This window comes from Streptomyces sp. SDr-06, assembly GCF_003324565.1.
In the GTDB taxonomy this organism is placed as follows: Bacteria; Actinomycetota; Actinomycetes; order Streptomycetales; family Streptomycetaceae; genus Streptomyces.
This window is the reverse complement of record NZ_QOLA01000008.1, coordinates 166139-223809: the sequence shown is the minus strand read 5'-3', so window position 1 is coordinate 223809 and position 57671 is coordinate 166139. Positions and strand designations below refer to the sequence as shown.

50 protein-coding genes, 1 pseudogene and 1 riboswitch (1 of these 52 cut by a window edge) are annotated in these 57671 nt (G+C 72.4%); of the genes and pseudogenes, 15 read left to right on the top strand and 36 right to left on the bottom strand.

The window, feature by feature from the left end; genetic code table 11:
• The first annotated feature begins 221 nt into the window (after window positions 1–221).
• Window positions 222–1097 (top strand): DUF6114 domain-containing protein, encoded by an 876-nt coding sequence (locus DT019_RS19290; protein ID WP_114038086.1) that lies wholly within the window; start codon window positions 222–224, stop codon window positions 1095–1097.
• Window positions 1094–1975 carry a hypothetical protein gene (locus DT019_RS19285; RefSeq protein ID WP_114038085.1) on the top strand — a complete coding sequence of 294 codons (882 nt, stop codon included), beginning with the start codon at window positions 1094–1096 and terminating at the stop codon, window positions 1973–1975. Before DT019_RS19290 ends, DT019_RS19285 begins: the two co-directional genes overlap by 4 nt.
• On the opposite strand, the gene DT019_RS19280 is transcribed toward DT019_RS19285, so the two are convergent.
• Both DT019_RS19280 and DT019_RS19275 read right to left on the bottom strand, forming a co-directional pair.
• Window positions 1976–2140, bottom strand: a complete 165-nt coding sequence (locus tag DT019_RS19280) for an SCO1431 family membrane protein (RefSeq protein WP_114038084.1) — start codon at window positions 2138–2140, stop codon at window positions 1976–1978.
• 118 nt (window positions 2141–2258) lie between these two features.
• Window positions 2259–3644, bottom strand: a complete 1386-nt coding sequence (locus DT019_RS19275) for a C39 family peptidase (protein ID WP_114038083.1) — start codon at window positions 3642–3644, stop codon at window positions 2259–2261.
• A 296-nt stretch (window positions 3645–3940) separates the two neighbouring features.
• Here DT019_RS19275 and DT019_RS19270 point away from each other — a divergent pair, with 296 nt between their 5' ends.
• Window positions 3941–4591 carry a uridine kinase gene (locus DT019_RS19270; protein WP_114038082.1) on the top strand — a complete coding sequence of 217 codons (651 nt, stop codon included), beginning with the start codon at window positions 3941–3943 and terminating at the stop codon, window positions 4589–4591.
• A 334-nt stretch (window positions 4592–4925) separates the two neighbouring features.
• The gene (locus DT019_RS19265) at window positions 4926–6821 is read left to right on the top strand and encodes an AAA family ATPase (RefSeq protein WP_114038081.1); all 1896 of its coding nucleotides are present in this window, start codon (window positions 4926–4928) and stop codon (window positions 6819–6821) included.
• Between the two features lie 3 nt (window positions 6822–6824).
• Here DT019_RS19265 and DT019_RS19260 read toward each other — a convergent pair whose 3' ends face one another.
• From DT019_RS19260 to ribD, 10 genes are all read right to left on the bottom strand, one after another.
• Window positions 6825–7919, bottom strand: coding sequence for a hemolysin family protein (locus tag DT019_RS19260; protein ID WP_114038080.1), 1095 nt, complete (start codon window positions 7917–7919; stop codon window positions 6825–6827).
• Window positions 7916–9253 (bottom strand): hemolysin family protein, encoded by a 1338-nt coding sequence (locus tag DT019_RS19255; protein WP_114038079.1) that lies wholly within the window; start codon window positions 9251–9253, stop codon window positions 7916–7918. The genes DT019_RS19260 and DT019_RS19255 overlap by 4 nt, the downstream gene beginning before the upstream one ends.
• A 183-nt stretch (window positions 9254–9436) precedes the next feature.
• Entirely contained in the window at window positions 9437–9916 is a 480-nt protein-coding gene (locus DT019_RS19250) for a PH domain-containing protein (protein WP_114038078.1), read from the bottom strand.
• A 38-nt stretch (window positions 9917–9954) separates the two neighbouring features.
• Window positions 9955–10812 (bottom strand): ATP phosphoribosyltransferase, encoded by an 858-nt coding sequence (hisG, locus tag DT019_RS19245; protein ID WP_114038077.1) that lies wholly within the window; start codon window positions 10810–10812, stop codon window positions 9955–9957.
• Between the two features lie 69 nt (window positions 10813–10881).
• A complete protein-coding gene (locus DT019_RS19240) occupies window positions 10882–11163 on the bottom strand; it encodes a phosphoribosyl-ATP diphosphatase (protein WP_114038076.1) in 282 nt (93 codons plus the stop codon).
• 35 nt (window positions 11164–11198) lie between these two features.
• Window positions 11199–11684 (bottom strand): 6,7-dimethyl-8-ribityllumazine synthase, encoded by a 486-nt coding sequence (ribH, locus tag DT019_RS19235; protein WP_114038075.1) that lies wholly within the window; start codon window positions 11682–11684, stop codon window positions 11199–11201.
• 35 nt (window positions 11685–11719) lie between these two features.
• Window positions 11720–13012: a bifunctional 3,4-dihydroxy-2-butanone-4-phosphate synthase/GTP cyclohydrolase II gene (locus DT019_RS19230; protein ID WP_114038074.1), complete on the bottom strand. Its 1293-nt coding sequence runs from the start codon at window positions 13010–13012 to the stop codon at window positions 11720–11722.
• Window positions 13009–13653 (bottom strand): nicotinamide riboside transporter PnuC, encoded by a 645-nt coding sequence (pnuC, locus tag DT019_RS19225; RefSeq protein WP_114038073.1) that lies wholly within the window; start codon window positions 13651–13653, stop codon window positions 13009–13011. Before pnuC ends, DT019_RS19230 begins: the two co-directional genes overlap by 4 nt.
• A gap of 5 nt (window positions 13654–13658) precedes the next feature.
• Window positions 13659–14267, bottom strand: coding sequence for a riboflavin synthase (locus tag DT019_RS19220; protein ID WP_114038072.1), 609 nt, complete (start codon window positions 14265–14267; stop codon window positions 13659–13661).
• 2 nt (window positions 14268–14269) lie between these two features.
• On the bottom strand, window positions 14270–15358 hold the full coding sequence (gene ribD / locus DT019_RS19215; RefSeq protein ID WP_114038071.1) for a bifunctional diaminohydroxyphosphoribosylaminopyrimidine deaminase/5-amino-6-(5-phosphoribosylamino)uracil reductase RibD: 1089 nt from the start codon (window positions 15356–15358) through the stop codon (window positions 14270–14272).
• Window positions 15359–15522: 164 nt separating this feature from the next.
• A riboswitch (FMN riboswitch) is annotated at window positions 15523–15653 on the bottom strand.
• 288 nt (window positions 15654–15941) lie between these two features.
• Between ribD and DT019_RS19210 the strand changes: the two genes are divergently transcribed.
• A complete protein-coding gene (locus tag DT019_RS19210; protein WP_114038070.1) occupies window positions 15942–18305 on the top strand; it encodes a chitinase C-terminal domain-containing protein in 2364 nt (787 codons plus the stop codon).
• A 96-nt stretch (window positions 18306–18401) separates the two neighbouring features.
• Here DT019_RS19210 and DT019_RS19205 read toward each other — a convergent pair whose 3' ends face one another.
• Complete coding sequence (locus DT019_RS19205) at window positions 18402–19541, bottom strand: ROK family transcriptional regulator (protein ID WP_114038069.1); 1140 nt, start codon at window positions 19539–19541, stop codon at window positions 18402–18404.
• Window positions 19542–19663: 122 nt separating this feature from the next.
• Between DT019_RS19205 and DT019_RS19200 the strand changes: the two genes are divergently transcribed.
• The 4 genes from DT019_RS19200 to DT019_RS19185 all read left to right on the top strand — a co-directional run bounded on the left by DT019_RS19200 (window position 19664) and on the right by DT019_RS19185 (window position 24442).
• Window positions 19664–20872, top strand: coding sequence for an MFS transporter (locus tag DT019_RS19200; protein WP_114038068.1), 1209 nt, complete (start codon window positions 19664–19666; stop codon window positions 20870–20872).
• A gap of 407 nt (window positions 20873–21279) precedes the next feature.
• A complete protein-coding gene (locus DT019_RS19195) occupies window positions 21280–22659 on the top strand; it encodes a uracil-xanthine permease family protein (protein WP_114038067.1) in 1380 nt (459 codons plus the stop codon).
• A gap of 118 nt (window positions 22660–22777) precedes the next feature.
• Window positions 22778–23503: a DUF5995 family protein gene (locus tag DT019_RS19190; protein ID WP_114038066.1), complete on the top strand. Its 726-nt coding sequence runs from the start codon at window positions 22778–22780 to the stop codon at window positions 23501–23503.
• Between the two features lie 9 nt (window positions 23504–23512).
• Window positions 23513–24442, top strand: a complete 930-nt coding sequence (locus DT019_RS19185; protein ID WP_114038065.1) for an LLM class F420-dependent oxidoreductase — start codon at window positions 23513–23515, stop codon at window positions 24440–24442.
• 76 nt (window positions 24443–24518) lie between these two features.
• Here DT019_RS19185 and DT019_RS19180 read toward each other — a convergent pair.
• Together DT019_RS19180 and DT019_RS19175 are read right to left on the bottom strand one after the other, a co-directional pair.
• Window positions 24519–26207, bottom strand: a pseudogene (locus DT019_RS19180) (flavin monoamine oxidase family protein); the annotation flags it as partial.
• Between the two features lie 118 nt (window positions 26208–26325).
• Complete coding sequence (locus DT019_RS19175; RefSeq protein ID WP_114038064.1) at window positions 26326–27123, bottom strand: carbon-nitrogen hydrolase family protein; 798 nt, start codon at window positions 27121–27123, stop codon at window positions 26326–26328.
• A 308-nt stretch (window positions 27124–27431) separates the two neighbouring features.
• On the opposite strand from DT019_RS19175, the gene DT019_RS19170 reads away from it, so the two are divergent.
• Window positions 27432–28016 (top strand): Repetin, encoded by a 585-nt coding sequence (locus DT019_RS19170; RefSeq protein WP_114038063.1) that lies wholly within the window; start codon window positions 27432–27434, stop codon window positions 28014–28016.
• A gap of 100 nt (window positions 28017–28116) precedes the next feature.
• Here DT019_RS19170 and DT019_RS19165 read toward each other — a convergent pair whose 3' ends face one another.
• The gene (locus tag DT019_RS19165; protein WP_053724485.1) at window positions 28117–28572 is read right to left on the bottom strand and encodes an Lrp/AsnC family transcriptional regulator; all 456 of its coding nucleotides are present in this window, start codon (window positions 28570–28572) and stop codon (window positions 28117–28119) included.
• Window positions 28573–28582: 10 nt separating this feature from the next.
• Window positions 28583–30052: an amino acid permease gene (locus tag DT019_RS19160; protein WP_223279660.1), complete on the bottom strand. Its 1470-nt coding sequence runs from the start codon at window positions 30050–30052 to the stop codon at window positions 28583–28585.
• Window positions 30053–30415: 363 nt separating this feature from the next.
• Between DT019_RS19160 and DT019_RS19155 the strand changes: the two genes are divergently transcribed.
• Window positions 30416–31489, top strand: coding sequence for a GDSL-type esterase/lipase family protein (locus DT019_RS19155; RefSeq protein ID WP_114038061.1), 1074 nt, complete (start codon window positions 30416–30418; stop codon window positions 31487–31489).
• A 4-nt stretch (window positions 31490–31493) separates the two neighbouring features.
• On the opposite strand, the gene DT019_RS19150 is transcribed toward DT019_RS19155, so the two are convergent.
• From DT019_RS19150 to DT019_RS19140, 3 genes are all read right to left on the bottom strand, one after another.
• Window positions 31494–32975 carry a GuaB1 family IMP dehydrogenase-related protein gene (locus tag DT019_RS19150; RefSeq protein ID WP_114038060.1) on the bottom strand — a complete coding sequence of 494 codons (1482 nt, stop codon included), beginning with the start codon at window positions 32973–32975 and terminating at the stop codon, window positions 31494–31496.
• An 89-nt stretch (window positions 32976–33064) separates the two neighbouring features.
• Window positions 33065–33409: a barstar family protein gene (locus DT019_RS19145; protein ID WP_114038059.1), complete on the bottom strand. Its 345-nt coding sequence runs from the start codon at window positions 33407–33409 to the stop codon at window positions 33065–33067.
• Window positions 33406–33828 (bottom strand): ribonuclease domain-containing protein, encoded by a 423-nt coding sequence (locus DT019_RS19140; RefSeq protein ID WP_114038153.1) that lies wholly within the window; start codon window positions 33826–33828, stop codon window positions 33406–33408. Before DT019_RS19140 ends, DT019_RS19145 begins: the two co-directional genes overlap by 4 nt.
• Before the next feature lie 71 nt (window positions 33829–33899).
• Between DT019_RS19140 and DT019_RS19135 the strand changes: the two genes are divergently transcribed.
• Genes DT019_RS19135 through DT019_RS19125 form a run of 3 tightly spaced genes read left to right on the top strand, consistent with a single transcriptional unit; the run spans window position 33900 to window position 37926 of the window.
• Window positions 33900–35483: an ATP-dependent DNA ligase gene (locus DT019_RS19135; RefSeq protein WP_114038058.1), complete on the top strand. Its 1584-nt coding sequence runs from the start codon at window positions 33900–33902 to the stop codon at window positions 35481–35483.
• A gap of 4 nt (window positions 35484–35487) precedes the next feature.
• A complete protein-coding gene (locus tag DT019_RS19130; RefSeq protein ID WP_114038057.1) occupies window positions 35488–36837 on the top strand; it encodes a glutamine synthetase family protein in 1350 nt (449 codons plus the stop codon).
• Window positions 36838–37926, top strand: coding sequence for an amidohydrolase family protein (locus tag DT019_RS19125; protein WP_223279659.1), 1089 nt, complete (start codon window positions 36838–36840; stop codon window positions 37924–37926). It abuts the gene before it with no gap.
• Window positions 37927–37960: 34 nt separating this feature from the next.
• On the opposite strand, the gene DT019_RS19120 is transcribed toward DT019_RS19125, so the two are convergent.
• From DT019_RS19120 to fmt, 4 genes are all read right to left on the bottom strand, one after another.
• Window positions 37961–39010, bottom strand: coding sequence for a sugar-binding transcriptional regulator (locus tag DT019_RS19120; RefSeq protein WP_114038056.1), 1050 nt, complete (start codon window positions 39008–39010; stop codon window positions 37961–37963).
• A gap of 93 nt (window positions 39011–39103) precedes the next feature.
• Window positions 39104–39787 carry a ribulose-phosphate 3-epimerase gene (gene rpe / locus DT019_RS19115; protein ID WP_114038055.1) on the bottom strand — a complete coding sequence of 228 codons (684 nt, stop codon included), beginning with the start codon at window positions 39785–39787 and terminating at the stop codon, window positions 39104–39106.
• Between the two features lie 227 nt (window positions 39788–40014).
• Window positions 40015–41472 (bottom strand): RsmB/NOP family class I SAM-dependent RNA methyltransferase, encoded by a 1458-nt coding sequence (locus DT019_RS19110; RefSeq protein WP_114038054.1) that lies wholly within the window; start codon window positions 41470–41472, stop codon window positions 40015–40017.
• Window positions 41473–41510: 38 nt separating this feature from the next.
• Window positions 41511–42455: a methionyl-tRNA formyltransferase gene (gene fmt / locus DT019_RS19105; protein ID WP_114038053.1), complete on the bottom strand. Its 945-nt coding sequence runs from the start codon at window positions 42453–42455 to the stop codon at window positions 41511–41513.
• 336 nt (window positions 42456–42791) lie between these two features.
• Here fmt and DT019_RS19100 point away from each other — a divergent pair, with 336 nt between their 5' ends.
• On the top strand, window positions 42792–43331 hold the full coding sequence (locus DT019_RS19100; RefSeq protein ID WP_114038052.1) for a hypothetical protein: 540 nt from the start codon (window positions 42792–42794) through the stop codon (window positions 43329–43331).
• A 64-nt stretch (window positions 43332–43395) separates the two neighbouring features.
• On the opposite strand, the gene DT019_RS19095 is transcribed toward DT019_RS19100, so the two are convergent.
• The 12 genes from DT019_RS19095 to DT019_RS19040 all read right to left on the bottom strand — a co-directional run.
• On the bottom strand, window positions 43396–45540 hold the full coding sequence (locus tag DT019_RS19095; RefSeq protein ID WP_114038051.1) for a primosomal protein N': 2145 nt from the start codon (window positions 45538–45540) through the stop codon (window positions 43396–43398).
• A 113-nt stretch (window positions 45541–45653) separates the two neighbouring features.
• Complete coding sequence (metK, locus tag DT019_RS19090; protein WP_114038050.1) at window positions 45654–46862, bottom strand: methionine adenosyltransferase; 1209 nt, start codon at window positions 46860–46862, stop codon at window positions 45654–45656.
• 220 nt (window positions 46863–47082) lie between these two features.
• On the bottom strand, window positions 47083–48315 hold the full coding sequence (coaBC, locus tag DT019_RS19085; RefSeq protein WP_114038049.1) for a bifunctional phosphopantothenoylcysteine decarboxylase/phosphopantothenate--cysteine ligase CoaBC: 1233 nt from the start codon (window positions 48313–48315) through the stop codon (window positions 47083–47085).
• Between the two features lie 103 nt (window positions 48316–48418).
• Window positions 48419–48691, bottom strand: a complete 273-nt coding sequence (gene rpoZ / locus DT019_RS19080; RefSeq protein ID WP_005319902.1) for a DNA-directed RNA polymerase subunit omega — start codon at window positions 48689–48691, stop codon at window positions 48419–48421.
• Between the two features lie 85 nt (window positions 48692–48776).
• Window positions 48777–49370 carry a guanylate kinase gene (gene gmk / locus DT019_RS19075; RefSeq protein ID WP_114038048.1) on the bottom strand — a complete coding sequence of 198 codons (594 nt, stop codon included), beginning with the start codon at window positions 49368–49370 and terminating at the stop codon, window positions 48777–48779.
• Window positions 49371–49408: 38 nt separating this feature from the next.
• Window positions 49409–49732, bottom strand: a complete 324-nt coding sequence (locus tag DT019_RS19070) for an integration host factor (protein ID WP_053724505.1) — start codon at window positions 49730–49732, stop codon at window positions 49409–49411.
• Between the two features lie 371 nt (window positions 49733–50103).
• Window positions 50104–50937 carry an orotidine-5'-phosphate decarboxylase gene (gene pyrF / locus DT019_RS19065; protein WP_114038047.1) on the bottom strand — a complete coding sequence of 278 codons (834 nt, stop codon included), beginning with the start codon at window positions 50935–50937 and terminating at the stop codon, window positions 50104–50106.
• Complete coding sequence (locus DT019_RS19060) at window positions 50934–52046, bottom strand: quinone-dependent dihydroorotate dehydrogenase (protein ID WP_114038046.1); 1113 nt, start codon at window positions 52044–52046, stop codon at window positions 50934–50936. Before DT019_RS19060 ends, pyrF begins: the two co-directional genes overlap by 4 nt.
• Before the next feature lie 83 nt (window positions 52047–52129).
• Entirely contained in the window at window positions 52130–55438 is a 3309-nt protein-coding gene (carB, locus tag DT019_RS19055) for a carbamoyl-phosphate synthase large subunit (protein ID WP_114038045.1), read from the bottom strand.
• Window positions 55431–56573, bottom strand: a complete 1143-nt coding sequence (carA, locus tag DT019_RS19050) for a glutamine-hydrolyzing carbamoyl-phosphate synthase small subunit (protein ID WP_114038044.1) — start codon at window positions 56571–56573, stop codon at window positions 55431–55433. Before carA ends, carB begins: the two co-directional genes overlap by 8 nt.
• Window positions 56570–57202, bottom strand: a complete 633-nt coding sequence (locus DT019_RS19045; RefSeq protein WP_114038043.1) for a hypothetical protein — start codon at window positions 57200–57202, stop codon at window positions 56570–56572. Before DT019_RS19045 ends, carA begins: the two co-directional genes overlap by 4 nt.
• Window positions 57199–57671, bottom strand: the 3' portion of a protein-coding gene (locus tag DT019_RS19040; protein WP_114038042.1) for a dihydroorotase. 814 nt of this gene lie beyond the right edge of the window; the window shows 473 of its 1287 coding nt (coding positions 815–1287); its start codon lies beyond the right edge, outside the window; its stop codon occupies window positions 57199–57201. Before DT019_RS19040 ends, DT019_RS19045 begins: the two co-directional genes overlap by 4 nt.

Here is a 57671-nt window from a genome sequence, read left to right as displayed (position 1 = left end):
GGGCGAGCGAGCGCTTCCGGCCGGGGGCCGCGGCCCCCGGCCACACTGTCGGTCCACTCGCCGGGCCCGTTGCCGGCGCGCGGACCGGCCAGGGCGCGGGGCCCCGCGCCAGTGAGGGGACGGGGCCCCGCGCCGGCGAACCAAGGGCCGCCTCATGGGGCGGGCCGGCCCCCGGTGAGGGCCCGCGACCCGTCCGGTTCCCGGCCCTCGACGAGCGGCTTGTGCTGCCCGAGGCCCGGCGCGCGTTCCGGGGCTGGCGGCGCACGCGGCCGTTCTGGGCGGGGCTCTACCTCGTCCTCGGCGGTCTCGAACTGCTCGTGGTGCCGCTGTCCCCGCTGACCATTCTGGTCAGCCTCGGGCTCGGCGGGATCGCGGCGATCGGCATCGGACTCGCCCTCGTCGCGGCCGGGCTCTTCCTCTGGTTCCTGCCGCACACCCGGCAGTACGTGTCCGTCAACGCCCTGATCCTGTCGGTGCTCTCCTTCGCCGCCACCAACCTCGGCGGCTTCCTGGTGGGGATGGCCCTGGGCATCACGGGCAGCGCGATGGGCTTCGGCTGGACACCGAGGGAGGAGGAGCGGCGGGTGCCCCGGGTGCGCACCCAGCGCCCCCTGGCCGCGGCGCTTCCGGTCGCCCTGCTGCTCACGCTCGGCGGGCACCGGGTCGAGCAGGCGCCCCGGCCGGGGGCGGTGACCGCCCCGGCGGTGCCGCCGACCGTCACCACCACCCGGTTCTCGCCCGACGGCTTCCTGCTCGCGGGGGTGACCACCGTGCCCTCCGCACACGGCCCCCTCAAGGTCATGATCCTGCGGATGGCCTCGGCCTCGCTCACCGACTACCGCCTCCACACGCGCGACGGCCACGACGAACTCGCCCTGGCTGCAAGCTCGTTGGACCTCAAGGGAAATGTGACGCTCTACCTCACCAAGTTCAGCGGCTGCCTCGAAGGGCTGCTCTGCCTCACCTTCGATCCCAACACCCTGCCGGTGCCGCCGGTCGTCCCGCCGTTCGTCTTCATGACCGCCGTGACGGCCGAGCAGGCCCTGGTCACCTCGGACTCGATCGTCGCGAACGGACTGACGCTGGGGGCATCGTGATCCAGATCCAGGCCGCCCTCTTCTGGGCGTACGCGACCGGAGCGGTCCTCGCCGTCTCGGCGGCCCGCCAGCTCCAGTGGTGGCAGCGCTCGGTGCACGAGGAAGGGATGCGCACCCGCAGCCGCGCCGCCAACCCGTACCTCCTGCTGACCGTGCTGTTCGCGGCCGTGCTCCTGGTGCCCACCGGACTGTTCATGATGTGGCAGAACCCGTCGTGGGCGACCATGCAGGTGGCCCGGGACCACCATGGGATCTGGGCCGGGTTCGTGCTCTGCTACGCGGGCGGCACCGTGGTGGCCGCGCTGCTCGGCTTCCTCGTGGCGCAGTGGCTCGTGCTCGTGGGCGCGGGCTACTGGGCCTATCTGCAGAGCGTGGGCGGGCACTTCCTGCTGTTCGGGATGCTCGTGCACGGCTGGGACGGCACCGGCTACCGCCGCCTGCTCACCACCAGCCAGGCGGCGCTGCGGGAGTGGCCGAAGGACAGCGTGGTCAACGACCTGCTGCGCTTCCTCACGTCCGGCACGTTCCTCGCGCTGCTGATCCTCGGGGCCGCGGTGATCGGCACCCTGCTGATCACCGAGATCGGCTGGCTGATGGAGGGCTGGGAACTGCCGGGCGCGGACGAGGACCGCAAGGTGGCCCGGGTGCTCGCGGTGGCGATCGCGGCGGCCGGGGTCTACGGGCTGCCGTTCATCGGCGCCGTCGCCGCGAGCCTGCTCGTGCGCCTGGCGGGGTGGCCGGTGGGACTCGTCGTCTTCGCCGCGGCGGCGGGCGCCGTCCTGCTGGCCCGGCGCTCACCGGTGCGGCTGCTCTACGGTCTGGTCGGCATCCCGGAACGGCACTGGAAGGCCGACCTCGACCTGGCACCGGCGTCCTAGTTACAGCAGGCCGGACTGCGTGACCAGCATCGCCAGGACCACCACGAGGGTCCAGCCGAGGACGTGCTCCAGGATCTGGGGGCCGGTGTCCTTGGGGCCGCCGGTACGGGCGCGGAGCTCGGCCAGCGCGCGGGGGTCGTCGACGGTGGTGGCAGGCAGGGTCATGGGAACTCACTCGGTCGTGTGGCGGTGCGCGGTCCCCCCGGTGACCTGTCCACAGTGCCAGCGGACCGCGCCCTGGGGGTAGAGACGTTCGTCACTGCCCCGGGGCGCCGGGGGCCGCTCAGTGGATGCCGACCGCCGCGAGGGCCTTGCGCTGCCTGGCCGTCGGGTACGCGGGCCAGTACAGGTAGCAGACGCCCCCTGTGCCCGAGACCACTTTGCCCGAGGCGTTGTGGCGCTTGGTCCGCAGCCAGATGTTCTCGAACTCGCGGCGCCGGTAGACGCGGCGCACGGCCGCGTCGTCGGGGGCCGCCGGGTCGTGGGCGATCACGTCGCCGCCGTCGGTGAAGCCGGTCACCGTCATCAGGTGCCCCGAGGTGCCGTAGCCCGCGCCGGTCAGCTCGGAGGCCAGGAAGGACTGGGACGTGATGGCCGGGATGCCCGCGCGGACCAGCGTCTCCACGTCGTTCAGCGACCGCAGCCGGGTCACGACCGCGCTCATGTCCCGGTACGTGGCGGCGTACGCGGCGTTGAAGGGCCAGTTGCCGCAGCCCGCGTACTGGTAGTCGTAGGTCCTCCGGGCGGCCTGGCACACCTGCGGGTCCGCGTAGGACGGGTCGACCCAGGCGAGGTCGGCCGGGCTCGGCCGCCGCCCCCAGTGCTCGATGATCATCTGCGAGGAGGTGGGGCTGCACCAGGCCTCGCCGCCGTTGTCGTACTGCGGGTACTGCCCCTTGTGGATCTCCTGCGAGTAGCTCGGCACGTCCAGCTCGCCCGCGAACCCGGGGGTCGAGGCGTCCACCGTGAAGCGGTCCGGGATGTCGGAGGCCATCGCGCCGACCCGCCACACCGTCGGTGTGAGCCCGCTGCCCGGAAGCCGGTAGAGCGTGACCCGCAGCTGGTAGGAGGCCAGGCGCAGGCCCCCGGCCGGGGCGTCGATGGCGAAGGTGTCCGTCGAGATCGAGCTCCTGCCGTCACCCTGGCCGTCCACGGAGGTCCGCCGGATGTCGGTGTCGCCGTCGCCCGCCGTCCAGCGGCCCATGACGTACGCCGGCGTGGCGGTGCCGTCCGTGTAGGTGCCGAGCAGTTCGACCTGGAGCCAGGTGCCGGCCGGGGTATGGGCGTTCCAGTGGGCGACGGCCTCGGTCGCGGGGACCTCGCTCCGGTGGACCGGGGAGGTCCAGCTCGCGTACTCCCAGGTGGCCGTCTTGTTGGTGTGCGGGTCGGTGTACGAGGTGGTTCCGGCCGGGCGGCCGATGACGATGCCGGGGCGGCGGCCCCCCTCGGTGCGCACGCCGTCCGCGGTGCCGGAACGCCACTGGGCGTGCGAGGTCCAGGCCTGGTTGTCCACGAGCTGCTGTCCCTGCTTGGGTCGGGCCGCGCCGCCGGAGGCGGTCGCGGGCCTCCCGGACGCGGACGCGGGTCCTGCGGATCCGGCCACGGCGGCGCCCGCGGCGAGGGCGACGGCCGCGGCGAGGACGGTTCTGCGCGGGGTGGGGCTGGTCACGGTGAAGACCCCCAGTCGGGTGCGGGTGGGGCGGCGAGTGCACGACAGCGGGCCAACTATCGCGGGTCGAGGGCCCTTTCGGCCAGTGAATCGGCACGCGTCCCGCCCCCAATATTGGTCTCGACCACTGGCGTGACCTGGGCGTGAGCCGAAGACGAGGAGACCCGGGGGCCCGTGCGGTGGGCCGGGCACGCCCTCGCGCCGCGCTCCCGGACGCCGGGGTACCGTCGACGTCCCCCGTTCCCTCCCGGGCGCGCGGGCCGCCGCCACCCCCACCGCACCACCAGGCAGGACGCATGGACAGCACACCGCCCCCGGACACCGCCGTGGCCGAACTGGCAGCCCTGACAAGGAGGTTGCCCCCCTCCTGCGGGCCGGTGCGGCTGGTCGCGGTGGACGGGCACGCGGGCTCCGGCAAGTCCACCTTCGCGGACCGCCTCGCGCGGGCGCTGGGCGGGGCGCCGGTGCTGCACCTGGACGATCTGGCCACGCACGAGGAGTTCTTCGGCTGGACGGACCGCCTCCGCCGACAGCTGCTCGACCCTCTCGCGCGCGGCGAGAGGGCCCGGTACGAGCCGTACGACTGGAATCTGCGCCGCTTCGGAGCCGCGCGCTCCGTGGAACCCGCACCCGTGATCCTGATCGAGGGCGTCGGCGCCGGGCGCCGGGAGCTGCGCTCTTGCCTGGCGCTGCTCGTCTGGATGGAGCTGGACGCCGAGGCCTCCTGGGCGCGGGGCCGGAGCCGCGACGGAATCGGACTCTCCGGTTTCTGGGACGACTGGACGGCGGCGGAGATGTGTCATTTCGCCGAGGATCCGTCGAGACCCTTCGCCGACGCCCTGGTGCGCCAGGTGCGGGAGGGATACGAGTGGCTCCCGGGACCCGATTCGACACCCAGCGAAGCCCGTCCGCTCACGCACCGTGACGACCTCACCCCACCGCACTGAAGAGTCGCAAAACAGCCCCCGCAGTGCCTCAACTCCGCTTGACCCAGGGGCCATACAGGTCTTACGTTCTCAATGTGCGGCTTTCCGAAGCCGCCGCGGACGCGAAGCCCCCGGTTGTTCCCCCGTGATCGGGGGCTTCGTTCTGCCCTTTCCCCCTCAACGAGCCCGTCACGCAGGGCATTTCGCTCACCCTGGGTCACCACCGGAGCTCCCTCCGCGCCCCCTTCGGCAGCGGGCCTTCCCGCAGGTACGATGCACAACGGTGCGGTCAACTCCCGCCAATTCCCTGCTGTGAATTGGCGGTTCAGCACGGGGCACGGCGGTGGGGGACGTGATGGACTTCGGCACTACGGGCGCGCACGCCCCGGCCGAGCTCGCCTGGCTGCGCGGTGTGGACGCCTACACCATGGGCGCGTATCCGCAGGCCGAGGAGGAGTTCCGCACGGCGGTGCGGCTCGACCCCTCGATGGCGGACGGCTGGCTCGGACTGCACGCCCTGCGCGTGGACACGACGACCGCGCTGCTGCGCATGTACCGGCACCGCGAACGCTTCGGCGAACAGCGGGCGGGCCATCGCAGGACCCTCAACTCCTGGTACTGGCTCGGCTGGTGGGTCCAGCCGGTCCTGGAGAGCCCGCGCGACCTGCTGCTCGCCCACGCCTCGCACTGGCTGGACGGCCGCCATGTGCCGGAACTGGACCGGGCGTTGGCCGGGCTGCCTCCCGTCGACACCGATCCGCAGGTGCGTTTCCTGCACGCCTGCCGGGCCTATCTCGTCAAGGACTGGGAGCAACTGGTCCGCCACACCGAGCCGTTGGTCGACGACCCGCTGCTCGGCATCGAGGCGGGTCTCTTCGGCGGGATGGCCCGGGTGCGCCTGGAGATGTTCGGCCAGGCCGAGCCGCTGCTGTCGGCCGCGCTGATGCGCTGCCGCAGCGAACAGCCGCAGCGCAAGGAGCTGCGCTACTGGCTGGCCCGCGCCCACGAGGGCACCGGCCGCTCGGCCGCGGCCCTCCCGCTGTACCGGGCGGTGCACCGCGTCGACCCTGCGTTCATGGACACCTCGGCGCGGCTGACCGCGATCACCGAGAACGACGGGTACGACGGCTCCGCCGACCCCCCCGACCTCGCCGCGGTCGCCCTGTCCGGCTTCGGCGACACGGTGGAGGCCGAGGCCGAGTCCGTGCTCGGCCTGGATCAGCCCGAGGGCCGCGAGCTCCGGCTCGGCGGCGAACCCCAGGCGCCGCTCGCCGGCCCGCCGGGCGGGGCGCGCGACGGCGTACGGGCCAAGCCTGGCATCCCCTCGCAGCCCGCGCCCCCGCAGTTCCCGGCCGGGCCCACCGATCCCGTCCTGCTCGCCGAGGCGCTCGCCGAGCTGGAGCGGATGGTGGGCCTCGAACCGGTCAAGCGTCAGGTCAAGGCGCTGTCCGCGCAGCTCAACATGGCTCGGCTCAGGGCCAGTCAGGGACTGCCGGTCCAGCCGCCGAAACGTCACTTTGTCTTCTCCGGCCCCTCCGGCACCGGCAAGACCACCGTGGCCCGCATCCTGGGCCGCGTCTTCTACGCACTCGGACTGCTCGGCGGCGACCACCTGGTGGAGGCCCAACGCGCGGACCTGGTGGGCGAGTTCCTCGGCCAGACCGCCGTCAAGGCCAACGAGCTGATCGACTCGGCGCTGGGCGGCGTCCTCTTCGTCGACGAGGCCTACTCGCTCTCCAACTCCGGCTACAGCAAGGGCGACGCGTACGGCGACGAGGCGCTCCAGGTGCTCCTCAAGCGCGCCGAGGACAACCGGGACCACCTGGTGGTGATCCTGGCCGGCTACCCCGAGGGCATGGACCGCCTGCTCGCCACCAACCCGGGCCTGTCCTCCCGCTTCACCACCCGCGTCGACTTCCCCTCCTACCGGCCCCTCGAACTCACCTCGATCGGCGAGGTGCTGGCCGGGGAGAACGGGGACGCGTGGGACGAGGAGGCGCTGGAGGAGCTGCGCTCGATCAGCGGGCACGTCGTCGACCAGGGCTGGATCGACGAGCTCGGCAACGGCCGCTTCCTGCGCACCCTGTACGAGAAGAGCTGCGCCTACCGGGACCTGAGGCTGTCGATGTATCCCGCCACGCCCACCCGCGACGACCTCTCCACCCTGCGCCTGCCCGATCTGATGCAGGCGTACGGAGAGGTCCTGTCGGGTCGCGGCCCCACCCGCCGCGACCCGCAGGATCCGCTCTAGCGGCTAGCCGGCCAGCGCCTGCTGCGCCTGTTCGCCGCGGGGCTCGGCGAGCCGGGCGAGCGCGGTGGGCTCCTCGCGGTGCGCGGGGTCGCGGACCTCGCCCACCAGCTTCTCCAGGACGTCCTCCAGGGCCACCAGGCCGAGCACCCGGCCGGAACCGTCCGCGACCTGGGCCAGGTGCGTCGCGGCGCGGCGCATCACGGTCAGGGCGTCGTCCAGGGGCAGTTCGGCCCGCAGGGTGGCGAGCGGGCGCCACAGCTGCTGCGGCACCGCACGCTCCCGGTCCTCCACGTCCAGGACGTCCTTGACGTGCAGGAAGCCCATGAAGGCGCCGCCTTCCGCGCACACCGGGAAGCGGGAGTAGCCGGTGCGTACCGTCAGCTCCTCCAGTTCCCTGGGCGTCACCGAGCAGTCGACCGTGACCAGCGAGGCCCGGTCGAGCAGGACGTCGGTGACGGGGCGGCTGCCCAGTTCCAGGGCGTCCTCCAGGCGTTCCTGGGCCTCCGGCTCCAGGAGTCCGGCCTGCCCGGAGTCCTCCACGAGGCGGCCGAGCTGGACGCTGGTGAAGACGGCCTCCACCTCGTCCTTCGGCTCGACCCGGAACAGTCTCAGGATCAGCCGCGCGCAGGCGCCGAGCGCGACGGTCACCGGCTTGCAGACCCGGGCGAAGGCGACCAGGCCCGGGCTGAACCAGAGCGCGGTCTTCTCGGGCGCCGCCATCGCCAGGTTCTTGGGGACCATCTCGCCGATCACGAGGTGGAGCGAGACCACCAGGGCGAGCGCGATGACATAGCCCAGCGGGTGGACGAGCCCCTCGGGGATCCGGACCGCCTGGAACACGGGCTCCAGGAGCCGGGCCACGGTCGGCTCGGCGACCGCGCCGAGCGTCAACGAGCATACGGTGATGCCGAATTGGGCGGCGGCCATCATCTGCGGCAGGTTCTCCAGGCCGTGCAGCACCTGGCGGGCCCGCGAGGACGCGGCGGCCAGCGGTTCGATCTGGCTGCGGCGCACGGACACCAGCGCGAACTCGGCGCCGACGAAGAAACCGTTGGCGAGCACGAGCAGCAGCGCGAACAGGAGTTGGAGCAGGCTCATCGGACCGCCTCCGCCACCGGCGCGTCCGCCGCCCGCACGAAGCGGACCCGCTCCGCGCGGTACCGCTCCACCCGGCGGACCTGGATGCGCCAACCCGGCAGCTCGACCCGGTCACCGGGGACCGGGATGCGGCCGAGCAGGTCGGCGACGAGGCCGGCGACCGTCTCGTACGGCCCCTCGGGGGCCTCCAGGCCTATCCGGCCGAGCGAGAGGACCCGGCAGCTGCCGTCGGCCTCCCAGGCGGGACGGCCGTCCTCGCCCGCCACGACGGCGAGCTCGGGCCGGGCGGCGTCCGCGCCGTCGTGCTCGTCGCGGACCTCGCCGACCAGTTCCTCGACGATGTCCTCGAGGGTGACCACGCCGGCCGTGCCGCCGTACTCGTCGACGACGACGGCTATCGGCTGCTCGCTGCGCAGCCGCTCCAGGAGCTGCTGCACGGGCAGCGTCTCCGGGACCAGCAGCGGCGGCACCGCGATCAGGCCGACCGCGGTGCGCAGCCGCTCCGGCGGCCGGACCGCGAGCGCGTCCTTGAGGTGGACCATGCCCACGACCTCGTCGATCCGCTCCCGGTAGACCGGGAAGCGGGAGAGGCCGGTGGCACGGGTGAGGTTGAGGACGTCGGCCGCGGTCGCGGTGGTCTGCAGGGCGCTGACCTTGACGCGCGGGGTCATCACGTTCTCGGCCGTGAGGTGGCCGAGCGAGAGGGTCCGTACGAAGAGGTCGGCGGTGTCCTGCTCCAGGGCTCCGGCCCGCGCCGAGTGCCTGACCAGGGAGACCAGTTCACCGGGGGTGCGGGCGGAGGCCAGTTCGTCGGCGGGCTCGACGCCGAGGGCCCGCACCAGGCGGTTGGCGACGGTGTTGAGCAGGGCGATGACCGGCCGGAAGAGCCGCGAGAAGCGGTCCTGCGGCCCGGCCACGAAGCGGGCCACCTGGAGCGGCTTGGACACCGCCCAGTTCTTCGGCACGAGTTCGCCGACCACCATCTGCACGGCGGCCGCGAGCAGCATGCCGAGGACGACGCTGATGCCGGAGACCGCGCCGGCCGGCAGGCCGGTGGCGCCGATGGGTCCGTCGAGCAGGTCGGCGAGCGCGGGCTCGGCGAGCATGCCGACGACGAGCGAGGTGATGGTGATGCCGAGCTGGGTGCCGGACAGCTGGAAGGACAGCTCGCCGAGGGCGCGCACCACGGTGCCGGCTCTGCGGTCACCGTCGGCCGCGGCCCGCTCGGCGTCCGGCCGGTCGACGGTGACCAGGCCGAACTCGGCCGCCACGAAGAAGCCGTTGGCGAGGATCAGGAGGAAGGCCGCGAAGAGCAGCCCAAGCGTGATGGTCATGCCGCCGCCTCCTGGGAGGGGGCGGCGCAGGTACTACCGGACGGTCCGTCCATTGCTGGAGGGAGTCACTCCTCGGGTCGCAGGTGCCCCGCGGCCGATGGTGCAGGCCCGTGTGCGGGGCGGGGCGCGCTCGGCGCCGCCGACATCAGGGTAATCAAGATGGTGCCAGGTGGGGCAGGGGGCTCAGCCGTCGCCGCCGGGCGCGCCGGAGGAATCGGCCCCGGTGCCGTGGGTCTCGGCGAGCGCGCGCAGCGCCTTGGCGTCGCGGATGGCGCGGGCCTTGCCGATGCCGGGCTGGATGCCGAGCACGGGGAGGCTGGTGCCGTCGCTGAGGTCGAGGAAGACCCAGGGGTCGCCCGGACGGAGGTTCACCCGGAGGATCTCCGCCCAGGCGAGGCGGCGCCGTGCGGTGAGGTTGACGACCGTGACCCCCGTGTCGTCGGCGACCACCTTGGGCCGGCTGAGCAGCACGAGCACCCCGGCGAACAGGGCGGCCATGAGGATGAAGCTGCCCCGCTCGCCCCCGCTCAGCGTCTCCAGGAGCAGCGACATGGCCGTCATGGCGACGAACATGGCGGCGGCGCTGGTCAGCAGGACGGCCCGGGTGCGGGTCGGCCTGAACGTGACCGGCAGGACGGGGGGCCGGGGGGCGGGGGCGGACACGGTGTCGTTCGCTTTCGTCGCTGTCGTGCGGCCGGCCGTCAGAGGCGGCAGGCGTGGATGGCCGTGGTGAGGATCGCCCGGGCACCCAGCTCGTACAGGTCGTCCATGACCCGCTGGGAGTCCTTGGCGGGGACCATCGAGCGGACCGCGACCCAGCCCTCGTTGTGCAGCGGGGAGATGGTCGGCGACTCCAGGCCGGGGGTGAGCGCGACGGCCCGCTCCAGGTGCTCGGCGCGGCAGTCGTAGTCCATCATCACGTAGCTGCGGGCCACCAGGACGCCCTGGAGGCGGCGCAGGAACTGCTCGACCTTCAGCTGCGTGGCGCCGTCCGTGCCGGCGCCGGTGCGCCGGATGACGGCCGCCTCGGACTTCATGATCGGCTCGCCGAAGACCTCCAGGCCCGCGTTGCGCAGCGAGGTGCCGGTCTCCACGACGTCGGCGATGGCCTGGGCGACGCCCAGCTCGATCGCCGTCTCCACCGCGCCGTCGAGGTGCACCACGGAGGCGTCGACGCCGGCCTCGGCCAGGTGCTTGGCGACGATGCCCTCGTAGGACGTGGCGATCGTCCTGCCCGCCAGGTCCTGAACGGACGTGACGGTGCCGGGCTTGGCGGCGAAGCGGAAGGTGGAGCGGGCGAAGCCGAGCGGCAGGATGACCTCGGCCTCCGCGCCGGAGTCGATCAGCAGGTCCTCGCCGGTGATGCCGATGTCGAGCTTGCCGGCGGACACGTAGATCGCGATGTCCTTGGGGCGCAGGTAGAAGAACTCGACCTCGTTGACGGGGTCGACGGTGACGAGCTCCTTGGACTCCTTGCGCATCCGGTAGCCGGCCTCATGGAGCATCGCCGACGCAGGTCCGGACAGTGAACCCTTGTTGGGGACGGCGATGCGCAGCATGAGGTCAGCTTCCTTGTGTGGACGGAGTCGTACGGCGTTGCCCGCACGGGTGTGCCGGGCTCGGGGTGCTTACAGGTGGGCGTAGACGTCGTCGAGGGAGATCCCGCGCGCGACCATCATCACCTGGACGTGGTACAGCAGCTGGGAGATCTCCTCGGCGGTCGCTTCCTTGCCCTCGTACTCGGCGGCCATCCAGACTTCGGCGGCCTCCTCGACGACCTTCTTGCCGATGGCATGGACGCCCTTGTCCACCAGCTCGGCGGTGCGGGAGGTGGTGGGGTCGCCGCTGGCGGCCTTGAGCTGGAGCTCGGTGAAGAGCTCTTCGAAGCTCTTGGTGGGTTTGTTCGCCATGATGCTTCTTAGGGTAAGGGGTGGGTTCCGGTCGCTCAGCGCCAGGGTTCGCTGACCGTGCGCAGCGTGGCCGCGGTGGCCACGGCGGCGGTGACCGCTTCGTGCCCCTTGTCCTCGTTCGACCCTTCGAGGCCGGCCCGGTCCAGGGCCTGTTCCTCGGTGTCGCAGGTCAGCACGCCGAATCCGACGGGTACGCCGGTGTCGACGCTGACCTGGGTGAGACCGTTGGTGACACCTTGACACACGTACTCGAAGTGCGGGGTACCGCCCCTGATCACAACGCCGAGCGCGACGACGGCATCGTAGCCGCGGCCCGCGAGGACCTTGGCCACGACCGGCAGTTCGAAGCTGCCCGGGACGCGCAGCAGCGTCGGCTCGTCGATGCCGAGTTCGTGCAGGGCGCGCAGGGCGCCGTCGACGAGTCCGTCCATCACCTTCTCGTGCCACTGTGCCGCGACCACGGCGACACGGAGGTCTCCGCAGTTGCGTACGGACAGTTCGGGTGCGCCCTTGCCACTCACGTGCTCTCCTCAGGTGTTGCGGTGTGCTTACTGGCTTACTGGTTGCCGCAGGCCGACGCCGAAGCGGCGTCGAGCCACGGAAGGTCGTGCCCCATGCGGTCCCGCTTGGTGCGCAGGTAGCTGAGGTTGTGCTCGCCCGCCTTGACCGGCATGGGCTCGCGCCCGGAGACCGTCAGGCCGTGCCGTACCAGCGCGGTGATCTTGTCGGGGTTGTTGGTCATGAGCCGCAGGCTGCGCACGCCGAGGTCGGCGAGGATCTGGGCGCCGGCCGCGTAGTCGCGGGCGTCGGCGGGCAGGCCGAGCTCCAGGTTGGCGTCGAGGGTGTCGCGGCCGCGCTCCTGGAGTTCGTAGGCGCGCAGCTTGGACAGCAGGCCGATGCCGCGGCCCTCGTGGCCGCGCAGGTAGACCACGACGCCGCGGCCGGCCTCCGTGATGCGTTCCATGGACGCCTGGAGCTGGGGGCCGCAGTCGCAGCGCAGCGAGGAGAAGATGTCGCCGGTCAGGCACTCGGAGTGGACCCGGACCAGGACGTCCTCGCCGTCGCCGATATCGCCGTGGACCAGGGCGACGTGCTCGACGCCGTCCACGGTGGAGCGGTAGCCGAAGGCGGTGAACTCCCCTGCCGCGGTGGGCAGTTGGACCTCGGCCTCGCGGCGCACGGTCGGCTCCGCGGAGCGCCGGTAGGTGATCAGGTCCTCGATGGAGATGATCGTCAGACCGTGCTTGCGGGCGAACGGGACGAGTTCGGGCAGGCGCAGCATGACGCCGTCCTCGCCCGCGATCTCGACGATGGCACCGGCCGGGGCGAGCCCGGCGAGCCGGGCGAGGTCGACCGCGGCCTCGGTGTGGCCGTTGCGCACAAGGACGCCGCCGGGCTTGGCGCGCAGCGGGAAGACGTGGCCGGGGCGGACGAAGTCACCGGAGCCGGAGTGGCCGTCGGCGAGCAGACGCAGCGTGGTGGCCCGGTCGGCGGCCGAGATGCCGGTGCTCACGCCGTGCGCGGCGCTCGCGTCCACCGAGACGGTGAACGCGGTCTTCATCGACTCGGTGTTGTGGTCGACCATCTGCGGCAGGTCGAGCCGGTCGAGGTCCTCGCCCTCCATGGGCGCGCAGATCAGGCCGCGGCACTCGCTCATCATGAACGCCACGATCTCGGGGGTGGCCTTCTCGGCGGCGATGACGAGGTCGCCCTCGTTCTCGCGGTCCTCGTCGTCGACGACCACCACCGGCCGGCCGGCCGCGATGTCGCGGATGGCCTGCTCGACGGGGTCGAGGGCGAGGTCCTCGCGGTTGTCGGTGGAGTACCAGGTGGGCGCGTGCGTGGTCATGCCGTCGCTCCTTCCAGGACGGGCTTGACGCTCGTGCGCGAGCGCAGCCACCAGTCGCGCAGGCCCCACAGGACGAGCGCGCCGTAAATGACGTAGACGAAGCCGGAGAAGGCGTAGCCGTTGGCGAAGTTGAGGGGCACGCCGACGACGTCGACGAGCAGCCAGGCGAACCAGAACTCGACCATGCCGCGGGCCTGGGCGTACATCGCGACGACGGTGCCCACGAAGACATAGGCGTCGGGCCACGGGTCCCACGACAGGGCCGGGTAGGCGGTGAACAGGCTCGCGACGGCGACCGTGCCGACGGCGGCGCCGGCGAGCAGGAGGGCCCGCTCGCGCCACGTGGCGAACCGTACGGCGATGGTGCCGTCCTGCGCCTGCCGCCTGCCCCGGCTCCAGGCGAACCAGCCGCCGGCGGCCACGACCATCACGACGACCTGCTTGCCCGCGCTGCCGGAGAGGTGCCCGGCGGCGAAGGCCACGAAGAGGATGAGGCCCGAGACGAACTGGGCGGGCCAGGTCCATATGGACCGGCGCCAGCCGAGCGCGAGGGCGATCAGGCCGATCGTGTTGCCGATCATGTCCGACCACTTGATGTGCTGCCCGAGGACCGTGAAGGCCTCGCCGTTCAGCCAGTTCACTGCGCTCACTTGTCGTTCCCCCCGTGGCTGGCGCCGAGCAGTCGCTCGACGTACTTCGCGATGACGTCGACCTCGAGGTTGACCGGGTCGCCGGGCTGCTTGATGCCGAGCGTGGTCAGCGCGAGGGTGGTCGGGATGAGGCTGATGGTGAAGTGGTCGGAGGCGGCGTCCACGACCGTGAGGCTGACGCCGTCGACGGTGATGGAGCCCTTCTCGACCACGTAGCGGGAGAGGTCCGCGGGAAGGGCGATCTTGACGATCTCCCAGTTCTCCGAGGGCGTGCGCGCGAGCACCGTGCCGGTGCCGTCGACATGGCCCTGCACGATGTGCCCGCCGAGGCGGCCGCCGACGGCCATGGGCCGCTCCAGGTTGACCCGGGAGCCGACCTCCAGGGCGCCGAGGCTGGAGCGCTTCAGGGTCTCCTCCATCACGTCGGCGGTGAACTCGCCGTCGCCGAACTCCACGACCGTCAGACACACGCCGTTGACGGCGATCGAGTCGCCGTGGCCTGCGCCCTCGGTGACGACGGGGCCGCGCAGACGGAAGCGGGAGGCGTCACCGAGGTTCTCGATGGCGGTGACCTCGCCCAGCTCTTCGACGATTCCGGTGAACACGTTCAGCGCTCCTTGGCGAGAGGGGTGGCGGTGATGCGCAGATCGGGGCCGACGCGCACGGTCTCGGTGATGTCGAGCCGCAACGCTTCGGCGATGGTGGAGATTCCTGCTCCGGCGAGCGCGGTGGGGCCGGCGCCGAGCAGGGCGGGTGCGAGGTAGCCGACGACCCGGTCGACGGCGCCCGCGGCGACGAAGGCCCCGGCGAGCGTGGGGCCGCCCTCCAGGAGTACGGAGCGCACCCCGCGGGTGTGCAGGGCGGCGAGCAGCGCCGCGATGTCCAGACCGGTGGCGGTGCGCGCGATGCGCAGGACCGTGTCCGGGGGCAGGTGGGACGCGTCGGCGTCGGCGGCGACCGCGATCAGGGTGGGCGCCGCGTCGTCGAGGATGCGGGCGCCGGGCCGCACCGCGGTGGCGCCGGTGTCCACGGCCACGCGCAGGGGCTGGGTCGCCCCGTCGATGCCGCGGACCGCGAGGTGGGGGTCGTCGGTGCGGGCGGTGCCCGAGCCCACGACCACGGCGTCGCACTCGGCGCGCAGCCGGTGGACGTCCGCGCGGGACTCGGCGGAGGTGATCCAGCGGCTGGTGCCGTCCTCGGCGGCGGTGCGCCCGTCGAGCGTCGCCGCGTACTTCCAGGTGACGTGGGGGCGGCCGAGGCGGACGGAGGTGAGCCAGGCGGTGTTGACCGCCTCCGCCTCGTCTTCGAGGACCCCCTGCTCGACCTGGACGCCGGCCGCGCGCAGGGTGTCGGCGCCGCCGGTGGCCTGGGGGTTCGGGTCGCCCACCGCGTACAGGACGCGGCTGACGCCGGCGGTGATGAGCGCCTGGGCGCAAGGACCGGTTCGGCCGGTGTGGTTGCAGGGCTCCAGCGTGACGTACGCCGTGCCTCCGCGAGCGGACCCGCCCGCGGCCTCCAGGGCGTGGACCTCGGCGTGCGGGCCGCCGGCCCGCTGGTGGAAGCCCTCGCCGACGACCGTGCCCGAGGCGTCGGTGATGACGCACCCGACGACCGGGTTGGGGCTGGTGGAGCCGAGTCCGCGTGCGGCGAGCTCAATGGCTCGGCGCATGGCGGCCGCGTCGGCTGTGGTGGCCACCGGGTCCTCCTGCCTCTTCGGGCACGGACTCCGGGGCCTGTCGATGACGACAGAGAGCGGGAAACAGACCATCGCGCACAGCTCACGCCACGGCCGAAAGAGACCGGTGCCTTGATGGGCGACCGGTAACAGACGGCCGGCGCGACCGTGGAACGGTCCGCCCGCCGCGCACTGCCTCCCATCCGGACTTTCACCGTCGGTCCAGGAATTTCACCTGGTCAACCGGCCGCTGGATGCGGACGGGTCGCGGACTATTACCGCCGGTTCGGAATTACACCGACCCCGGAGTGCGCTGCTGCTGGTACAGGGCCAGTGTGCCACGCCTGATCGAAGGCCATGCGAGTGAGTTGCTGTGGCCTGGCTCACAGGATGGCCGGATTCGAGGGGCACTCCAGCGCGGCCCGGCCGCGGCACAGGGCCCAGGCGTTCCCTTTGGTCCATACCTATTGACGCACTGGTCTAGTCCTTTTAATCTCTGCGTCACCTCCGAGGAGAGGCCCGCCGGTGTGCGCACGCCGGGGCCGCGCACGACCACCGCCCTGTTCGTTGTGTTCCGCCCCTACCTCCCAGGAGGAACCCGCTCGTGCTGTCCCCCACCCGCAGACGGGCCGCGCTGCTCACGACCGCCACCGCGGTCGCCGGGCTGCTGTTCGGCTCGCTGTCCACCGGCGTCTCGCAGGCCGCCGTCGACAACGAGGCCTGTCGTCCCGACGGCCTGTACAAGACTCCGGGCGCCGACGTCCCGTACTGCTCGGTGTACGACACCGACGGCCGGGAGAAGATGGGCGCCGACCACCAGCGCCGCGTCATCGGCTACTTCACCGGCTGGCGCACCGGCCAGGACGGGACACCCGCCTACCTGGCCCCGGACATCCCGTGGGACAAGGTCACCCACGTCAACTACGCCTTCGCGCACGTCGGCGCGGACAACAGGATCTCCGTCGGCTCGGACGGCGAGAAGAACGCCGCCACCGGCATGACCTGGCCCGGCGTCGCGGGCGCCGAGATGGACCCCTCGCTCCCCTACAAGGGCCATTTCAATCTGCTCAACAAGTTCAAGAAGCAGCACCCCGACGTGAAGACGCTGATCTCCGTGGGCGGTTGGGCCGAGACCGGCGGCTACTTCGGTGACGACGGCAAGCGGGTCGGCTCCGGCGGCTTCTACTCCATGGCCACCAACGCGGACGGCTCGGTCAACCAGGCGGGCGTCGACACGTTCGCCGACTCGGCGGTCGCCTTCATCAAGAAGTACGGCTTCAACGGCGTCGACATCGACTACGAGTACCCGACGACGATGAAGGACGCGGGCAACCCGCTCGACCTGACGATCTCCAACGCCCGCAGGGCCGGTCTGGTCAAGGGCTACGCCGCGCTCATGAAGTCGCTGCGCGAAAGGCTCGACCGCGCGGGGGCGGCCGACGGAAAACACTATCTGCTGTCCGTTGCCGCACCGTCGTCCGGCTATCTGCTGCGCGGCATGGAGACCTTCCAGGTCCAGCAGTACCTGGACTACGTCAACATCATGTCCTACGACCTGCACGGCGCCTGGAACAGCTACGTCGGCCCGAACGCCTCGCTCTTCGACGACGGCAAGGACGCGGAACTCGCGGCCGCGGGCGTCTACTCCACCTCCCAGTACGGCGGGATCGGCTATCTGAACGCCGACTGGGCCTACCACTACTTCCGCGGCTCGATGCCGGCCGGGCGCATCAACATGGGCCTGCCGTACTACACGCGCGGATTCCAGAACGTGCAGGGCGGCACCAACGGGCTGTGGGGCAAGGCGCCCTCGACCACCTGCCCGGCCGGGTCCGGGCTCACCACCTGCGGTGACGGCGCCGTCGGCATCGACAACCTCTGGCACGACCTGGACGCCAACGGCAAGGAGGCCCCGGCGGGCTCCAACCCGATGTGGCACGCCAAGAACCTGGAGAAGGGGATCGTCGGCGACTACGTCACCCGGTACGGCCTGTCCGCCTCCACCAAGCTGACCGGCAGCTATGTGCGCAACTACGACTCCACGCTGGTGGCGCCCTGGCTCTGGAACGACCAGAAGAAGGTCTTCCTGTCCACCGAGGACGAGCAGTCCGTCGGCGCCAAGGCCGACTACGTCGTGGACAAGGGCATCGGCGGCACCATGGTCTGGGAACTGGCCGGCGACTACGGGTGGAACGCGGCCAAGGGCCAGTACGAGCAGGGCTCGACCCTCACGAGCGCGATGTACGACAAGTTCAAGTCGGCCACCCCGTACGGCAACAAGCGCTCCACGATCGGCCTGCCCGCCCAGGCGCTGAACATCGGTGTGGACTTCGGGCAGTTCCCGCTCGGCGACTCCAACTACCCCATCAGCCCCAAGGTGACGCTCACCAACAACACCACGGCGACGCTGCCCGGCGGTACGGAGTTCCAGTTCGACTACGGCACCTCGGCCCCGGCCAACGCCAAGGACCAGTCCGGCTTCGGCACCACGATCGTGCGCAGCGACCACACCGCGGCGAACAACATCGACGGCCTCAAGGGCGACTACAACCGCGTCTCGCTGAAGCTGCCCGGCTGGCAGTCGCTGGCGCCGGGCGCCTCGGTCACCCTCGACTTCGTCTACTACCTGCCGGTTTCCACCCCTTCGAACTGGACGGTGACCTTCGGTGGCAAGACCTACGCGCTGGCCGGGGACCACACCCGGGGCGCGACCGTGAGCGACCCGGGCACGTCCTCGCCCTCCCCCGCTCCGACCCCGACCGCCTCGGGTCCGGGCAGCCCCTCGCCGTCGCCCACTTCCTCCGGCGGCACCTGCGCCGCGCCTTCCTGGTCGGCCGGGTCCGAGTACGGCGGCGGCACGACCGTCTCGTACAAGTCGCACACGTGGAAGTCCAAATGGTGGACGAAGGGCGAGGAACCGGGTACTACCGGTGACTGGGGAGTCTGGCAGGACCTCGGCGCCTGCTGATCCGGCTCCCCGCCCCTTGCGCCCGGCGGCGGTCTCCCGGCCCTTGGCCGCCGTCGGGCTCCGAAGACCTGAGGCACCGTCACTTCCGGCGGTGCCTCAGGTCTTCGGCGCGAAGAGGTCGTCCTGAGCCGCGTCCCGCGCGGTCAGCAGGGCACCGCTCAGGACCGCGCCGTCGCCCAGCGCGCTCGGCCTGACCTCGGTGGTGAGCGGGGTCAGAGCGGCGAGCGCGCGCTGCACGCGGGCGGCGAGCAACTCCCCGCCCGCGTACCCGAGTTCGCCGCCGAGCACGAGCAGTCCCGGGTCGAGGACCGCGACCACACCCGCCGCCCCGATCGCGATCCGCTGGGCCAGCGCGTCGAGGAAGGGCCCCTCCGCCTCCCGGACAGCCTCCTCCGCGCCGCCGGGTCTGCCGTGCCGGGCGGCGAGGCGGGCCACCGCGCCCGCGTGGACCAGCTCGTGGAAGCCGCCCTCGCAGCCCCTCGCGGACGGCAGGCCGCCGGTGCCGGGCACCGGCATGAACCCGATCTCGCCCGCACCGCCCGAGGCGCCCCTGCGCAGCTTCCCGTCCAGGACGACGGAGGCGCCGACGCCCTGCCCGAGCCACAGCAGCACGAAGGTGTCCTGCCCGCGGGCCGCCCCGAGCCGCTGCTCGGCCACGGCCGCCAGGTTGGTCTCGTTCTCGACGAGCACGGCGGCGGGCAGCCGCTGGGCGAGCACACGGACGAGTTCGCGGTGCCAGGCGGGCAGCCCGCTGGTGTCGCGCAGTTCGCCGCTCGCCGGGTCGATGAGACCGGGGGCCCCGATCCCCACGCTGTGCAGCCGCTCCGCGCCCGCCTCCTTCGCGGTGCGCTCCAGGAGGGCCACGGCCTGCTCGACGGCGGGGCCCGTCCCGGCCTCCGGCGTGATGGGCAGCGTCGCCTCGGCCAGGGTCCGCCCCAGCAGATCGGCGACCACGAGCGAGACGCTGTGGGTGCGGACGTCCAGGGCCGCGAGATGGGCCCGGTCGGCGACGATCGCGTAGAGCCGGGCGTTGGGGCCGCGCCGCTCGGCGCCCGACTCCCCCACCACATGGACCAGGCCGGAGCCCTGGAGCCGTTCGACGAGGTCGGCGACGGTGGGGCGGGAGAGGCCGGTGAGGTTCTTCAACTGGCCTGCCGTCAACGGGCCCTCGTCCTGCAGCAGGCGCAGGGCGAGCCGGTCGTTGATGGCCCGGGCGGTGCTCGGGGATGCGGGCATGCCGGGAATCCTTCCAGATGACCGAAAGTCGGTTGCCGCCCGTTCTATTTATCAGGCAGGGTTCCTGATAGTTTACGGCGCGGCGGCGGGAGGGCCGCCGCCGCGAGGGAGGGATCCGGCCGATGGCAGCCGAACGTGCTCTGGACCACAGGCGGTTGAGGCGTGCGCGGCTCGCGGTCGCCGCCGTCTTCTGCGTGCACGGCGCGGTGACCGGCAACTTCGCCACCCGGGTCCCCTGGATCCAGGAGCACGCGGGGGTCTCGGCGGGACAGCTCGGCCTCGCCCTCGCCTTCCCGGCGATCGGCTCGTCCCTGCTGATGCCGCTGTCCGGCGCCGTCACGCACCGGTTCGGGGCGCGCCACGCGCTGCGCGGACTGCTCGCCCTGTGGACGCTGGCCCTCGCGCTGCCCGCGCTCGCCCCGAACGTCTACACGCTGTGCGCCGCCCTCTTCGTGTACGGGGCGACCTCCGGGATGGCCGACGTGGCGATGAACGCGCTGGGCGTGGAGACCGAGAACCGGCTCGGCCGTTCGATCATGTCCGGCCTGCACGGCATGTGGAGCGTGGGGGCGCTGATCGGCTCGGCGGCCGGGACGCTCGCCGCCCACCTCGGCGCCGACGCCCGGCTGCACCACATGGCGGCCGCCGCCGTGCTGACCCTGCTCGGCCTCGTCGCCTGCCAGGGCGTGCTCGACCTGCGCAGCACCCCCGACGAGGCGCCGCCCCGGTTCACGCTGCCGCCCAGGTCGGCACTGATCATCGGCATGGTGGCGTTCTGCGCGGTGTTCGCCGAGGGAGCGAGCCTGGACTGGTCGGCGGTCTATCTGCGCGACGCGCTGGACGCCTCCGCCGGGACGGCCGCCGCCTGCACCACCGCGTTCACGCTGACCATGGCGGTGGCCCGGCTCGCGGGCGACAAGGGGGTGGACCGTTTCGGCGCCGTGCGCACGGTGCGCGGCGGAGGCGTCCTCGCGGTCCTGGGCGGCCTGCTGGTGGTGGCCGCGCCGGGCCCCGCGGTGGCGATGGCCGGGTTCGGCCTGCTGGGCCTCGGCGTGGCGGTGGTGGTGCCGCTCGCGTTCGCCGCGGCGGGACGCAGCGGGCCCAACCCGAGCCAGGCCATCGCGGGCGTCGCGACCATCACGTACACCTCGGGCCTGGTCGCGCCGTCCGCGATCGGCGGCATCGCGAACCTGACCTCCCTGGTCGTGTCGTTCGGCCTGGTGACCGTGCTCGCGCTCGGCCTGGTGGCCGGGGCGCGGGTGCTGCGGACGAGCGTCCGTGCACCTCTCTCGTCCACCGCGGCGGACGCGGCACCGGCCCACCGGGGCTGAGCGCGCCGCGCCGCCCAGGTCGGCCCGCATGGGGTCGAGCCGTCGGCCGCGGGGCGCAGGGCTTGGGGCGGCGCCCTGGAGAGCGGGGACGGCCGCCCGTGCGTACGGGCCCTCGGCGGCGGGCGGCAGATGGCGCACCGCCTTGAACGGGCTCTGCCCGGCGGGCCCTTGACAGGCCCACAGGTTGACGCCGCCCCACCTGCCATCCGATCACATGGATACATGCCGTTCACGAACGAGACCATGGGAGCCGAGGACCCTCTGTTCCGGCCGACCACGCCCCGGGCGTGAATTCACGGATGGGACCTTCGTCCCGACACTTCCGGTGCGTGGCCCCGTTGATCCGGCATTAACATTTGGCCTGATCTTTTCGAATTCCTGACCCCGACGGACGAACTGGAGCGACCATGCGCCTCGGCGTGCGCTGGACCTTGCACGGCGACGGGCGGACCCCCGCTCCGGGAGCCGTCGTACGCCCCGACGAGCGGCTCTCCTGGCCCCGCACGATCGGCCTCGGCGCCCAGCACGTGGTCGCCATGTTCGGCGCCTCGTTCGTCGCCCCCGTCCTGATGGGCCTCGACCCCAACCTCGCGATCATGATGTCCGGCATCGCGACGGTCATCTTCCTGCTCGCCACCAAGGGGCGCGTGCCCAGCTACCTCGGCTGCTCGCTCTCCTTCGTCGGCGTGGCCGCGGCGATCCGGGCCACCGGCGGCACCAGCGCCACGGTGACCGGTGCGGTCTTCGTCGTCGGCGTGGTGCTGTTCTTCGCGGGCCTCGCCGTGCAGCGGTTCGGCGCGCGGATCATCCACGCCGCGATGCCGCCCATCGTCACGGGCGCCGTCGTCATGCTGATCGGCTTCAACCTGGCGCCGGTGACCGCCTCCACCTACTGGCCCCAGGACCAGTGGACGGCGCTCATGGTCATGCTCTTCACCGGTCTGGCCGTGGTGTGCCTGCGCGGCTTCTGGTCCCGGATCGCGATCTTCCTCGGGCTGATCTTCGGATACGCCGTCTCCTGGCTCCTCGACCGGGTCTTCGGGAAGATCCACTCGGTGCACGGCGGCCCGACGGCGGTGGACCACTGGCGCCTGGACCTCTCGGGCGTCGGAAAGGCCGACTGGATCGGACTGCCCAGCTTCCACGCGCCGAGCTTCGAGTGGTCCGCGATCCTCGTCGCGCTGCCCGTCGTCATCGCCCTGATCGCCGAGAACGCCGGGCACGTCAAGGCCGTCGGCGAGATGACCGGCGCCGACCTCGACGACAAGCTGGGCACCGCGATCGCCGCCGACGGAGCCGCCTCCATGCTCTCGACCGCCGTGGGCGGCCCGCCGAACACCACGTACTCCGAGAACATCGGCGTCATGGCCGCCACCCGCGTCTACTCGACCGCCGCCTACTGGGCCGCCGCCGGATTCGCGCTGCTCTTCGGCGTGTGCCCCAAGTTCGGCGCGGTCGTCGCGGCGATCCCGGGCGGGGTCCTCGGCGGCATCACCGTCATCCTGTACGGCATGATCGGCCTGCTCGGCGCCCAGATCTGGATCAACGCCAAGGTCGATCTGCGCAACCCGCTGAACCTGGTGCCGGCCGCCGCGGGCATCATCATCGGCATCGGCAACGTGACCCTGAAGTTCACCGAGAACTTCCAGCTCAGCGGAATCGCGCTGGGCACGATCGTGGTCATCACCGGCTACCACGTGCTGCGCGCCCTCGCCCCGGCCCACCTCAAGGAGCAGGAGCCCCTGCTCGACTCGGGCACCTCCTCGTACGAGAAGGAACAGGCCTAGCCCACGGGGGCGTGGGGCCCGGCACCCATCGGGGGCCGGGCCCCACGCCGTTCATCCGTTCCGGTCAAGCCCCCGTACGGCGGTGCTCGGCGCGGCGGCGGGCTGGGACGCTGCCCCCATGACGCAGACCGGATGGACCGAGACCGGACACCGTGCGCACCTCCACCGCTTCGCCACCCCGCTGGATCCCGTGGTGCGGCGCATGCGCGCCCTGCGGGCGGACCTGCCGGCCCGGGACGGCATCGCGGTGTTCAACCGCGTCTACCTGACGGTCACCGAGGAGATCTCCCGGATCGTCGCGCACGGCGGCTTCGCCGACGCCCGGGCCGCGGCCACCCTCGACCTGCTCTTCGCCGAGCGCTACCTCACGGCGGTGGAGGCCACCTCGGCCGGCGGCCGCGCGCCGCACTGCTGGCGGCCGCTGTTCCAGTACCGGCGCCATCCGGGCGTGCGCCCGCTGCAGTTCGCGCTGGCCGGGATCAACGCGCACATCGGGCACGACCTCACCCTCGCCGTGGTGGACACCTGCCGCGCGCTCGGCTGTGAACCGGCCGCCCTGGAACGGGACTTCGACCGGGTCGGCGACACGCTCACCCTGCTGGAGGAGCGGATCCGCGAGGAACTCATGCCCGGCCCCGACCTCTTCGAGGTGGCCGACCCCATGACCCACCTGCTGGCGTCCTGGAGCCTGGACCGGGCGCGGGACGCCTCCTGGTCCGCGGCGAAGGTCCTGTGGCAGTTGCGGGAACTTCCGGCCCTGGCCCAGGAGTTCACTGATCGGTTGGACGCGGGCGTGGGTCTGGTGACCCGCTGCCTGCTCACACCGCTTTCGGTTCCCGACTGAGGAGCGACCATGGCGATCCGGCTCGGACTCGGCCTTCCGCAGATGAGACAGTACGACATCGGCCGCGACGTGCCCGCGGTGGCGCGGGCCGCCGAGGAGATCGGCTACGAGAGCCTGTGGGTCTTCGAGCGCGTGCTGTTCCCAGAACCCGCGACCCAGGGGCTGTACGGCGTGCCGGGCCTGCCCTGGCCGGACATCTACCGCTCGGTGGCCGACCCGCTGGTCACGCTGACCCTGGCGGCGGCCGCGACCGGACGGGCCCGGCTCGGCACCAGCGTCCTCGTCGCCCCGTTGCACATCCCCTTCCAGCTGGCCCGCTCGCTCGCCTCGCTGGACGCGGCGAGCGGCGGCCGGGTGGTGGCCGGTCTCGGCACGGGCTGGTCGCACGACGAGTACGCGGCGGCGGGCGTGGCCCCCTTCGCCCAGCGCGGCAAGGTCCTCGACGAGCTGCTCGACGTGTGCGCCGCGGTGTGGGGCCCCGATCCGGTGGCCTACCAGGGCGAGTTGACCACGATCGCCCCGTCCGTGGTCGGCCCCAAACCGGCCCGTCCGATCCCGGTCTACCTTCCGGCGATGAGCCCCAGATCGGCGCGGCGCCTGGTGGACCGGGCGGACGGCTGGCTGCCCGCCGCCCAGGGCGCGGACCAGCTCGCCGAGGAGTGGACCAGGCTCAGAGACCTCGCCGAGGAGCGCGGCAGGACGAGGCCCATCGAGGTCTGCGTCCGCGTGAACGCGCGGTACACGCCGAAGCCGTACGAGGGCGCGGACCGCCCCCCGTTCACGGGCAGCGCCCCCCAACTGGTGGAGGACCTGGCCGCCCACGCCCTGGACGGCGTGGGCGAGTTCCTGCTCGATCTCCAGGGCTCGGCGAGGAACGCGGAGGAGCTGAAGGACGTGGCGGCGGAGGTGTACGAGCTGACGCGGGCGGCGGGGTTGTAGCCGGGAGGCGTGGCCCGGCCCGCCGTCCTGTCCGGCGCGACCCGCCGGGCGCGTCGGGCGATGGAGGACTTGCGTCCTCCTCGGGAAGCTCGACCGGCGCGATCGAGTCGTACAGGTCGCCCGGCCCGGGGTTGGCGGCGTCGGTCGTCCCGCCGAAGTGGTGCATGACGCCCCACACCGCGTTCAGCGCGGTCTGCACGGCGCCCTCCGCCCAGCCGGCCGTCCAGGAGATGTCGTCGCCTGCGAGGAAGATGCCCCGCTTGTCCTCCGGCAGCGCCTCCTGCATGAAGTGGGTGAACAGGCGCCGCTGGTAGCGGTAGTGGCCCGGCAGGTTCGCCTTGAACGCGCCCATGAAGTACGGCTCGTTCTCCCAGGACACGGTCACCGGGTTGCCGATGATGTGCCCCCGGATGTCGACCTTGGGGTAGATCTCGCCGAGCGACTTGAGCATGACCTCCATGCGCTCGCTCGCCGACAGCGGCAGCCACTTCAGGCTGTCGTCGCACCAGGTGTAGGAGAGGCAGATGACGGCGGGCTTGTCCGGGCCGTTGTCCAGCAGGTACGTGCCGCGCGTCATGCGATCGGTGAGCGTCATCGACATGACGTCCCGACCCGTCTCCTCGTCCTTGTCCAGCCAGAACGGCCGGTCCACCGGCACGAACAGCTTCGAGGACTCCATGTAGTGGGTGCGCTCGATCGCCGTCCAGTGGTCGATCGGGAAGAGCGAGTCGTCGCAGGCGATCTTGGAGAGCAGCATCCAGGACTGCGCCGTGAAGATCGCCGCGCGGTAGGTGCGGATGGCACCGTCGGCGTCCGTCACCGTGATGCGGTTGCCCGCGGTGCGGTGCAGCCGGGTCACGGCGGGCTTCGGCGCGCCCTCGTGCAGCGAGGAGAGCGAGGTGCCGGGCGCCCAGTGCACGAGCTTGACCGGCTCGCGCTCCCACAGGCGCAGCGGCAGCTGCTGGGAGCCGCCGACGATGCCGCGGTGGTGGTCGTCCGCCTCGGTGTAGACGACGCGCAGGATCTCCAGGATGGAGTTCGGGAAGTCGGTGTCCCAGCCACCGGTGCCGAAGCCGACCTGGCCGAAGATCTCGCGGTGCCGGAAGGACTTGAAGGCCTCCGACTCGCAGAGGAAGCCGTAGAAGGTCTGGTTGTCGAGCTTCTCGACGAGCTTGGCCCAGATCTCGCGGATGCGCGGGATGTCGCGCTCGCGGATGGCCTGGTTCATGTCGGAGAAGTCGGCGCCCTCTTCGAGGCAGGCGTTCCAGGCGTCCATGACCTCGCGGTACACCGGCGGCAGCTCGTCGACCGAGGTGGCGTAGTGGGACTCGCCCTTGAGGTCGACGACCGTCGAGGGGGTGTCCGGCGCGAGCGGGTTGGGGAACGGCTTGGTCTCCAGGCCCACCAGGTCGATGTAGTGCTGGAGCGCGGTGGAGCACGGGGGGAACCGCATGGCGCCCATCTCGGCGGTGAGCTCGGGGTCGCAGCCCGGGAAGCCGACGGTGCGCAGCCGGCCGCCGATCTGGTCGGCCTCGTACACGACGGGCTTGAGGCCCATCTTCATCAGCTCGTACGCGGCGACGATGCCGGAGAGGCCGCCGCCTATGACCGCGACCTCCGCGCCGTGCTCGGTCGCGGGTATCTGACCGAGCCCCGCCGGGTGCGCGAGGTAGTCGTCGTACGCGTAGGGGAAGTCCGGCCCGAACATCGTGACGGGCGGCTGCTCGTCGATGTGCTGGACGGCGGTGGGCACCGTGGACGTCATGGGGTACGGACTCCTTGCACAGTACGGAAGGTGAGGGGCTCGGGGCCTCGGGACCCGGGGCTCGGGGATCAGAGCCCGGGGCTCAGGACACAGGGCTCGAAGACTCGGGGGCCAGGGCTCAGACCAGGGAGGCGTAGAGGCCGGGGCGGCGGTCGCGCAGGTACGGGTTGTTCGCGCGCGAGGCGGCCAGGAACTCGGGGTCGACATCGCCCACGACCAGCTCGGTGCCCCGCCCGGCGCGGGCCCGGGCGGCGCCGTCGGGCCCGGCCAGGCAGCTCAGGCCGACGAACTCGAACTCGCCCTCGGGCCCGGTCCGGTTGACGTACGCGACGTACAGCTGGTTCTCGAAGGCGCGGACCGGGACGACGGACTCGGCGACGAACTGGAAGGGGTGCATCTGGGCGGTGGGCACCAGGAGCAGGTCGGTGCCGGCCAGCGCGTGCGCCCGCACGTTCTCCGGGAACTCCACGTCGTAGCAGATCATCATGCCGAGGCGGAGGCCGTTCAGCTCGGCCTGGACGACCGTGCGGTCGCCCGGCGTGAAGGCCTCCTGCTCGAAGCAGCCGAACAGGTGCGTCTTGCGGTAGTTGGCGAGCCGCTCGCCGTCCGGGCCGATCAGCTGCGCGGCGTTGTAGACGTGCTCGCCGTCGCGCTCGGGGTAGCCGTAGACGACGGCCAGGCCGTGGCGTACGGCGAGGTCGGCGATGGCTCGCGCGGAGGGGCCGTCGGCGGCCTCGGCGAGCTTGGCCACGTCGTCCCCGATGGCGTATCCGGTGAGGAACAGCTCGGGGCAGACGATCAGTCCGGCGCCGGTCGCGGCCGCCCGCCCGGCCGCCTCGTCCAGCGTCTTCAGGTTCGCGGCGACGTCCGAGAGACGGCCGGAGCTCTGGAGCAGGGCGGTGCGCAACGGCGGCATGGGCAGTCCTCGGCAGGGGCACGGGTGCGGGGTGGGGTCGGATAGACGGTACGTTCCGGCGCTCGGCCGGAACAAGGCGCCACCGTTGCGCACATCGGCATGATTCGTTGCGCATGATCGGCGATCTGTGGCGATTCGTTGCGCGCCGTTGACGCCGCCCTTACGCCTCAGGTCCGACACCCGGCTCCCCCGCTCGGGGGAACCGGCCCACCCCGGGGAGCGATGTACCGGGCGGCCGCGGACGGAAGGCTGGTCACACGCCCGGAACGGCCGGGCCGACCGCCTCACGACCGCATGGAAGGTCTGCCATGTCCCGCATCGCGTTCTCCCCCGCCCGCACCAGGCTGCCGGCGCTGGCCGCGGCCCTGCTCATCGCCGCCGGAGCCACCGGAGCGGCGGCCGCCGCCGGAAACGGCCAGGAGGGCGGGGCGGGCCACCGGCCGCGCGAGGCCGCGGCGCTGACCGGCACCGCGAAGCTGTACCGGCCGGCCGGGGACGACATCACGTTCTCGTTCGACGCCCACCTGGCGGCCAAGGACACCATGGATCCGGAGGCGGCGTACGGCACGTTCTCCTTCCGGCACGTCTTCCCCGACGGGACGTCCGGCTGGGCGAAGGCGAAGGTGGACTGCCTGGTGACCGGCGGCAAGGTCGCGGTGGTCACGGGCGTGGTGACCGACTCGGACACGCCGTTCAAGGGCAAGCGGGTCGGCGTGACCGTGCACGACCAGGGCACGCACGACCGGCTCGGCTACAGCTGGGTCGGCAGGGACGCCGGCAATCAGCAGCTGCCGAAGTGCGTGAGTTCGGCGCCCTTCGAGAAGGTGAAGGAGGGCTCCGGCGACTTCACGGTGCTGCCGTGGCAGCCGATCTACGAGCAGCCCAAGGGCTAGGCGGCCCCGGGAGCCGCGGGCGGTGGACGGCGGGAGCCGCCGGTGACGTCCGCCGAGCGGCGCCGACCGGCCCGGGGAGGCCGCGCCGCGGGGCAGGGGGCTAGGCGGGCGACCCGGAGGTGTACCGCCGCAGCAGCGGCGACAGCACCAGCACGGACTTGGTGCGCTCCACGTAGGGCTCGCCCGCGATCCGCTCCAGGACCCGCTCGAAGTGCCGCATGTCGGAGGCGAAGACCTGGACGATCGCGTCCGCCTCGCCGGTGACGGTGGAGGCGGACGCGACCTCGGGGTACCGCTCGAGCCCGCGCTTGATCGCGTCGGGCGAGGTGTTGCGACGGCAGTAGATCTCGATGAACCCCTCGGTCTCCCAGCCGAGGGCCGCCGGGTCCACCCGCACGGTGAAGCCGGTGATGGCGCCCTCGGCCCGCAGCCGGTCCACGCGCCGTTTGACGGCGGGCGCGGACAGACCGATCAGCGAGCCGATGTCGGCGTAGGAGCGCCGGGCGTCTTCGGCGAGCGCGTGGACGATGCGTTCATCGAGGTCATTCAGTCGCACTGCGGGTGGATCACTTCTGTGAGGCGGTGGCCAGCCTGGAACGGCGGTAGCCGTATCCGAAGTAGATCACGAGACCGGCGGCCATCCAGTATCCGAAGTACTCCCAGGTGACTGCGGACAGGTTCCACATGAGGTAGCCGCAGCTGAGGAAGCCGAGGATCGGGACGACCCAGCCGAGCGGCACGCGGAAGGTGCGGGGCATCTCGGGGCGGGTCTTGCGCAGGATGACGACGGCCACGTTGACCAGAGCGAAGGCGAAGAGCGTGCCGATGCTGGTGGCGTCGGCGAGGTTGCCCAACGGCACCGCCGCGGCGAGCACGCCGCAGAACAGCGACACGGCGACGGTGTTGGCGACCGGGGTTCCGCTGCGCGGGCTGACCTTGGCGAACACCTTGGGGACGAGGCCGTCGCGGGACATCGCGAAGAGGATGCGGGTCTGGCCGTAGAGCACGGTCAGGACGACGCTGGCGATGGCGATCACGGCGCAGGCCGCGAGCAGCGTGGCCCAGAAGGAGTGCCCGGTGACGTCCTTCATGATTCCGGCGAGCGCCGCCTCGGAGCCCTCGAACTGCTTCCAGGGCCGGGCGCCGACGGCGACGAACGCCACCAGGACGTACAGCGCGGTGACGATGACCAGCGAGAGCATGATCGCGCGGGGCAGGTCGCGCTTGGGGTTCTTGGCCTCTTCACCGGCGGTGGAGGCGGCGTCGAAGCCGATGTAGGAGAAGAACAGCGTGGAGGCGGCCCCGCTCACACCGGCGGTGCCCATCGGCATGAAGTTCGCGTAGTTGCCCGACTTGAAGCCCATGAAGCCGATCACGCAGAACAGCACCAGGGCGGCGATCTTGACGCCGACCATGATGGTGTTGGCGCGGGCCGACTCGCGGGCGCCGCCGAGCAGCAGGCCCATCGCGAGGACCACGACGATCAGCGCGGGCAGGTTGAATATCCCGCCGTCGCCGGGCGGTGCGGACAGCGCGTCGGGGATGGTGACGCCGATGGTGCCGTCCAGGAACTCATTGAGGTACTGCCCCCAGCCGACGGCGACCGCCGCCACCGAGACGCCGTACTCCAGGATCAGGCACCAGCCGCAGATCCAGGCGATGAGTTCGCCGAGCGTTGCGTAAGCGTATGAATACGAGGAGCCCGCGACCGGGATGGAGCCCGCGAGCTCCGCGTAGGAGAGCGCGGAGAAGAGCGCCGTGAGACCGGCGAGCACGAAGGAGATCGTGACGGCGGGCCCGGCCTTGGGGACGGCCTCGCCGAGCACCACGAAGATTCCGGTGCCGAGCGTCGCACCGATGCTGATCATGGTCAGCTGCCACATGCCGAGCGACCGCTTCAGGGAGCCGCCCTCGCCCTGGCCACCCTCCGCGACCAGCGTCTCCACCGGCTTGCGCCGCATCAGACCGCGACCGGGGCGCGGGCCCCCGGCGGCGGGGGCATCGGTCGAGGGTGGCGCTGCGCCGTGATCCAACACTGAGGTGGCTCCTTATCGCTGCCATTGAGGTGGCCGGTGACCGCGGCGTACCGACCCGCCCGCTCAAGGGGACATTTCGGGCAGCATGGAGCCTTCCCGTGGCCGGTTCCGCCGAGCAGGCGGTCCCCGCCACTCCACGTACGGCGAGAACCTTATGGGGTTCCGCTTCCCGGTCGTAATGCAGCAACCTTGCGCATCGGCGGCTGATCATTGCGCGCAAGTGCGACGGATGGGTGTTTGTTGCACATCAACGTTCGATCCGTGCGTACGTCCTGCTCACAGCCCTGTTCACGGCCTTCGTCAGTGGTCCTGGTCACGGGGCCGCCTTGACTCTTCGTCAGGCCTGTTGCAGGGTCGCCCCCCATGGAGCTGGACGTGCCGTACGAGAGCGCCGGGCAGAGGGTCACGGGCTGGCTTGATCCGGGCCCCTTTCTGCGCGGAGTGGCCTGGCTGGACGCCGAGGGGCGGCCGGTGCGGGCGGACCCGGACGACGCGATGCGGCTGCCGTGGGACACCGGCGAGCGGGCCAATCTGCCCATCGGGACGCGGGTCGAGTTCACCGCGCGGGGCGCCTCGGCGGTGCGGATCCGCTACCGCGCCCGGGTGCCGGGTCCGGGGGACGCGCTGGGCGAGCTGGCCCACACGTTCGCCCTGTGGGAGGGCGACCACCTGGTCCGCGAGACGGCCGCCGAACCGGCCGAGGAGGGATTCGTCACCCTCCAACTCCCCCGCTCCGAGGGGCCGTTCACCGTCCACCCGCCCGAGAGCCGGTCACCGGTGGTGCTCGGCCTGCGGGCGGTCGGCGGCACGATCTCCCCCGCCCCGCGCGGCCCGAGATGGCTCGTGCACGGCGACTCCATCACCGAGGGCTGGTGGTCGACCCGGCCGGCACACGCCTGGCCGGCCGTCGCCGGCCGCGCCCTTGGCCTGGACACGGTGAACCTCGGCTACGCGGGCGGCGGTCGCGGTGAACTCCCCACCGCCGAGCAGCTGGCCCGGCTGCCCGGCGACGTGATCACCCTCGCCTTCGGCACCAACTGCTGGTCGCGGATACCGTTTTCGGCCACCCTGATGCACGAGACGACCCTGGCCTTCGTCCGGCTCGTACGCCGCGGACACCCGGCCACCCCGCTGCTGGTCGTCTCCCCACTGCTGCGCCCGGAGGCGGAATCCACCCCCAACGCGCTCGGCGCGACCCTGGCTGAGCTGCGCGGGGCGATGGAGGACGCGACGCGCGCGCTGGCCGGGGCGGGCGACACCGCGCTCCAACTCCTGCCCGGACGCGACCTGTTGAGCGCGGAGCACCTCATGGACGGGCTGCACCCCACCGACGAGGGCCATGCGCGGCTCGGGGCGGCGGTGGCACGGGCGCTGGGCCCGCACGTGCCAAAGCCCCCGCGAGCGGACTCGCGGGGGCTCCGGGACTCACAGCGGTGAGCGGCTAGCTCCAGCTGGCGTGCAGCGGCTTGCCCTCGGCGTAGCCGGCCGCGGACTGGATGCCGACGACGGCCTTCTCCTCGAACTCGGCGAGCGAGGAGGCACCGGCGTAGGTGCAGGAGGAGCGGACGCCCGCGATGATCGAGTCGATCAGGTCCTCGACGCCCGGACGGGTCGGGTCGAGGAACATGCGCGAGGTGGAGATGCCCTCCTCGAACAGGGCCTTGCGGGCCCGGTCGTAGGCGGACTCGTCGCTCGTGCGGTTCTTGACCGCGCGGGCGGAGGCCATGCCGAAGGACTCCTTGTAGAGGTGGCCCTCGGCGGAGGTGTGGAGGTCGCCCGGGGACTCGTAGGTCCCGGCGAACCAGGAGCCGATCATGACGTTGGACGCACCGGCGGCGAGCGCCATGGCGACGTCGCGCGGGTGGCGCACTCCGCCGTCGGCCCACACGTGCTTGCCGAACTTCTTGGCCTCGGCGGCGCACTCCAGGACGGCGGAGAACTGCGGCCGGCCGACGCCCGTCATCATCCGGGTGGTGCACATGGCGCCGGGGCCCACACCCACCTTGATGATGTCCGCGCCGGCCTCGATGAGGTCGCGCACGCCCTCGGCGGCCACGATGTTGCCCGCGACGATCGGGACCCGGGGGTCGAGGCCGCGCACGGCCTTGATCGCGGCGATCATCGACTCCTGGTGGCCGTGGGCGGTGTCCACCACGATGGTGTCCGCGCCGGCGTCCAGGAGCTGCTTGGCCTTGCCCGCCACGTCGCCGTTGATGCCGACGGCGGCGGCGATGCGCAGCTTGCCGTTGGCGTCGGTGGCCGGCGTGTACAGGGTCGCGCGCAGGGCGCCCTTGCGGGTCAGGATGCCGGCGAGGCGGCCGTCCTTGTCCACGGCGGGGGCGTAGCGGCGGTTGGCGTTGTCGAGCCGGTTGAAGGCCTCGCGCGGGTCGATGTCCGCGTCGAGCAGGAGCAGGTCCTTGGCCATGACCTCGGACAGCTGGGTGAAGCGGTCCACGCCGGTCAGGTCCTGGTCGGTGACGACACCGATCGGCTTCTGGTCGGCGTCGACGACGACGCCCGCGTTGTGGGCCCGCTTGGGCAGCAGGGCCAGCGCGTCGGCGACGGTCTGGGTCGGGGCCAGGACGATGGGGGTGTCGAGCACGAGGTGACGCGTCTTGACCCAGGTGATGACGTCGGTGACGACCTCGATCGGAATGTCCTGGGGGATCACGACGATGCCGCCACGGCGGGCCACGGTCTCGGCCATGCGGCGGCCGGCGATCGCGGTCATGTTGGCGACGACGAGCGGGATGGTGGTGCCCGTGCCGTCGGGAGAGGCCAGGTCGACGCCCTGGCGGGAGCCCACCGCGGAGCGGCTCGGCACCATGAACACATCGTCGTACGTCAGGTCGTACGGCGGCTTGATGTCGTTGAGGAAACGCACGTGCTGAACATCCCAGTCGTTCGAGGTGGCCCCAGGCATTTCAGCCAGGGGAAAAGCACGTAGTTCATTGTCCCATGTTCGTATGATTGCGCTGCCCGGGCCGATCGTCCAGGGCCGGGGCACCGGGCCTAGTGCGATCCTCCGAGCGCGAGGTGCACGGCCAGGGTTCCGTGGGGCCCCGACCCGGCCGAGGCGTCCAGTACCGCCTGGGCGGTCGCCCACTCCTCCGGCCGCCGGGCGGCGTACTCCTGCCAGTGGGTGACGACCAGGAGGCGTCCGGGATCGGCCGGGCCCCAGTCGGGGTCGCCCAGCGAGTCGGCGAGGGCGTCCCAGTTCCGGCCGAACCACTCGGGCAGCCGGAGCGCGGTGGCCGCGCGGTCCATGAACGCGGCCTTGCCGGTGACCCCGTCGAGGTCGAGGACGTCGACCAGCCACCCCGCGGCCCGTACGGAGTCGAACGGTTCGGCCGTCATCGCAGCACCGCCTTGAACGTCTTGTAGTGATCGCCGGTGTAGTAGAACTCGCCACCCTGCCCGGTGACGAGGCGCCGTGCGCCGCGGTCGCGGGAGTTCGGGGTGTCGACGGTGTACTCGTGGTAGTAGCCGCGCTTCTGCTGCGGCAGGACCTTCTCGAAGTTGCCGAACACCACGCCGTCCTTGCTGTACGGGAACGGGCCGCCCTTGTCGATGAGCGTGAGGGTCTTCTGCGCCTCGGGCGGCAGCTGGGCGGCCGGGACGGTGGCCATCCCCTTGGCCCAGGCGGGTGTGGAGGCGGCCACGGAGGGCTTGGCGCCCGCCGGTTTCGCGCTGTCCTTGCCCCCGCAGCCGACGAGCAGCACGGCCAGGCACGCGAGCACCGAGGCGAGGGCGATCCGGGCAAACCTGTTGATCATGTGCCGATGGTCCCATCCGGCGGCGCCGCGAGCGAATGCGTACTCCGTCATGTGCGGGTCAGGATGGACGCATGCTGCTCGCCGACGTGGCCGGGACCTCGGCCGAGATCGCCGCCACCGCCTCGCGGTCCCAGAAGGCCGCGCTGCTCGCGCGGCTGTTCTCGGCCACCGAACCCGACGAGGCGCCGCTGGTGGTGACCTATCTCGCGGGGCGGCTGCCCCAGCGGCGCACCGGGCTCGGCTGGAACACGCTCAAGGACCGCCCGCCGCCCGCCGCCACGCCGACGCTCACCGTCAGGGACGTCGACGAGGCGCTCGACCGGATCTCGGCGGTGACCGGCAAGGGCGCACAGGGCGAGCGCAGACGGCTGGCCGGGGAGCTGATGGCGGCGGCCACCGAAGGGGAGCAGCGGTTCCTGCTCTCGCTGATCACCGGCGAGGTGCGCCAGGGCGCCCTCGACGCGGCCGCCGTCGAGGGCCTCGCGGCGGCGGCCGGCGCTCCGGCCGCGGACGTGCGGCGCGCGGTGATGCTGGGCGGCTCGCTGGGCACGGTGGCCCGGGCGCTGCTCGCCGGCGGCCCGGCCGCGCTCGCCGCCTTCCGGCTCGATGTGGGGCGACCCGTGCTGCCCATGCTCGCGCACAGCGCGAAGGACGTCGCCGAGGCGCTCGACCGGCTCGGCCCGTGCGCGGTGGAGGAGAAGCTCGACGGCATCCGCGCCCAGGTCCACAAGGACGGCGAGACGGTACGGGTCTTCACCCGCACCCTCGACGAGATCACCGAGCGGCTGCCCGAAGTGGTGTCCGCCGCACGGGAGTTGACGGCCAATCAGGCGGTGCTCGACGGCGAGGTGATCGCGCTGGGCGACGACGGGCGGCCCCGCTCGTTCCAGGACATCGCCGGACGCGTCGGCTCCCGGCTCGACGTCGCGGGCGCCCGCGACCGGCTGCCGCTCTCCCCCGTCTTCTTCGACCTGCTGTCGGTGGACGGCCGCGACCTGCTCGACCTGACGGTACGCGAGCGGCACGCCGAGCTGGCCCGCATCGCGCCCGAGCCCCGCCGCGTACGGCGGTACGTGGTGGAGGACCCCGCCGATCCCGAACAGCGGCGCGCCGCCGAGGAGTTCGCGGCCGCGACGCTGGAGCGCGGGCACGAGGGCGTGGTCCTCAAGGCGCTCGGTTCGGCGTACGCGGCGGGGCGGCGCGGCTCGTCGTGGCTGAAGGTCAAACCGGTGCACACCGTGGACCTGGTCGTCCTCGCGGCCGAGTGGGGGCACGGCCGGCGCACCGGCACGCTCTCCAACCTGCATCTGGGGGCGCGCCGCGACGACGGCACGTTCGCCATGCTCGGCAAGACGTTCAAGGGCCTCACGGACGCACTGCTGGCCTGGCAGACCGAGCGGCTGCGGGAGTTGGCGGTGGCCGAGGAGCCCTGGGGGGTGCGGGTGCGGCCGGAACTCGTCGTCGAAGTGGCCTTCGACGGCGTACAGAGATCGTCAAGGTACCCGGAGGGGGTGACACTGCGGTTCGCGCGGGTAGTGCGCTACCGCGAGGACAAGAGGGCCTCGGAGGCGGACACGGTCGCGACGGTCATCGCTCTCCCCGGTTCTCGGCTTCGCTCGGACAGGGGGAGCCCCCGTCGCGACGGAAAGGAATGAACCGGTGGAGCAGGGTCACAACGGGGTACAGCGGGAGCACGCACAGAGGCGGGGGCGGGAGGCGGGGCTCGCGGCCGCCAGGCTGACCGCCGAGGGGGTGCGGGCGGTCGCGCTGACCTGGGTGGACGTGGCGGGCCTGACCCGCGTCAAGGTCGTACCGACCGCGCGGCTCGCCCAGGTCGCCGCCCACGGGGTGGGCATGTCCCCGGTCTTCGACGTGTACCTGGTGGACGACTCGGTCACCAGCAGCCCCCACATCGGCGGCCCCGACGGTGACCTGCGCCTCGTCCCCGACCTCAACCGGCTCACCGTGCTCGCCGCCCAGCCCGGCTGGGCCTGGGCGCCGGTCGACCGCTTCGAGCAGTCGGGGCGGCCCTACGACGCCTGCCAGAGGCAGTTCGCGCGCCGGATGACGGAGCGGGCCGCCGAGCGCGGCATCGAGCTGCGCATGGGCTTCGAGACGGAGTGGATCGTGGACCCGCCGCTCGCGGGCCCGGCCTACGGGATGGCCCGGGTCGTCGAGCGCTCCGCGTACGTGGGCGACGTGCTCGGCGCGCTGGAGGCGCAGGGCGTCGAGGTCCTGCAGATCCACCCGGAGTACACCCCGGGCCAGTTCGAGGTGTCGGTGGCCCCGGCCGACCCGGTGGGCGCGGCCGACCTCGCGGTGCTGGTCCGCGAGACGATCCGGGCGGTCTCGCTCCAGCACGGCCTCACCCCCTGGTTCGGGCCGGTCGCCGACCCGGAGGGCGTGGGCAACGGCGGCCATGTCCACCTCAGCCTCTGGCAGGACGGCCGCAACCTGTGCCGGGGCGGCGAGGGCCCGGCCGGGATGAGCGCGACCAGCGAGAGCTTCCTCGCCGGCGTCCTCGACGCGCTGCCCGCGCTGCTCGCCATCGGCGCGCCGACCCCCGCGAGCTACCTGCGGCTGACGCCGTCCAGCTGGGCCGGCGCCTTCCAGTGCTGGGGTCTGGAGAACCGCGAGGCGGCGCTGCGGTTCGTCGCCGGGCCGCCCGGCGCCGAGGACGCGGCCAACGCCGAGGTCAAGTCCTTCGACCCGGCGGCCAACCCCTATCTCGTGACCGGCGCCCTGATCGCCGCCGGGCTCGCCGGGATCGACGCGGGCCTGCGGCTGCCGGAGCCGGTGGCGGGCGACCCCGTCAACACCGACGGCGCCCGGCGGCTGCCCACCTCGCTGCCCGAGGCGCTCGGCCACTTCACCAAGTCGGCGGCGCTGCGCGAGGCGCTCGGCGACCGGCTCTTCGAGGCGATCGTCGCGGTGCGCCAGGCCGAGACGAAGCTGTTCGACGGCCGTACGCCGCAGGAGATCGCCGAGGCCACCCGCGGGAGGTACTGAGTGCTGCCGCTCGTCGACCACCATTGTCACGGCGTGCTGCGCTCCGACCCCGACGACGCCGCCTTCGAGGCGTTCCTGACCGAGTCCGACGCCCCGGCCGCGGACGGCACCAGCTTCTTCGACACCCAGCTCGGGTTCGCGGTGCGCCGCTGGTGCCCGCCGCTGCTCGGTCTTGAGCCGCACTGCCCGCCGGAACGCTATCTGGCCCGCCGTCGCGAACTGGGCGCCATGGAGGCCAACCGGCTGCTCCTGGGCGCGAGCGGCATCGGCACGTTCCTGGTCGACACCGGGCTGCCGGGCGATCTGACGACCCCGGCCGAACTGGCCGAGCTGAGCGGGGCGAGCGCGCGCGAGATCGTACGGCTGGAACAGCTCGCCGAGCGCACCGCCGAGGGGGTGAGAGATCCGGACAACTTCCTGGCCGCCCTCGCCGCGGCGATCGGCGCCGCCGCCCGCGGCGCGGCCGGCTTCAAGTCGGTGGCCGGATACCGCTACGGCCTGGATCTCGCGCCCGAGCCGCCGAGACCGGCCGAGCTCCGCGCGGCCACCGCCGACTGGCTGACCGCCGGGGCCGGGCGGATCACCTCGCCCGTGCTGCTGCGCCATCTGCTGTGGTCGGCGGCGGACACGGGGCTGCCGCTCCAGCTGCACACCGGGTTCGGCGACCCCGACCTCAGGCTGCACCGCTGCGACCCGCTGCTGCTCACCGACTTCATCCGGGCCGTGCGCCCGACGGGCTGCCGGGTGATCCTGCTGCACGGCTATCCCTACCAGCGGGGCGCGGGCTATCTGGCGCAGGTGTATCCGCAAGTGTACGCCGACGTGGGGCTGTCGCTCACGCACACCGGGGCCCGGGCCGGGGCGGTGCTCGCCGAGTTCCTGGAACTGGCCCCGTTCGGCAAGCTGCTGTTCTCGACGGACGCGTACGGCCTCGCGGAGCTGTACGTCGTGGGGGCGCGGCTCTACCGGGAGGCGCTGGACCGGCTCCTGAACGGCTGGACCGGGTCCGGGGCCTGGTCGGCCGCCGATGCGGAGCGGGTGGCCGCGCTGGTGTCGGCGGGCAACGCGGAGCGCGTCTACGGCACGTGACGCGGTGGTACCGGGGGCGCTCGCCCCCGGTACCTCAGATCCCGTCCGGGTCCGCGCGGTCCAGCGCGGGGCGCGGCTTGGGGCCGGTCTCGTTCAGGAGGAAGTCGGCCGCGGCGGTGTCCGTGACCAGGCTGGTCACCAGGCCGGAGCGCAGCACCGCGTCGATCGCGGCGGCCTTGCGCTGGCCGCCGGCGATCGCCACGACCTCCGGGATGCGCCGCAGCCGGTCGGCCTCCACCGTGATGCAGCGCTCCCCCAGGTCGCGGCCGACCCGGCGGCCCTCCGCGTCGAAGAGGTGCGCGGACATCTCGGCGGCGACACCGAGCGAGGCGTAGTGCGCCCGCTCCTCGTCGGTCAGCATGTCGTGGACGGTGGAGATGCCGGGCTCCCACGAGCCGATGGACACCGCGGCGACCGTGACCTTGTCGAAGTACTCGAAGGCGCGGGCGATCCCGGTCTGGTTGCGCAGCGCGGCGGCGGTGGCCGGGTCGGGCAGCAGCATCGGGGCGTAGATGGGGTGGGCCTCGCCGCCGGAGACCTGCGCGGCGCGGCGGACCGCCTCGACGGAGCCGCGCTCGGCGGTGCCCGCGTCGTACACCCCGGTCAGCTGGACGACCGTGCAGGGCAGCAGCCGGTCGAGGGCGGCGGCCATGTGGATCGTGGAGCGGCCCCAGGCCAGGCCCAGCACGTCGCCCTCGCTGACGAGCTCGCCGAGCAGGTCGGCGGCGACCTCACCGAGGTTCTCCGGGTCGGGAGAGGTCTCCTCGCCCTCGGCCGGGGACTCGACGACCACGGCGTGCCGCAGACCGTAGCGGGCGCGCAGGGCGTCGGATCGCTCCGCGTCCAGTTCGGCGGGGACGCGGATCTCGATCCGCACGAGGTCGCGCTCCAGCGCGGTCTCCAGGACCCGGGCCACCTTGAAGCGGCTCACGCCGAACTCCTCGGCGATCTGGATCTTGGACTTCCCCTCCAGGTAGAAGCGGCGGGCCATCGCCGCCGCCTGCACCAGCTCCGCGGGTCCCATCCGCAGGGCTGACCGACCCGCCGACATTGCAGACACCGCGATCTCCTCACTGCTGTTCACAAACTGCTGTTCACGCACCGGACTCGCTGTTCATCCTGTCAGATCCAACGGTCCTTGATCAGCCCCGAGGGGCTCCGTTCACTCAGTGGCGGTTCAGTGTGCGCATGCCCAGGGTGCGAGCGCCGTCGCCTGTTCAGCCAGGGAGCGCAGGCCCCGCACCGCTTCGGCCGGATCCTGGGCCCCGTAGACGGCCGAACCGGCGACGAACACGTCGGCCCCGGCCTCGGCGCAGCGCTCGATCGTCGAGGCCGAGACGCCGCCGTCGACCTGGAGCCAGAGTTCAAGTCCGTGTTTGCCGATCAGCTCCCGGGTCCGGCGGATCTTGGGCAGCATGATGTCGAGGAAGGACTGGCCCCCGAAGCCGGGCTCGACCGTCATGATCAGCAACATGTCGAGCTCGGGGAGCAGGTCCTCGTACGGCTCGATCGGCGTCGCGGGCTTCAGCGCCATCGAGGCGCGGGCGCCCTTGGCGCGGATCTCCCGGGCCAGCCGCACGGGGGCGGCGGCCGCCTCCACGTGGAAGGTGACCGATCCGGCCCCCGCCTCGACGTACTGCGGGGCCCAGCGGTCCGGGTCCTCGATCATCAGGTGGCAGTCCAGCGGGGTGTTCGTCGCCCGGCTGAGGGATTCCACGACGGGCACCCCCAGCGTCAGGTTCGGCACGAAGTGGTTGTCCATGACATCGACGTGGAGCCAGTCGGCGCCTTCGACGGCCTGTGCCTCGTCGGCCAGCCTGGCGAAGTCCGCGGAAAGGATGCTGGGGTTGATCTGAGCCATGCCCCAAGCCTGCCATGCCCTGGGCAACTTGCCTGCCATGGTGCCGGTCGAAGCCTGTCCGGATCCGGGCGGCACGGGCGATCCTGCCGGTTCGACCGGGTTGTGCAGGCGATCGTGCGCCCGGCGACGGGCGCGGCCGGTGCCCCTCCCGCACCACGGCGACCCAACCGTTACGCGCCCAACTCCGTTACCAGGGCGCCGAGTTGGGGCGCACGGTCCGTCACTCCTCAGCCCGTGCGGCGCAGCAGCGCGAGGTACATGGCGTCCGTGCCATGCAGATGCGGCCACAGCTGGACGTCCGGGCCCTCGCCCAGGCCCGCGACGCCGGGCATCAGCGGGCGCACGTCGATCCACTCGGCCTCGACGGGCTCGGCGCCGCCGCGCCCCTTGAGGACGTCCTCGACGACGATCCGCGTCTCGGCCAGGTGCGGCGAGCAGGTGGCGTACCCGACGACGCCGCCGATCCGCACCGCCGACAGGGCCTCGCGCAGCAGCGAGCGCTGGAGCGGTGCGAAGCCGTCCAGGTCCTCGGGACGGCGGCGCCAGCGGGCCTCCGGACGGCGGCGCAGCGCGCCGAGGCCCGAGCAGGGGACGTCGACCAGGACGCGGTCGAAGGACTGGGGCAGCCACGGCGGGCGGGTGCCGTCGGCCGCGATGACCTGGTACGGGCCCGGGTTGCCGGCCAGCGCGCGCTCCACCAGGCGGGCCCGGTGCGGCTGCTTCTCGGAGGCGAGCAGGGTGGCGCCGCGGCCCGCGGCCAGCGCGGCGAGCAGGGCGGCCTTGCCGCCGGGACCGGCACAGCCGTCCAGCCAGCGCTCGTCGCGACCCTCGACGGGGGCGTTCGCGAGGGCGGCGGCCACGAGCTGGCTGCCCTCGTCCTGCACGCCGGCCCGGCCCTCGCGCACCGCCTCCAGGGCGCCGGGCTCGCCGCCCTCGGCCATCCGCACCGCGTACGGCGACCAGCGGCCGGGCAGACCGCCCTCCTCGCCGAGCGCGTCGAGGAGTTCGTCGGTGGTGGAGCGCCCGGGGCGGGCGACCAGGGTCACCTCGGGGCGCTCGTTGTCGGCCTCCAGGAGGTCCTCGATGCCGGCCCGGCCGCCGCCGAGGGCGTCCCAGAGCGCGGAGACGACCCAGCGCGGATGCGAGTGCACGACCGCGAGGTGGTCCTCGGCGTCGTCCTCGTAGGAGGGCGCGACCTTCTCCAGCCAGCCGTCCAGGTCGTCGGCCGAGATCTTGCGCAGCACGGCGTTGACGAACTTGGCCCGCCCGTCGCCGAGCACCACGCGCGCCAGCTCCACGCTCGCGGAGACCGCGGCGTGCGTCGGGATCCGGGTCCCGAGCAGCTGGTGTGCGCCGAGCGCGAGCACGTCGAGCACTGGCGGGTCGACCTCGCGCAGCGGCCGGTCGATGCAGGCCGCGATGATCGCGTCGTACGTGCCCTGGCGGCGCAGGGTGCCGTAGACGAGCTCGGTGGCGAGCGCCGCGTCCCGGGCGTCGAAGGTGCCGCCCTCGCGCGCCTTGCGGAGCAGCGGGGGCAGCACGAGGTTGGCGTAGGCGTCGCGCTCGTCGACGGCCCGCAGCGCCTCGAAGGCGAGGATGCGGACGGGGTCCTTCTTGGGCCGGCGGTACGGCTTGCCGCCCTTGCCCGCGCTGGGGTTCGGGCTGCGACGTGGCGAATCGTTCACGTGAAAGGTGCTCCGCGGATCAGATGGGGCGAACCCCCTCAGCGTACGTCCGCCCCGCCCAGACGCTCACCCGGGGCGATCCGGACGCCGCGGGCCCAGTCCGCGCCGCGCATCGGCTTCTTGCCCTGGGGCTGGACCCAGAGCAGCTCCACGGCGTGCGATCCGGTGCCCACGTACACGTTGTTCTTGGCGACCGAGAGCTCGCCGGGCGCCAAGTCGGTGCGGTCGGTGACCAGCGCCGCCTGGATGAGCTTGAGGCGTTCGCCGCGGAAGACGGTCCAGGCGCCGGGCGCGGGGGTGCAGCCGCGCACCACCCGGTCGACGCGCAGCGCCGGGGCCGCCCAGTCGACGAGCGCCATCTCGACGGTGATCTTCGGGGCGAGCGAGATGCCGTCGGCGGGCTGCGGAACGGCCTTCAGGGTGCCGTCCTCGATGCCGTCCATGGTGGCGGCGAGCAGCCCGGCGCCCGCGAACGCGAGCCGGGTGAGCAGGTCGCCGCTGGTGTCCGTGGGGCGGACCTCCTCGGTGACCGTGCCGTAGACCGGGCCCGAGTCGAGGCCCTCCTCGATGAGGAAGGTGGCGGCGCCGGTGATCTCGTCACCCGCCATGACGGCGTGCTGCACGGGCGCGGCCCCGCGCCAGGCGGGCAGCAGCGAGAAGTGCAGATTGACCCAGCCGTGGGCCGGGATGTCGAGGGCGACCTTGGGCAGCAGCGCCCCGTACGCGACGACGGGGCAGCAGTCCGGCGCGATCTCGCGCAGCCGGGCCAGGAACTGCTCGTCCCGCGGCTTGGCGGGCTTGAGCACCTCGATGCCGGCCTCCTCGGCACGCTCGGCCACCGGGCTCGCCACCAGCCTGCGCCCGCGCCCGGCGGGCGCGTCGGGCCGGGTGACGACCGCGGCGACCTCGTGCCGGCCGGAGGCGATCAAGGCGTCCAGGGCGGGAACGGCGACCTCGGGGGTGCCTGCGAAGACGAGCTTCACTGGGGGTTACCTCGCTTTGTCGAGAGCGGCGTCCCAGTCTATGGGCCCTTGGGCGGCGGGCGTACGCGCCGGTGCGCCGTGCTGTGCGGGCGGCCCGGCGGAGCCGTACGGCAGGGGCGTACGGGGACTTGCGCGCCCTGTGCATATGCCCATACGCCCCCGCAGCGTGACCACAACAGGAGGTGGCGCGTTGGTCAAGAGAGATTGACCGATCCGGGCCGCCCGCGCGGCCCGCACCTTTTCAGCACCCGCGGCACGTCAACACAGCAACAGAAACATGCAGCACCAGCACCGTCTTCACCCTCCCCTTTCATCGCCGGTTCGAGAGGCTTGCTCATGGCCGACCACGCAACCCACGACGCCCAAGCGCGGGCCAGCCTGCACCTGTTGGTACGGGACATCGAGCGGGTCCGCCGGCAGGTGGACGCACTGCGCACCCTCACCGCGCAGTTGGGCAACGTCTACCGCCCGCGCCGCTCCGGCCCTTCCACGGGCTTCGTCGTGTACGGCCGCGCCCCGGCCCCGACCGTACGGCTCGCCCAGGAGCTGCGGGACAGCGTCGAGACGCTGGTGACCGCGGCCGTCGACTTCGACCGCTCCCTCGGCTTCTCCTGGGACGCGGTGGGTTCGGCGCTCGGCGTCACCAAGCAGGCGGTGCACCGCCGTTACGGATCGCGCCGGGCGACCGCCCAGGGCGCCGGCCAGGGCGACGCCGAGCGTCCGGCCGAGGCGACGGCGACCCGCACCCTGCCGCCGCTGCCCCCCATGCCCGCGGTCCCCGCCGCCCGCTCGATGCCCCCGCAGCCGACGGCGAGCAGCCAGTCCCTGCGCGAGGACATCCGCACCAGCGCCTTCCCCGGCCCCCGCAACGGCTGACCCGCTCCGCCCCTTCGTGCCCTCGCGTCCCCACGGATCGCGGGGGCACACCCTTGTCCGGGCGTCAGCCGATGTCCGGCGGGTCGATCCTGATCCGCACCGGGTCCCCGCCGCCGCGGGCCAGCCGACCGGCCTGCGCGGCCTTGAGGGCGGCGGCAAGCGCCGCTCCCCTGCCCGGCGGCACCCGCACCAGCGCCCGCTCCCACCGCTCCCCCACCGGCGGGTCGCCGGGGCGGCGCGGCCGTCCGGGATCGGCGACCGGCAGCGGCACCGGCCCCAATACCTGGGCCTCGGGCGGCAGTTGGGCCGCGGCGAGGAAGGTCTCGACGGCCTCGGCACGCCCGATGACCTCGGCCATCCGGGAGACCGGCGGGAAGTTGAGCTCGGCCCGCTCGGCGAGCTCGCGCAGGGCGTGCCCGACCGGGTCCCAGCGGACCAGCGCCTGCACCGGACGCAGCGTGGGCTCGGCGACCACGACCACGGTGCCGCCCTCCTCCTGACCGCGCACCAGCGAGGCGGCCGAGATCCAGCGCCGCAGCGCCTCCTCGCCCGCCCGGATGTCGGGCCGGCTGAGCATCGCCCAGCCGTCCAGGAGCAGCGCCGCCGCGTACCCGCCCTCGGCGACCGGCTCGGCGCCCGGCGTGGACACCACGAGCGCGGGCTGCCCCGGCACGCTGTCCAGGACGTGGTCGCGCCCCGAGGTGCGCACGGGCACGGCGGGAAAGGCGCGCCCGAGCTCCTCGGCGGTCCGCCGGGCGCCGACGATCTGGGCACGCAGCCGGTGCGCGCCGCACTGCCCGCAGTGCCAGTCGGCCTCCGCCGTCCCGCACCAGGCGCACCTCAGCTCCCGCTCGTCCGGCGCCTCCAGCGGGCCGGCGCACCGCCTGCACCGGGCCGGCTCACGGCAGCGGGCGCAGGCCAGCCGGGGCGCGTAGCCACGCCGGGGCACCTGCACCAGGACCGGGCCGCTCTTCAGCCCCTCGCGCACGGCCTGCCAGGCCAGGCTCGGCAGCCGGGCCGCCCGCGCGGCCTCGTCGCGCGCCAGCTCCCCGTCCCCGACGGTGCGCACCAGCGGGGCGGCGGCCCGGGCCACCGCCCGGTCGGCGACCAGGGGGGCGGCCCATCCGCTCTGCACCAGCTGCGCGGCCTCCACCGTGCAGCTCGTACTCCCGAGCAGGAAGCCGCACTTGTCGTGCGCGGCCCGCAGTTCGAGCACCTCCCGCACATGCGGGAAGGGCGCGTTGTCGTCGCTGTGACTGGAGTCGCCGTCCTCCCACACCACGACGAGCCCCGGGTCCTCGACCGGCGCGAACATGGCCGCGCGGGTGCCGACCACGGCCCGCACCGCGCCGCGCCGCACCGCGAGCCACTGCCGGTAGCGCCGCTCCGGCCCGGACTCGGCGGTCAGCAGCGCGTGCCGCCCCTCGCCGAGCAGCGCGGTCAGCGCCGCGTCCACCCGGCCCGCGGCGCGCCCGTCCGGCACGACCACGAGGGCACCCCGGCCGGAGGCGAGCGTCGCCCCGACCGCCCGCGCGATCTCCTCCGCCCAGAGCGGCCCGGGCAGCGCCGTCCACACCGCGCGGGGCGCGCCGCCACTGGCCAACGCACGGAGGAACGCGGGCCCTTGCTGATACCGCTCCCAGCTCCCGGCGGCGGGCTCGGCCGGTGGCGGGGGCGGCTCGGGCGACGGCTTCGCCTCGGCCCTGGCGTTCCGGGGCGGGACTGCCAGTTGCAGCACGTCGGCGAGGCTGCCCGCGTACCGGTCGGCCACGGCGCGGGCGAGCGACAGCATCTCCGCGCTGAGCACCCGCTCCGGCGAGACGACGCCGGCCAGCGCGGCCAGCGGGCCCGCGTAGTCGGAGTCGGCCCGCCGCTCGACGACGAACCCGTCGATCAGCCCGCCGCCCTCCCGGCGCCCGTCCCGCACGTTGCGCGTCCCGGCCCCGAAGCGCACCCGCACCCGCACCCCCGGCTGCGCGTCGGCGTCGAGCTCCTCGGGCACGGCGTAGTCGAAGTACTGGTCGAGGTGCAGCACCCCCTTGTTCACCACGACCCGGGCGACCGGCAGCTCCTTGGCGAGCGCCGCCCCCCGCCAGGTCCGCGGCTTGGCCCGGGGCACCTTGGCCTTGCGGACCGTCTCCCGAATGAGCGCAAGCTGCTCCGGCCCATCCCCCTGGGCGCCCCCACCGCGTTCGTTCTCGCTGCTCACAGCCAAATTCCTACCAGACCGGACTGACAACGACGGTGGCCGGACGGCCCCCGCACGCACACGAGGGCCCCGGACCGCGCTCGGTCCGGGGCCCTCGTGGGGTGCCGCTTCGGCTAGAGGCCGGCGGCCCTGCGCAGGGCGTCCACGCGGTCCGTGCGCTCCCAGGTGAAGTCGGGGAGCTCGCGGCCGAAGTGGCCGTACGCCGCGGTCTGGGCGTAGATCGGGCGGAGCAGGTCGAGGTCGCGGATGATCGCGGCCGGGCGGAGGTCGAAGACCTCGGTGATCGCCGTCTCGATCTTCTCGTTGTCGACCGTGTTGGTGCCGAACGTCTCGACGAACAGACCCACCGGCTCGGCCTTGCCGATCGCGTACGCGACCTGGACCTCGCAGCGGGCGGCGAGGCCGGCGGCCACGACGTTCTTGGCGACCCAGCGCATGGCGTACGCGGCCGAGCGGTCCACCTTCGACGGGTCCTTGCCCGAGAAGGCGCCGCCGCCGTGGCGGGCCATGCCGCCGTAGGTGTCGATGATGATCTTGCGGCCGGTCAGACCCGCGTCGCCCATCGGGCCGCCGATCTCGAAGCGGCCGGTCGGGTTCACCAGGAGGCGGTAGCCCTCGGTGTCCAGCTTGATGCCGTCCTCGACGAGCTGGCCCAGGACGTGCTCGACGACGAACTCGCGGATGTCGGGGGCGAGCAGCGACTCCAGGTCGATGTCGCTGGCGTGCTGCGTGGAGACGACGACCGTGTCGAGGCGGACGGCCTTGTCGCCGTCGTACTCGATGGTGACCTGGGTCTTGCCGTCGGGGCGCAGGTAGGGGATGGTGCCGTTCTTGCGCACCTCGGTCAGGCGCCGCGAGAGGCGGTGCGCGAGGTGGATGGGGAGCGGCATCAGCTCGGGCGTCTCGTCCGTGGCGTAGCCGAACATCAGGCCCTGGTCGCCGGCGCCCTGCTTGTCGAGCTCGTCCTCATCGCCTTCGACCCGCGTCTCGTAGGCGGTGTCGACACCCTGGGCGATGTCCGGGGACTGGGCGCCGATGGACACCGAGACGCCGCAGGAGGCTCCGTCGAAGCCCTTCTTCGACGAGTCGTAGCCGATTTCCAGGATCTTGTCGCGCACGAGCTGGGCGATCGGCGCGTACGCCTTGGTCGTGACCTCTCCGGCCACGTGCACCAGGCCCGTGGTGATGAGGGTCTCCACGGCGACGCGGGAGGTCGGGTCCTCGCGCAGGAGCGCGTCGAGGATCGTGTCGCTGATCTGGTCAGCGATCTTGTCGGGGTGACCCTCGGTCACAGACTCCGAGGTGAAGAGACGACGGGACACAACGCTCCCTGGGGTTGCAGCGGCTGCTGGCTGATCATGGTAGGTCGCGCCGGGAGCTGCGCCCGGCTGCGTTCCGAGACCAGTTTATCGGTCGGTTCTGTTCGATGGACCACGTGTCTCGATCCGTGGAGTCCACGGATCTCCGGATCCGGCCGCACCGGTGTCCGGGACGGCGCCCCGTCCGGCCCGGGATCACGGCGCGGTACGCGGTCCCACGGGGTCACGCGGGTTCGGCGGATGCGGCGCCCGTTTGTCCGAAACGGCTGCCCACCAGGTCCCACACCGTATCGGCGAGGGCTTCCTTGGGACCGTACGGGACCGGCGTCTCGGAGCCGTCGGCCCCCAGCACGACGGCCTCGTTCTCCTCGGAGCCGAACGTCTTGCGCTCGCCGACCTCGTTGACGACGAGCAGGTCGCACCCCTTGCGCTCCAGCTTGAGGCGGCCGTTGGCGAGGACGTCGTCCGTCTCGGCGGCGAAGCCCACGACCAGCTGCTCCGGGGTGGCCCGGTGTGCCGAGATCTCGGCGAGGATGTCCGGATTGCGCACGAGGGTGAGCGGCGCGGGCTCCTCTCCGTCCTTCTTCTTGATCTTCCCCGCGGCGTACGTTTCCGGCCGGAAGTCGGCCACGGCGGCCGCCATGACCACGGCGTCGGCGTCCGCCGCGGCCTTCAGGACGGCCTCCCTCAGCTGGACGGCGGTGCCGACGCGGACCACGTCGGCGCCCGCCGGGTCACCGAGCCCGGTGTTGGCCTCGATCAGGGTGACCCTGGCCCCCCTGGCGACGGCGGTCCGCGCGAGGGCGTACCCCTGCTTGCCGGAGGAGCGGTTGCCGAGATAGCGGACGGGGTCGAGGGGCTCGCGCGTGCCGCCCGCGCTGATCACCACGTGCCGCCCGGCCAGATCCCGCTCGGCACTCCCCCGCGCGAGCACCCGACGGCACACCTCGAAGAGCTCGCCGGGGTCGGGCAGCCGCCCCTTGCCGGTGTCGACGCCGGTGAGGCGGCCGACGGCGGGCTCGACGACGACCGCGCCGCGGCGGCGCAGGGTCGCCACGTTCTCCTGGGTGGCGGGGTGCTCCCACATCTCGGTGTGCATCGCGGGCGCGAAGACGACCGGGCACCGGGCGGTGAGCAGGGTGTTGGTCAGCAGGTCGTCGGCCAGCCCGTGGGCGGCCTTGGCCAGCATGTCGGCGGTGGCGGGCGCCACGATCACCAGGTCGGCGTCCTGCCCGATCCGCACGTGCGGCACCTCGTGCACGTCCGACCAGACCTCGGTCGAGACGGGGTGGCCCGAGAGCGCCGACCAGGTGGCGGCCCCGACGAAGTGGAGCGCCGAGGCGGTCGGCACCACCCGGACGTCGTGCCCCGACTCGGTCAGCCGGCGCAGCAGCTCGCACGCCTTGTAGGCGGCGATGCCGCCGCTGACCCCCAGAACGACCTTCGGCTTGGCCATCGGAAAACTCGCCTCTCCCCGCGCGCCTGATGCGTGTACGTACCCATGACACACCACAGGCCCGGCAGTCGCGCTGCCGGGCCTGTGGTGGAACGTTCTGTGCCTACTGGGCGGGGCCCTCGATGGCCTCGGAGGTCAGCAGACCCGCGTTGATCTCGCGGAGCGCGATCGAGAGCGGCTTCTCGTGGACGTGGGTGTCCACCAGCGGGCCGACGTACTCGAGCAGGCCCTCACCGAGCTGCGAGTAGTACGCGTTGATCTGGCGCGCACGCTTGGCCGCGTAGATGACCAGGCTGTACTTCGAGTCGGTGGCCTCGAGGAGCTCATCAATCGGAGGGTTGATGATGCCCTCGGGCGCGGTAATGGAAGAGGACACTCTCTGCCTTCCGATGGGGATCGAAGATGTGAGTCGAACGGTGTGAGCCGAATCGGCGTCAGATGAATGACGTCACACGACTCGATCAAACAACTCGCATCAAGGCTAGCAGCTCACGGGCCACGTCCTCGACCGAGGTGTTGACCAGGGTGGTGTCGAACTCGGCCTCGGCGGCCAGCTCGACCTTCGCGGCGGCCAGCCGGCGCTCGATGACCTCGGGCGCCTCGGTGCCCCGGCCGGTGAGCCGGCGGACCAGCTCGTCCCAGCTCGGCGGCGCGAGGAAGACGAGCTGGGCCTCGGGCATCGAGCCGCGTACGAGCCGGGCGCCCTGGAGGTCGATCTCCAGGAGGACGGGCTCGCCCGCTTCGAGGCGCTCCAGCACGGCGTTGCGCGGGGTGCCGTAGCGGTTGCCCGCGAACTCGGCCCACTCGAGCAGTTCGCCGTTGGCGACGAGCTTGTCGAACTCCTCGTCGTCCACGAAGAAGTACTGCACGCCGTGGCGCTCGCCGGGGCGCGGCTTGCGGGTCGTCGCCGACACCGAGAGCCAGACCTCGGGGTGGACCTTGCGCATATGAGCGACGACCGTGCTCTTGCCGACCCCGGAGGGGCCGGAGAGCACGGTCAGCCGCGGACGTGCGTCCGGGGGTACGGGGGTGGTCCCCCGGGGTGTTGCTGCCATGCGGCGATTATTCCAGCTTCTCGGGTATGCCCGAGACGTCAGGCCCCGGAGCCGCCGAACTCGCGCTCAAGGGACGCGATCTGGTTGGAGCCGAGCCCCCGCACGCGGCGGCTCTCGGAGATGCCGAGCCGCTCCATGATCTGCTTGGCACGGACCTTGCCCACGCCGGGCAGGGACTCAAGGAGGGCGGAGACCTTCATCTTCCCGATGACGTCGTTCTCCTGGCCCGACTTGATGACCTCGTGGAGCGAGGCGCCGGAGTGCTTGAGTCGATTCTTGACCTCGGCCCGCTCCCGGCGAGCCGCGGCGGCCTTTTCGAGCGCGGCTGCGCGCTGTTCAGGGGTAAGGGGCGGAAGAGCCACGCCTACGTCACCTCGGATGTCGAACTGTCGGATACGGACCGGTGAGGAACCTAATCGCCCCACACCAGGCGAGCAACGAACAACGCACTCGCGCACGTGCTCGTCTGCTCTCGTCGGAGACTAGCGGCCAAGGCCGCTCCAGTCAGCGAGAACAGACGAAAAGTCCTGGTCAGCCTCAGCCGACCGGGACTTTTCGGACAAAACACCCTGGTTTTGAGTAAGGAAATTGTCAACGTTCCGTGTGCGCGTGCCCCACGGCCTCCACCGACGGGCCGTTTCCCGTTCCGCGGACCGGTCCCGGGCCGTCCCGGCACGTCCGGGAAGCGCGGCGCCCCGGTGCGACGCATGTCACACCGGGGCGCCGCCCCCGATCACCCCTGCGGGATCGCGGCGCGGACCTCGTCGGCGTAGCGCTCGGCCGCCTCGCGCAGGGCGCTCACGTCCGGGCCGTGGCGCAGGACGCCGCGGCTGACGCTCGGGACCACGTTGCGCACGGCGGAGCCGAAGACGCCGGGAAGGTCGGCCGGGGTCGCGCCCTGGGCGCCGATGCCGGGGGCGAGCAGCGGGCCGTTGATGTCGAGGTCGACCCCGGCGTCGCCGAGGGTCGCGCCGACCACGGCGCCCACCGAGCCCAGCGGTGCCGCGTCCGCGTTCTCGGCCGCCATGTGGTCCAGCATCAGCTGGGCCAGCGGCCGGCCGTCGGCCGCCGTCGAGCGCTGGACCTCGGCGCCCTCCGGGTTGGAGGTCAGGGCCAGCACGAAGACGCCCGAGCCGGACTTGGCCGCGAGGTCGAGCGCCGGGCGCAGCGAGCCGAAGCCGAGGTAGGGCGAGACGGTCACGGCGTCCGAGAACAGCGGGGACGCCGGGTCCAGATAGGTGGCCGCGTACGCCGCCATCGTGGAGCCGATGTCGCCTCGCTTGGCGTCCATGAGGACCAGCGTGCCGGCCGCCCGGGCCTCCTCCACCGCCTTCTCCAGGACGGCGACGCCGCGCGAGCCGAACCGCTCGAAGAACGCGGACTGCGGCTTGAGGACCGCGACCCGGTCGGCCAGGGCCTCCACCGTGGTGCGGGTGAAGCGCTCAAGACCCGCGATGTCGTCGTTCAGTCCCCAGTCCGCGAGCAGGGACGCGTGCGGGTCGATGCCCACGCACAGGGGGCCGCGGGTGTCCATCGCCTCGCGCAGTCGGGTACCGAAGGGGATCATGCGGCGGCCTTCTTCCGGGTCTCGGCGCCGACGGCCTCGGCGAGCGTCGCGTACGGGGAGGTGGCGAGCCGGGCGGCGAGGCCCTTGTGGATCGCGCGGCCCCAGAAGGGGCCTTCGTAGATGAAGGCGCTGTAGCCCTGGACCAGGGTGGCGCCGGCCAGGATGCGCTGCCAGGCGTCCTCGGCGTTCTCGATGCCGCCGACCCCGATCAGGACGAGCCGGTCGCCGACGCGGGCGTACAGGCGGCTCAGCACCTCCAGGGAGCGCTCCTTGAGCGGGGCGCCGGACAGGCCGCCGGTCTCCTTGACGAGGTCCGCGGGGGACCTGAGGCCGAGACCCTCCCGGGCGATCGTCGTGTTCGTGGCGATGATGCCGTCCAGGCCGAGCTCCACGGCGAGGTCGGCGACCGCGTCGATGTCCGCGTCGGCGAGGTCGGGCGCGATCTTGACGAGGAGCGGCACGCGGCGGCCGGGGACGCTGCGGTCGGCGGCCTCGCGGACCGCGGTCAGCAGCGGGCGCAGCGACTCGGTGGCCTGGAGGTTGCGCAGGCCCGGCGTGTTCGGTGAGGAGACGTTCACCACGAGGTAGTCGGCGTGGGCGGCCAGGCGCTCGGTCGACTTCACGTAGTCGGCGGCGGCCTCGGCCTCGGGGACCACCTTGGTCTTGCCGATGTTGACACCGACCGTCGTGCGGAACACGGCCTTGCGGGCCGCCAGGCGCTCGGCCACCGTCGCGGAGCCCTCGTTGTTGAAGCCCATGCGGTTGATCAGCGCGCGGTCCGGCACGAGCCGGAACAGGCGCTTCTTCGGGTTGCCCGGCTGGGGCTCGCCGGTGACCGTGCCGATCTCGATGTGGTCGAAGCCGAGCATCGACATGCCGTCGATCGCGACCGCGTTCTTGTCGAAGCCGGCCGCGAGGCCGAACGGGCCGTGCATGCGCAGGCCGAGCGCCTCGGTGCGCAGCTCCCGGTAGCGGGGCGCGAGGAACGCGGCGACGAAGGTGCGCAGGACGGGGACGCGGGCCGCGAGGCGGATCCAGCGGAAGGCCAGGTGGTGGGCCTGCTCGGGGTCCATCCGCTTGAAGACCAGGTTGAAGAAGAGCTTGTACATGTTCGGTGTCCTCAGGGGCTCATGAAGAGGGAGGCTCATGAAGAGGGGGACACCGTTTCCGGTGTCCCCCTCGTCGCCGTCTGCTAGTCGCGGGCCGCGGTCAGGTGTTCCGCGTGTTCCTGGAGGGAACGCACGCCCACGTCACCGTGGTTGAGGGCGTCGATGCCCTGGACGGCCGCGGCGAGCGCCTGGACGGTGGTCAGACACGGCACGGAGCGGGCCACCGCCGCCGTGCGGATCTCGTAGCCGTCGAGGCGGCCCCCGGTGCCGTACGGGGTGTTGACGATGAGGTCGACCTCGCCGTCGTGGATCAGCTGAACGATCGTCTTCTCGCCGTTCGGGCCCTCGCCCTCGCTCAGCTTGCGCACGACCGTGGCGTTGATGCCGTTGCGGCGCAGCACCTCGGCGGTGCCGGAGGTGGCGAGCAACTCGAAGCCGTGGGCGACCAGTTCGCGCGCCGGGAAGATCATGGTGCGCTTGTCCCGGTTGGCGACCGAGATGAACGCGCGGCCCTTGGTCGGCAGCGGACCGTAGGCGCCCGCCTGCGACTTGGCGTACGCGGTGCCGAACACCGAGTCGATGCCCATGACTTCGCCGGTGGAGCGCATCTCCGGGCCGAGCACCGTGTCGACGCCGCGCCCGTGGACGTCGCGGAAGCGGCTCCACGGCATCACGGCCTCCTTGACGGAGATCGGCGCGTCCAGCGGCAGGGTGCCGCCGTCGCCCTCCCGGGGCAGCATGCCCTCGGCGCGCAGCTCGGCGACGGTGGCGCCCAGCGAGATGCGGGCCGCGGCCTTGGCGAGCGGCACCGCGGTCGCCTTCGAGGTGAAGGGGACGGTGCGCGAGGCGCGCGGGTTGGCCTCCAGGACGTAGAGGATGTCACCCGCCATGGCGAACTGGATGTTGATCAGTCCGCGGACGCCGACGCCCTTGGCGATGGCCTCCGTCGAGGCGCGCAGCCGCTTGATGTCGAAGCCGCCGAGGGTGATCGGGGGCAGCGCGCACGCCGAGTCGCCGGAGTGGATGCCGGCCTCCTCGATGTGCTCCATGACGCCGCCGAGGTAGAGCTCCGTGCCGTCGTAGAGGGCGTCCACGTCGATCTCGATGGCGTCGTCCAGGAAGCGGTCGACCAGCACCGGGCGGGTGGGGCTGATCTCGGTGGACTCGGCGATGTACGAGGCCAGCCGCTCCTCGTCGTACACGATCTCCATGCCGCGGCCGCCGAGCACGTACGACGGGCGTACCAGGACGGGGTAGCCGATCTCGTCGGCGATGGCCTTGGCGCCCGCGAAGGTGGTGGCGGTGCCGTGCTTGGGCGCGGGCAGGCCGGCCTCGGCGAGGACGCGGCCGAAGGCGCCGCGGTCCTCGGCGGCGTGGATGGCCTCGGGCGAGGTGCCCACCACCGGGACGCCGTTGTCCTTGAGCGCCTGGGACAGACCCAGCGGGGTCTGGCCGCCGAGCTGGACGACGACGCCCGCGACGGGCCCGGCCAGCGTCTCGGCGTGGACGATCTCCAGGACGTCCTCCAGGGTGAGCGGCTCGAAGTAGAGCCGGTCGGAGGTGTCGTAGTCGGTGGAGACCGTCTCCGGGTTGCAGTTGACCATCACGGTCTCGTAGCCCGCGTCGCTCAGCGCGAAGGAGGCGTGGACGCAGGAGTAGTCGAACTCGATGCCCTGGCCGATGCGGTTGGGGCCCGAACCCAGGATGATCACGGCGGGCTTGGTGCGCGGCGCGACCTCGCTCTCCTCGTCGTACGAGGAGTAGAAGTACGGGGTCTTGGCGGCGAACTCGGCGGCGCAGGTGTCGACCGTCTTGTAGACCGGGCGTACCCCGAGGGCGTGGCGGACCTCGCGGACCACGTCCTCGCGCAGGCCGCGGATCCCGGCGATCTGGGCGTCGGAGAAGCCGTGCCGCTTGGCCTCGGCGAGCAGCTCGGGGCCGAGCTTGTCGGCGGCGGCCAGCTCGTCGGCGATCTCCTTGATGAGGAAGAGCTGGTCGACGAACCAGGGGTCGATCTTCGTGGACTCGAAGACCTCCTCCTGGGTGGCGCCCGCGCGGATCGCGTACATGACGGTGTTGATGCGCCCGTCGGTCGGCCGCTTGGCCTCCTCGAGGAGCACGTCCTTGTCGCCGACCGGGCCCGTGAAGTCGAACTGCGAGCCCTTCTTCTCCAGGGAGCGCAGCGCCTTCTGGAGGGCCTCGGTGAAGTTGCGGCCGATCGCCATGGCCTCGCCCACCGACTTCATGGTGGTGGTGAGGGTGGAGTCGGCGGAGGGGAACTTCTCGAAGGCGAAGCGCGGGGCCTTCACGACGACGTAGTCGAGGGTCGGCTCGAAGGAGGCCGGCGTCTTCTCGGTGATGTCGTTGGGGACCTCGTCCAGCGTGTAGCCGATGGCCAGCTTGGCGGCGATCTTCGCGATCGGGAAGCCGGTGGCCTTCGAGGCGAGCGCGGAGGACCGCGAGACGCGCGGGTTCATCTCGATGACGATGACGCGGCCGTCGTCCGGGTTGATCGCGAACTGGATGTTGCAGCCGCCGGTGTCGACGCCGACCTCGCGGATGATCGCGATGCCGATGTCGCGCAGGCGCTGGTACTCGCGGTCGGTGAGCGTCATCGAGGGCGCGACGGTGATCGAGTCACCGGTGTGCACGCCCATCGGATCGAAGTTCTCGATGGAGCAGACGACCACGACGTTGTCGTTCTTGTCGCGCATCAGCTCCAGCTCGTACTCCTTCCAGCCGAGGATGGACTCCTCCAGGAGCACCTCGGTGGTCGGCGAGAGCGTGAGGCCCTGGCCCGCGATGCGGCGCAGCTCCTCCTCGTCGTGCGCGAAGCCGGAGCCGGCGCCGCCCATGGTGAAGGAGGGGCGCACGACGACCGGGTAGCCGCCGAGCTCCTCGACGCCCGCCAGGACGTCCTCCATGGAGTGGCAGATGACCGAGCGGGCGGACTCGCCGTAGCCGATCTTCGCCTTGACGGCCTCGACGACGCCCTTGAACAGGTCGCGGTCCTCGCCCTTGTTGATGGCCTCGACGTTGGCGCCGATCAGCTCGACGCCGTACTTCTCCAGGACGCCCTGCTCGTGCATGGAGATCGCGGTGTTGAGCGCGGTCTGGCCGCCGAGGGTGGGCAGGAGGGCGTCGGGGCGCTCCTTGGCGATGATCTTCTCGACGAACTCGGGGGTGATCGGCTCGACGTAGGTGGCGTCGGCGATCTCCGGGTCGGTCATGATCGTGGCCGGGTTGGAGTTGACCAGGATGACCCTGAGGCCCTCGGCCTTGAGGATGCGGCAGGCCTGGGTGCCGGAGTAGTCGAACTCGGCGGCCTGGCCGATGACGATCGGTCCGGAGCCGATGACCAGGACGGACTGGATGTCGGTGCGCTTAGGCACGCTCGGCCTCCATCAAAGATACGAAGCGGTCGAAGAGGTACGCGGCGTCGTGCGGGCCCGCGGCCGCCTCGGGGTGGTACTGGACGCTGAAGGCCGGCTGGTCGAGCAGCTGGAGGCCCTCGACGACCTGGTCGTTCAGGCAGACGTGGGAGACCTCGGCGCGCCCGTAGGGAGTGTCCGAGACCTTGTCGAGCGGCGCGTCCACGGCGAAGCCGTGGTTGTGCGCGGTGACCTCGACCTTGCCCGTGGTGCGGTCCTGCACCGGCTGGTTGATGCCGCGGTGGCCGTACTTCAGCTTGTACGTGCCGAAGCCGAGCGCGCGGCCGAGGATCTGGTTGCCGAAGCAGATGCCGAACAGCGGCGTCCGGCGCTCCAGGACCGCCCGCATCACGGCGACGGGGCCGTCGGCGGTGGCCGGGTCGCCCGGGCCGTTGGAGAAGAACACGCCGTCGGGGTTGACGGCGTACACGTCCTCGGCGGTGGCGGTCGCGGGCAGCACGTGCACCTCGATGCCGCGCTCGGCCATGCGGTGCGGGGTCATGCCCTTGATGCCGAGGTCGACGGCGGCGACGGTGAAGCGCTTCTCACCGATCGCGGGGACGACGTAGGTCTCCTTGGTGGCGACCTCGGCGGAGAGGTTCGCGCCGGCCATCTGGGGCGCTTCCTTCACGCGGGCGAGCAGCGCGGCGTCCTCGGCGACCGCGTCGCCGGAGAAGATGCCGACGCGCATGGCACCGCGCTCGCGCAGGTGGCGGGTGAGCGCGCGGGTGTCGATGCCCGAGATGCCGACGACGCCCTGCTGGACCAGCTCGTCGTCCAGGGAGCGGCGCGAGCGCCAGTTGGAGGGGGTGCGGGCGGGGTCGCGCACGACGTAGCCGGCCACCCAGATGCGCCCGGACTCGGGGTCCTCGTCGTTCACGCCGGTGTTGCCGACGTGCGGGGCGGTCATCACGACGACCTGGCGGTGGTACGACGGGTCGGTCAGGGTCTCCTGGTAGCCGGTCATGCCGGTGGAGAACACGGCCTCGCCGAAGGTCTCCCCCACGGCCCCGTAGGCGCGGCCGCGGAAGATCCGGCCGTCCTCCAGGACGAGTACGGCGGGAGCTTGGGCGGCTCCCCGGGTGGAGGTCGTCATCGTGCGGCGCCTTCCGTCGTGGTGGTGTGGATGATCATGGAGTTGATGGCTTCGACCCAGGCCGCGTGCTGCTCGGCGCGGTCGGAGCGGAAGCCCGAGTCGATGAGCCTGTCGCCGTGGCTCCAGGTGACGACGAGCAGGCCGCCCTCGGTGAGGACCTTGCCCGCGATGCCCTTGTCGAGCCGGGCCTCGCGCAGTTGGGCGGCCGGGACGAAGAAGTCGTTCGCGCCGGGGCGTACGACGTCGAGGCCCGCGTCCGTCAGGGTGAGCTCGGCCTTGCTGCGCACGCCCAGGCCGTGCGCCACGATGCGGTCGAGCCACTGCCCGGCGGTGGTGGAGCCGTGGTAGCGGCCGCTCAGCCTCAGTTTCGCCTCGCCCGGCGCCTCGGGCATCCCCGGCAGCGGCGGCTCGCCGCCTTCGCCGGGTGCGGCGGTGGGAGACGGGCGGGTGGGGAGGTCCGGCAGGTCGGCCTGGAGGCGGCCGCGCCACTGCCAGCCCTGGCGCATCAGCCAGTAGACGAGCGCCACGAAGAGCGCGAGACCGACGAGCCAGCCGATCCGTCCGCCCCAGTTGGTCACCTCGGCGGACTTCTCCTCGGCGGCCAGATTGATCAGTGATGCGTACGTCACGCCAGCTTCCCGTCCACGACCGTTGCCCGGCCCCGCAGGAAGGTGTGCGTGATGCGCCCGGGCAGCTCGCGGCCCTCGTAGGGGGTGTTGCGGCTGCGGGAGGCGAAGCCCGCGGGGTTCACCTCACCACGGTATGCCGGATCGACCAGGGTCAGGTTGGCGGGTTCGCCTGCCGAGACGGGGCGGCCGTGGCCCGTGGCCTGCCCGATCCGGGCGGGCTTGTGCGACATGCGGTCGGCGACGCCGGCCCAGTCGAGCAGTCCGGTCTCGACCATCGTGTGCTGGACGACGGAGAGCGCGGTCTCCAGGCCGACCATGCCCATGGCGGCCGCGGCCCACTCGCAGTCCTTGTCCTCGTGCGGGTGCGGGGCGTGGTCGGTGGCGACGATGTCGATCGTGCCGTCGGCCAGCGCCTCGCGCAGGGCGAGCACGTCCTTCTCGGTGCGCAGCGGCGGGTTGACCTTGTAGA

What these genes read in the sequence shown, in the direction of transcription:
- DT019_RS19280 (WP_114038084.1), bottom strand. Translation starts at nt 2,140, where the DNA reads ATGACCCTGCCTGCCACCACCGTCGACGACCCCCGCGCGCTGGCCGAG.
- DT019_RS19270 (WP_114038082.1), top strand. Translation starts at nt 3,941, where the DNA reads ATGGACAGCACACCGCCCCCGGACACCGCCGTGGCCGAACTGGCAGCC.
- DT019_RS19265 (WP_114038081.1), top strand. Translation starts at nt 4,926, where the DNA reads ATGGACTTCGGCACTACGGGCGCGCACGCCCCGGCCGAGCTCGCCTGG.
- DT019_RS19260 (WP_114038080.1), bottom strand. Translation starts at nt 7,919, where the DNA reads ATGAGCCTGCTCCAACTCCTGTTCGCGCTGCTGCTCGTGCTCGCCAAC.
- DT019_RS19255 (WP_114038079.1), bottom strand. Translation starts at nt 9,253, where the DNA reads ATGACCATCACGCTTGGGCTGCTCTTCGCGGCCTTCCTCCTGATCCTC.
- hisG (WP_114038077.1), bottom strand. Translation starts at nt 10,812, where the DNA reads ATGCTGCGCATCGCCGTCCCCAACAAGGGTTCACTGTCCGGACCTGCG.
- DT019_RS19240 (WP_114038076.1), bottom strand. Translation starts at nt 11,163, where the DNA reads ATGGCGAACAAACCCACCAAGAGCTTCGAAGAGCTCTTCACCGAGCTC.
- DT019_RS19230 (WP_114038074.1), bottom strand. Translation starts at nt 13,012, where the DNA reads ATGACCACGCACGCGCCCACCTGGTACTCCACCGACAACCGCGAGGAC.
- DT019_RS19205 (WP_114038069.1), bottom strand. Translation starts at nt 19,541, where the DNA reads ATGCCCGCATCCCCGAGCACCGCCCGGGCCATCAACGACCGGCTCGCC.
- DT019_RS19200 (WP_114038068.1), top strand. Translation starts at nt 19,664, where the DNA reads ATGGCAGCCGAACGTGCTCTGGACCACAGGCGGTTGAGGCGTGCGCGG.
- DT019_RS19195 (WP_114038067.1), top strand. Translation starts at nt 21,280, where the DNA reads ATGCGCCTCGGCGTGCGCTGGACCTTGCACGGCGACGGGCGGACCCCC.
- DT019_RS19190 (WP_114038066.1), top strand. Translation starts at nt 22,778, where the DNA reads ATGACGCAGACCGGATGGACCGAGACCGGACACCGTGCGCACCTCCAC.
- DT019_RS19185 (WP_114038065.1), top strand. Translation starts at nt 23,513, where the DNA reads ATGGCGATCCGGCTCGGACTCGGCCTTCCGCAGATGAGACAGTACGAC.
- DT019_RS19175 (WP_114038064.1), bottom strand. Translation starts at nt 27,123, where the DNA reads ATGCCGCCGTTGCGCACCGCCCTGCTCCAGAGCTCCGGCCGTCTCTCG.
- DT019_RS19170 (WP_114038063.1), top strand. Translation starts at nt 27,432, where the DNA reads ATGTCCCGCATCGCGTTCTCCCCCGCCCGCACCAGGCTGCCGGCGCTG.
- DT019_RS19155 (WP_114038061.1), top strand. Translation starts at nt 30,416, where the DNA reads ATGGAGCTGGACGTGCCGTACGAGAGCGCCGGGCAGAGGGTCACGGGC.
- DT019_RS19150 (WP_114038060.1), bottom strand. Translation starts at nt 32,975, where the DNA reads ATGCCTGGGGCCACCTCGAACGACTGGGATGTTCAGCACGTGCGTTTC.
- DT019_RS19145 (WP_114038059.1), bottom strand. Translation starts at nt 33,409, where the DNA reads ATGACGGCCGAACCGTTCGACTCCGTACGGGCCGCGGGGTGGCTGGTC.
- DT019_RS19140 (WP_114038153.1), bottom strand. Translation starts at nt 33,828, where the DNA reads ATGATCAACAGGTTTGCCCGGATCGCCCTCGCCTCGGTGCTCGCGTGC.
- DT019_RS19135 (WP_114038058.1), top strand. Translation starts at nt 33,900, where the DNA reads ATGCTGCTCGCCGACGTGGCCGGGACCTCGGCCGAGATCGCCGCCACC.
- rpe (WP_114038055.1), bottom strand. Translation starts at nt 39,787, where the DNA reads ATGGCTCAGATCAACCCCAGCATCCTTTCCGCGGACTTCGCCAGGCTG.
- DT019_RS19100 (WP_114038052.1), top strand. Translation starts at nt 42,792, where the DNA reads ATGGCCGACCACGCAACCCACGACGCCCAAGCGCGGGCCAGCCTGCAC.
- coaBC (WP_114038049.1), bottom strand. Translation starts at nt 48,315, where the DNA reads ATGGCCAAGCCGAAGGTCGTTCTGGGGGTCAGCGGCGGCATCGCCGCC.
- gmk (WP_114038048.1), bottom strand. Translation starts at nt 49,370, where the DNA reads ATGGCAGCAACACCCCGGGGGACCACCCCCGTACCCCCGGACGCACGT.
- pyrF (WP_114038047.1), bottom strand. Translation starts at nt 50,937, where the DNA reads ATGATCCCCTTCGGTACCCGACTGCGCGAGGCGATGGACACCCGCGGC.
- DT019_RS19060 (WP_114038046.1), bottom strand. Translation starts at nt 52,046, where the DNA reads ATGTACAAGCTCTTCTTCAACCTGGTCTTCAAGCGGATGGACCCCGAG.
- carA (WP_114038044.1), bottom strand. Translation starts at nt 56,573, where the DNA reads ATGACGACCTCCACCCGGGGAGCCGCCCAAGCTCCCGCCGTACTCGTC.